This window comes from Pseudoalteromonas lipolytica, assembly GCF_003515105.1.
Classification (GTDB): domain Bacteria; phylum Pseudomonadota; class Gammaproteobacteria; order Enterobacterales; family Alteromonadaceae; genus Pseudoalteromonas; species Pseudoalteromonas lipolytica.
In genome coordinates, this window is record NZ_CP032090.1 from 3,034,629 (window position 1) to 3,077,500 (window position 42,872).

Below are 42,872 nucleotides of genomic sequence, written 5' to 3' on the forward strand. Positions count from 1 at the left end.
AATACACGGTTAGCATCGTAAGTACCCGCTTTTTTGAATACTTCAGCAACGATTGGCACAGTGCCATTTACTGGGTTAGTGATGATACCTACTAACGCTTTAGGGCAGTTTTTAACGATGCCTTCAGCTAATGTTTTGATGATACCTGCGTTTACGTTGAAAAGGTCCGCACGGTCCATGCCCGGCTTACGTGGCATACCCGCTGGAATAAGAACGATATCACAACCTACTAATGCAGCGTCCAAGCTGTCTGCACCAAAGCCTTCAACTTTAACGTCAGTTGGGATGTGAGAAAGATCAACCGCTACACCAGGAACAACAGGGGCAACATCGTATAACGATAATTCAGAACCTGCAGGTAAACTTGTTTTTAATAATAAAGACAATGCTTGGCCGATACCGCCAGCTGCGCCTAAAACAGCAACTTTCATTGGAATTCTCCGTAATTTGAGGTAGGAAATATTTGTGGCCCTAAAGATAATGAAATTAGCGACTAAAAACAAATTTATCCTGCTTATTTCGCGTATAATTTCGACCATAGTTGTAAACTTAGCTGTAACGTGACGGTATTTGGACGACAAATGCAAACAAATACTGCATAACTATGCAGAATTGTGTAGAATTACTTCATATTTGATGAATAAAAGAAACGACAACATGCAACCACAAGACAAACAAGAAGCACTGATCAAAGCGTTTAAATCGTTATTAAAAGAAGAAAACTTTGGCTCACAAGGTGAGATTGTCGAAGCATTAAAAGACCAAGGCTTTGATAATATTAGCCAAAGTAAAGTCTCACGCATGTTGAGTAAATTTGGCGCTGTACGCACACGCAATGCAAAACAAGAAATGGTGTATTGTTTACCTGCCGAAATGGGTGTGCCAACCGCAAAGAGCCCTCTTCGTCAGCTTGTTATCGACATCATGCACAACGAAATGATGATTATTATTCGTACCAGCCCAGGGGCTGCACAGCTGATTGCCCGATTACTTGATTCATTAGGTAAGGCAGACGGTGTACTGGGTACAATTGCAGGCGACGACACTATTTTTATCGCCCCTGCAAAAATTTCTGAAATCGATGTCACGCTAGACCGCGTTAGAACATTATTCGATACAGTTTAACGTTAAAGCTGCTTCAAAAAGTTTACTGACGGGGCGAAAAATGCAGACCCCATGTCGGCTTGTGTAAAATCGAGCCAATGGTCATAACATTCGCCCTGCCCTAATCGGCTTTTGAGTACCTGTTCAAACGCATCACCTTGCGCTGCACACGACACCATTAAAATGCCCTGTTTATGAACGTCACCAAACGGCATGCTTTGATTGAGTATGAGAGGCTGACCCTTTTCATCTTTTAATTCACTTCGTACTGCATGACTCGTTTCAACAGCTGGCATTATTAACGTGTTATCAAGACGTGTACGCCCCATGATTTGCTCTTGCTCAGATAACGACAAATGTTGCCACACGCTTAGGTCATGCACAAAACGCTGCACATGAATATAACTTCCCTGATCTTCAAAATGACCCGGCTTATCAATCAGTGCGGTGCTTCGCTTTTGTCGCCCATGCGGAGTGTCTCCCGCATAAATAAAACCATTAAAATCGCGGCCATCTAAAAAGCGAAAGTTACGAACTTGTTCCACCAGCTCAACATCAGGTGTAAATAATTTAATGATTTGTAGAGCAAAAAGGTGATTTACATCTTCACGATCAGAGCGAATTTGCACAAACAAATCGAATGGCTGCGCACTCATGACGTGCTCACTGTGCGTCACATTTGGAAAGCTTTGTAATTGGCTTGGAATAAACTCTGGCAGTATATGCGGCCAGTACTGCGCACCAAGCGCAACCACACATGACAACATGGCTTCAGAGAATTGGTCTGCAAACTCGTCTTGAATGACGCTTACGCGTTTAAGTTTTTTGCGTAATGACTCATCGTGACCATCATAAACATTAAAAAACAGGTGCAAACCGTGTAAGTTTGCTTCAGCACAAATCCCAGATTGCGCTTGCGCCATAATGAATCCTTAGCTACTCGTTATCAAACATACAGACAAGGAATTCAGGATTATAACGTTCTGTTTAATCTTCGAAAAAATTGACCGTATGTGGCATTATTTTTATTTTTACTGGTTGCTCGACCGCTAGTACACGATCATTTTCGGCAGCAACTTCTAGCTCCTGCCCAGCAATACGTACCTTATACACATAACGCGTACCGATAAAACGTCTGTTTAGTATGGCTTGACTACTTACATCGCCGTGCTCTGCCTCACATAACTTAATATGATGAGGTCGTACATACACCACACCGTGTTGACCTTGATGCTTGCTTTCGGTTAGCGAATGTATGACACCATACGTCGTTTCATATTCAGTTGGCGTTAAGACTTTTGCCGTTAAGTATATGCCCGTACCAAGAAACTCTGCAACCTCCTTTGAGTTAGGTTGGCTAAATAACTGCTCAGGAGTGCCTTGTTGCGCTATTTTTCCACCGTGCATCACCGCAAGCGTATCAGCAAAGGCAAACGCTTCTTCTTTTGAGTGCGTCACAAAAACAGCGGAAACTTGTTGGTCTTTTATAATCCGACGAATATCAGCAATTAGTTCAAAACGCACTTGGGTATCAATGTTCGAAAATGGCTCATCAAGTAGTAATAAACTGGGTTTATATGCCAAAGCTCTCGCTATTGCGACACGTTGTTGCTGCCCACCGGAGAGTTGATGTGGGTATCGTTTTGCACAGCCATCTAGTTTAACCAACCTGAGCATTTCACTCACGCGCTCACGTTTTTGTGCTTTACTCATATTGCTCAAACCAAAGGCAATGTTATCGCTTACTGTTAGATGCGGAAACAAAGCGTAATCTTGAAACATCATGCCGATATTTCGTTTTTCTGGCGCAATAAAGTGATGATTGTCATTGACCACTTGTGAGTCGATACTCATGTATCCTTGCGATGGCTGTAAAATACCTGCAATTGCTTTTAACGTGGTGGTTTTACCACACCCACTGGCGCCTAATAAACAGACTATTTCGTCTTGCTTCACATTTAGAGTAAGCTCACTCAATACCTTAGTGCCATTATATTGGTAGGCTAAGTCTTTAATTATCAAATGACTCATGAGTGATTGTGCTCCATCGAACGATTAACGAAATACAAAGGAATTAGTCCTACTAAAACAATAAACAAGGCCGAAATAGACGCTAACTCTAATTGTTCATCACTGACATACTGAAAAACATGCGTGGCCAAAGTTTCAAAGTTAAATGGACGCAAGAGCAATGCGGCGGGTAGCTCTTTCATACATTCAATAAATACTAATAATCCTGCGGTTAATATACCGCGTTTTAGCAAGGGTAAATGAACTTTATACAGGGTTGTAAAAGGCCCTTTGCCCATTGATTGACTCGCCATATCGAGTGAGGGGCTGATACGTAAGAAACTACTTTCAAGCGCCCCATGCGCAATTGCATAGAAACGCACTATATAAGCAAAAACCATCGCAAATAGAGTACCACTTAATACTAGGCCTAACGAAAAACCGTGCGGCTCTAACCATGCATTCAGTAAGTCATCAAGCTGCGTTAAAGGCAGTAAAACGGCGATAGCAAGCACCGTGCCTGGTAGTGCGTACCCTGTACTCGCTAGACGTCCAGGAATAAGGGGGTAACGGTCTTTACTTATGCGTTGATAAAACAGCACACATAAGCTCAGTATAATAGTCGCCAGACTCACGACGACAGCAACCTTGAGGCTTTGCCATGCATAATTAAAAAATGCACCATTCCACGCATCTTCCGCATACACAATAGCGTACTTCACAAGCACTGCCACGGGTAATAAAAACGCCAGCACCAAAGTAAGGCTACAGGCTATTGTTGCCCCCCAGGCTGCGCTGCCTTTTAAGCTGTATAACGTCGCACTATTAACACTTGATTGGCGCTCATACACGGCTTGGTTTCTTCGGCTGTAGCGCTCAAGCATCAGGGTTAAGAATAAAATGAGCAGCATAATACCAGAAATTTTTGCAGCCGCAGTGAGAGAGTAATACCCCAACCAGGTATCGTAAACGGCGGTCGTCAATGTACTCACAGCAAAATAGTTCACTGTTGCAAAGTCAGCCATCGCCTCCATGCTAATTAAGGTAATACCCGCCACAATAGCGCCGCGGCCAAGTGGCAAGCTTACTCGTAAGAAGCTTTGCAAAGGGGACAGCCCCATTAACTGGCTGGCTTGCACAAGTTTAAATGATTGCTCTCTCAGTGCTGTTTTGAAAATTAAATACAAGTAAGGATACAACACAAGGGCAATCATCACTATTGCTCCTGTTAAGGTACGAATATCGAAAAACCAATAGTCATCAGGCGATTGCCAACCAAACCAATCACGTAGCGCAATTTGTACGGGACCTGCATAATCGAGTAAGTCCGTGTAAACATAAGCAATCAAGTAGGTCGGCATGGCAAGTGGCAGCATGAGCGCCCACTCAAATTGCTTTCGCCCCGGAAACTCACAATACGCAGTCAACCACGCTAATGGCAGCGCGATGAGGCAACTTAAAAGCCCGACTCCAGCAATCAAGAATAGAGTATTGCGGGTGTAATCCCACAACACAGTATCAAACAAGTGCTGAAACACATCAGAGCCTCCTTGCAGAGACTCCACTAATAAAAAGCCAAGAGGTGTTACAAGCAATAACCCGATAAACCAAGCTATTAACTGCCAGCGAGACAACGAAAACTTCACATGCATACGAGGCTGTTATTCCTTCATTAATAACAGGGCGATATAAAACAAAAGCTGTTTAAGCAATGCCGCTTAAACAGCTTTTTCAAATTTTTAAGCTGGAATAACGCTTTGTGCGTTATAAATCAAACTTCACTTCATCAATTAGCTTAAGTGCCACAGGGCGATATTTGCTAATTTCATCAAGCGACAAAGTATCTTCTTTAAATTTGCCCCATGATGCCACCATATCAGATAAAGCAACCCCTTGTTTTACTGGGTACTCCATATTGACTGAGGCATACATATTTTGCGCTTTATTGTCGGTCATATACTCAATCAGTTTCAAGGCATTTTCAGGGTTTTTGGCATATTTCGTCATCACCACCCCCGATACATTAATATGTGAGCCTCGGTTTGTTTGATTAGGGAAGTTAATATGCACCGCTTCAGCCCATGACTTTTGCTGCTCATCCTGCAACATTTTACCAAAGTAATAACTATTACCTAAGGCAATATCACACAGCCCTTCTTTTACCGCTTTAACTTGTGCACGGTCGTTGCCTTGTGGTTTACGAGCTAAATTTGATTTTACGCCTTCAAGCCATTCTTTTGTTTTTACTTCACCGTGATGCGCCACCATAGACGCTACTAGGCCTAAGTTATAAGGGTGCTTACCAGGGCGCGTACATAATTTACCTTTGTATTTTGGATCGGCTAAGTCTTCATAACTCAGTGTGGGTAACGCGCCAACTCGCTCTTTTGCTGAGTAGACATTGCGCACTCGTTTAGTAAGTGCAATCCACTGCCCTTGTTCATCACGAAAAGTACTGGGGACATTTGCATTAACAATATCACTGTTAATTGATTGCGTTAAACCAAGCTCTTCTAACTGTACAAGCGCACTAAAATTTGACGTCAAAACGAGATCAGCCTTGCTATGCTTACCTTCGCGCTTTACGCGTTCAATCAGGCCCTTTTTAGCAAAAACAACATTGGTTTTTATGCCCGTTTGCTGAGTGAAATCATCTAAAATTGGTTGAATTAAAAAAGGTTGTCGGAATGAATATATATTAACGACATCCGCTGAAAGTGCAGGTGTGCTTAGTAAAGCCGTGAATAAGACTAACGCTGTTTTTTTCATTATTTAACACCTAAATAAAAACAATTCTCAAAATATTTTACCTACACTTAAGGCAAAGTGCACCTGTTAATAGTCATAAAACAATCATGTTAGCTGCCATTTAGGAAGTTACTTGTGAGAGATATCTTACCTACATGGCAGCTATTGAGTAAAAGCAGACAGCAAAAACCACATAAAAACCCATAACAAACTGAAAATAAACAATTTAATTAAAATGACAATAAAATGACCGCTATTTTAAGCACGATTTTGACCTACTCGCGCTTGGCAATTTCTCTATAATTAACTTATCAGCTAAGCATGAAGCTTTATGAGTAGATGGATAGGGAAGCATTACTCATATCAAACCTCGGATAAGGTTCATTAGGATAGTAAGGATATTAGGACAGGCTCAGGAAGAGTAACGCAAGGGAATGACAGCTTATGGACAGCATCAGGATGATGTGAAATGGAATAACAACAGGGTGTTGTTATACAGGAGTTCAAAAAGTGGAATAAAGGACAGGTCGTAAGGACAACGCAAGGGAATTGCTAATAAAGGGATAGCATCACGATGATGCGTAATGGAAAGGTAAAGTATTTACCAGCACGGATGTAAAGGAATGGACAGGATATAGACCCGGAGAGTCTTTATTACACAGAACAACTAAGTACAGTGTAATGGCATGGATTTGCAAAGTTTATGGAGTTGATTAGATTCAATTGCAGGATGCAGAAAATTAAGAAGATTCCGCAAGCGCGACTAGAGATAGTTCGCGCTTTTCTTTTGCATACTACCTACCCGCAATAATACTCAATCATTTTGAAGGATTAAAAGCTGACGTAAACAACGTTAAAAGTTTCTCATTTAATAAAACCTAATCACAAAACTGATACCTTGTTACCAACGCGCTTTATTACCTCTGACTTTTATTGCCTCAAAATAGAGCGCTCAATAAATCAAATTGATACAAGAATTACTCTGGGCGACCTTTGTTTCTTTTACCAAGCAAATAGGCATCTCTAAAGTTAATAAAGTGCTCTTCTAGCCTGCTGGTTGCTTCTTCTTCACCGGCAAGTGCCAAAACCATAATAGCGACTTCAGCCGTTCCTAGCTGGTGTTCATGGGGAGCGACACGTAAACGATAATCAGACAACTTTTCAGGCGTGATAGACAGCACGGGTAAGTGATCTAAGTAGGGACTTTTACGGATCATCTTTTTAGCTTCACGCCAAGTGCCATCTAAAAAGATAAAAAGCGGACGCTTGCCTTGTTCAGGTATCACCTCGGTAATCACACGGTTTTCGTCCTCAACATCACTGGCAGGAAAAATAACCATCGGCTGATACTGAGGATCGGCCAATAAACTTAGAAGCGCGGCATCAGGGTTTGTTCGATCCCATTTAAATGCGTGGTTATCGGGAATAATTTCGGCAATTAAGCGCCCTGTATTAGAGGGTTTAAAACTCTCGTTATGATACATCAATAGGCATACAGCGGCTTCACATTCAGCCTGTTGAACACCTTCACAAATGCAGTAGTGTTCTGCTAATAAGCACCGTTCGCAGCGTGTGAGTTTTGCTCCTCGGGCTTTAAATTCTCGGCGAGATTCGCCCAATTGTTTAGCACGAAGTACCAAGACGGAGTTATTTGAGATAGTAGCCACTGTGTTTACCAGAAAATTGAACGGCGCCTATTGTAGCTAAAAATAGCAGGAATAGAAATCAATGCGAGTGGTTAGTGGTTAGTGGTTAGTGGTTAGAAAAAAATAACCCCACATTTTTTATGTGTGTAATCTACCTTCTACTTTATCGGGGTCAGATCAAACTTCTAACTTCTAATCTCTAACTTCTAATCTCTAACTTCTAATCTCTAACTTCTAATCTCTAACTTCTAATCTCTAACTTCTAATTTCTAACCTCTAAATTCTAATTCCTAATACTTAATCCCTATAAATAACAAAAAACCCAGCCGGAGCTGGGTTTTTAAAACGATTAGTCAAAAGAACTTACTTCTTTTTAACTGCTTTTTTGTTTGGAAGGTCAGTAATTGAACCTTCGAAGATTTCAGCAGCTAGACCGATTGATTCGTTTAGCGTTGGGTGAGCGTGAATAGTTAACGCAAGGTCTTCACCGTCTGCGCCCATTTCAACTGCTAAGCCGATTTCGCCTAGCATCTCACCAGCATTGATACCCACCATTGCACCACCGATAACACGACCAGAGTCTTTATCGAAGATAAGCTTAGTTTGACCTTCAGTACGTGCTGAAGCGATTGCACGACCAGACGCAGCCCATGGGAATACAGCTGTTTCGATGCTTAAACCTTGCTCTTTCGCTTCTTTTTCAGTTACACCAACCCATGCAATTTCTGGATCTGTGTAAGCGATTGAAGGGATACACTTAGGATCGAAGTAGTGCTTCTGACCAGAGATAACTTCTGCCGCAACGTGTGCTTCATGAACCGCTTTGTGCGCAAGCATTGGTTGACCAACGATATCACCGATAGCGAAGATGTGATCAACGTTTGTTTTAAGTTGCTTATCAACATTAATGAAGCCACGCTCATCAACGTTAACGCCCGCTTTATCTGCATCAAGTAGTTTACCGTTTGGAGTACGGCCAACAGCAACAAGTACTTTGTCGTAACGTACAGGCTCAGCAGGTGCGTTTTTACCTTCAAATGTTACATATAAACCGTCGTCTTTTGCTTCAACGCCAGTTACTTTAGTAGATAGCATTACGTTAAACTTGTTCTTAACGTATTTTTGGTAAATCTTGATAACGTCTTTATCTGCAGCGGGTACTAATTGATCAGCAAACTCAACAACGTCGATTTCAGAACCCAGTGCACGGTACACCGTACCCATTTCAAGACCGATGATACCACCACCTAGTACAAGTAGTTTCTCAGGAACGTCTTTAAGCTCAAGCGCACCAGTCGAATCAATTACACGGTCATCTTCAGGGATGAAAGGTAGATTTACTGGTTGTGAACCTGCAGCAATAATAGCATTGTCGAATGTGATTGTTGTAGTACCTTCTTCACCTTCAACAGCCAGGGTGTTGCTACCAGTGAATTTACCGTAACCATAAACCACTTTCACTTTACGCATTTTAGCCATGCCGTCTAGGCCGCCAGTTAACTGACCGATTACAGACTCTTTCCAATCACGGATTTTGTCTAGGTCAATTTCAGGCTTACCAAAAGTAACGCCGTGAGATGACATTTCTGCTGCGTCATCAATCACTTTAGCTACGTGTAAAAGTGCTTTTGAAGGAATACAACCCACGTTTAGACATACACCGCCTAATGTGTTGCGAGACTCTACCAATGTGACTTCTAAGCCCAAGTCAGCAGCACGGAAAGCTGCAGAATAACCACCAGGACCACCGCCTAGTACAACAACTTGAGTTTTTAATTCGTTGCTCATGCTATTACCTTAAATGTTTGAACGGGAACACTGCCCCTAAGTTAAACTGCCATGTTTCTGCAAGGCAGAAAGTGAGAGCAGATATCTATACAAAGATTGTTCTATGGCAAAGATTGTATCATTGCCAATGGTAAAAATCCCAGCAAAAAACACCTTGCTGGGATTTGATTCTTATAAATTATGACGCGATTACATCACCAATTGGCGAATATCGCTCATATAGCTTGCTAGCGTCACAGTAAAGCGTGCTGCTAGTGCACCGTCAATAACCCTATGGTCGTATGACATTGATAATGGAACCATTAACTTAGGTTCAAACTCTTTGCCATTCCATTTAGGTTTCATCTCCGATTTAGAGACACCTAAAATAGCCACTTCTGGTGCATTTACGATAGGCGTGAATGCGGTACCACCGATACCACCAAGGCTTGAAATTGTAAAACAACCACCTTGCATGTCAGATGACGTTAGTTTGCCATCACGCGCCTTAGCCGACACGTCCATTAGCTCGCGAGAAAGCTCAATGATGCCTTTCTTATCAACATCTTTGAATACTGGCACAACCAAACCATTAGGTGTATCGACTGCAACACCAATGTTGATGTATTTCTTCAAGATTAAACTTTCACCGTCTTCAGACAACGAAGAGTTAAATGTCGGGAACTCAGCCAGAGCTTTCGCTGCTGCTTTCATGACAAACACAAGTGGCGTGATTTTAACACCCAGCTTTTTCTTCTCAGCCAGTGCATTTTGCTCTTTGCGGAATGCTTCAAGACTGGTGATATCAGCTTCATCAAACTGTGTAACGTGTGGGATTTGCACCCAGTTACGGTGTAAGTTAGCACCTGACAGTTTTTGAATACGTGATAATTTCTTCTCTTCAATCTCACCAAACTTGCTAAAGTCAACTTTTGGCCATGGAATAAGACCCAGCTCACCACCGCCTGTATTGCCTTTGCCTGCATTACCTGATTCAACTTGCTTCACAAGTTCTTTAACGTAGTTTTGCACGTCTTCTTTAACAACACGGTTTTTACGACCCGTGCCTTTAACGTTTGCTAAGTTAATACCAAACTCACGCGCTAAACGACGAACAACTGGCGATGCATGTGCATACGCGTTGTTATCGGCAAACTCTTCTTTGCTAGCTTGTGCTGAAGCAGGCTTAGCCGCAGGGGCTGCCTCTGCTTTTGCTGCTGGCGCAGGTGCTGACTCTGTTTTCGCTTTAGGCGCTGACGCTTTAGCACTGCCCGCAACTTCAAATACAAAGATAAGAGAACCTGTTGAAACTTTATCGCCTGCAGCAACTTTGATTTCTTTAACCGTACCAGCAAAAGGTGCTGGTACTTCCATTGAAGCCTTATCACCTTCAACGTTTAAGATTGATTGATCTTCTGACACGCTATCGCCAACAGCAACCATGACTTCGGTTACTTCAACTTCATCACCACCGATATCAGGCACGTTAACTTCTTTTGTGCTTGATGCAGTGTCAGCGGGCGCTTCGTCAGCAGGTGCAGACTCTGCTGTCGGAGCGTCAGAATCACTAGATGCTGTTTCGAAAACAAAGATTAAAGAGCCTGTTTTAACTTTATCGCCTGTCGCGATTTTGATCTCTTTAACGGTACCCGCAAATGGTGCTGGTACTTCCATTGACGCTTTGTCACCTTCAACGCTTAATAAAGATTGCTCTTCTTCAACCGTATCACCAACAGCAACCATGATGTCAGTCACTTCAACTTCGTCGTCACCGATATCTGGTACCGTTACGTCTTGCGTCGCTGAACCTGAAGATTGCTTAGCAGGCTCTGGCTTTGATTCTTCTTTTAGTTCAGAAGATGCAGAAGCTTGCTCTTCACCTTCGAAGATCATAATAAGTGAACCCGTCGTAACAGTGTCACCTTCGGCTACTTTAATTTCTTTAACCGTTCCTGCTTGTGCAGCAGGAACTTCCATTGATGCTTTATCGCCTTCAACCGTTAATAACGACTGATCAACCTCAACCTTATCACCAACGCTAACAAGGATTTCGGTTACTTCAACGTCATCGCCACCGATATCTGGTACTTTAATTTCAATACTCATTGGAACCTCTTATGCGTATAGCGGGTTAACTTTGTTAGTGTCGATGTCGAACTTCTTGATTGCTTCTGCAACCACAGACTTCTCAACTTCACCACGTTTAGCAAGTTCAGATAATGTTGCAACAACAACATAACCTGCATTAACTTCAAAGTGACGACGTAAATTTTCACGGCTATCAGAACGACCGAAACCGTCTGTACCAAGTACTTTGTAGTTACTGCTTGGTACAAATGAACGAACTTGCTCTGCGTAGTTCTTCATGTAATCCGTTGCGGCAACTGTTACAGCGTCTGACAATGCTTCAGTGATGTAAGCAGTCTTTTGCTCTGCATCTGGGTTAAGCATATTGAAACGCTCAACATCTTGACCATCACGTGTTAATTCATTGAATGAAGTTACTGAGAATACATCTGAACCAATACCGTACTCTTCACTTAAGATTTGGGCAGCTTTACGTACTTCAATCATGATAGTACCCGAGCTTAGCAACTGTACTTTCGCTTTATCACCAGCCACGGTTTCAAGCTTATAGATACCTTTACGAATACCTTCTTCAGCGCCTTCTGGCATTGCTGGTTGATGGTAGTTTTCGTTCATCAGTGTTAGGTAATAGAACACGTTCTCTTGATCTTCACCGTACATACGACGAATACCGTCTTGCATAATAACTGCAACTTCGTAAGCGTAAGTTGGGTCATAAGAAATACAGTTAGGCACTGTGTTAGCAAGAATATGGCTGTGACCATCTTCGTGCTGCAGGCCTTCACCATTTAACGTTGTACGACCTGCAGTGGCACCTAATAAGAAACCACGTGCTTGTTGGTCACCCGCCATCCATGCCATATCACCAACACGTTGGAAACCAAACATAGAATAGTAGATATAGAATGGGATCATAGGTAAATCGTTGGTGCTGTATGATGTTGCAGCAGCAACCCATGACGACATTGCACCTAACTCATTGATACCTTCTTGTAATACTTGACCTGATGTAGCTTCTTTGTAGTAAGAAACGATGTCACGGTCTTGAGGCGTATAATTTTGGCCATGTGGGTTATAAATACCGATTTGACGGAATAAACCTTCCATACCAAATGTACGTGCTTCGTCAGCAATGATAGGCACAATATTTTTGCCAATACCTTTGTCTTTAAGCAACACATTAAGTGCACGAACAAAGCCCATTGTTGTAGAAATGTCGCGCTTTTGCTCTTCAAGTAATGGTTTAAATGCCTCTACTTCTGGTAAGACTAACTTTTCAGAGAATTTAGCAATACGCTTCGGTGTGTAACCTTGAAGTGCTTCACGGCGAGCGTGTAAGTATTTGTACTCTTCTGAGCCTTCTTCAAGTGTTAAGTATGGAAGATCAGCTAATTGATCATCTGACACAAGATCTTGTAAACCAAGACGCGAACGTAAGTGTGCTACGTGTGTCATGTCCATTTTCTTAACTTGGTGTGCGATGTTTTTACCTTCAGCCGCTTCACCCATGCCGTAACCTTTAACCGTTTTCGCTAGGATAACAGTTGGACGGTCTTTCGTTTCTTCCGCTTTTTTGAATGCTGCGTAAAGCTTTGATGGCTCATGACCACCACGCTTAAGTGCGAAGATTTCTTCGTCTGTCATATCAGCAACAAGTGCTGCTGTTTCTGGATAACGACCAAAGAAGTGCTCACGCACGTAGGCACCGTCTTTTGCTTTATATGTTTGGTAGTCACCGTCAATAGTTTCGTTCATTAACTGTAGTAACTTACCGGTTGTATCTTTAGCAAGTAAGATATCCCAACCGCTGCCCCATACAACTTTAATCACGTTCCAGCCTGCACCTTTAAATAGGCCTTCAAGCTCTTGAATGATTTTACCATTACCCATTACTGGGCCATCTAAACGCTGTAAGTTACAGTTGATTAGGTAACATAGGTTATCTAATTTTTCACGTGCAGCGAATGAGATTGCACCACGTGATTCTGGCTCATCCATCTCACCATCGCCTAAGAAAGCATATACGCGTTGGTTTTTAGTGTCTTTTAAGCCGCGACCATCTAAGTACTTTAAGAAACGCGCTTGGTAAATTGAAGCAATTGGACCCAGACCCATCGATACCGTAGGGAACTGCCAGAATTCAGGCATTAATTTCGGGTGTGGGTACGAAGGAAGACCTTTACCATCAACTTCTTGACGGAAGTTATCAAGCTGCTCAGCTGTTAAACGACCCTCAACGAATGCACGCGCATAGATACCTGGAGAAATATGACCTTGATAATAAACTAAGTCACCGCCGTCTACATCGTTTGGCGCTTTAAAGAAGTGATTAAAACAGACTTCATAAAAAGCCGCTGAAGACTGGTAAGACGCCATATGGCCGCCTAAGTCGAGATCTTTTTTCGACGCGCGTAATACGATCATAATCGCATTCCAACGAATGATTGAACGAATACGACGCTCAACATTCACATCCCCTGGGTAGGCTGGTTCTTGATCTACTGGAATGGTATTAACGTAGTTAGTAGTTGTGCCAGTAGGCATATCAACACCGTCTAAACGGGCTTGCTCTAACACTTGCTCAAGTAAGAATTGAGCACGTTCTACACCTTCTTCACGCACAACAGACTCAAGGGCTTGTAACCACTCTTGTGTTTCTAGCGCGTCTACGTCAATTTTATTGACTTCAGACATATGGAGGTTTCCTTATGTTTAAAATACTAATTATTTTAATAAATCTTAAATTAAGTAGTTAACTAAACTTAGCTAATCACTTGCTTAATGTTGTTTGGTGCGTCTTAAACTACGTTCAATCCGCGAATGCTCTTTGCCAGCCTCAAGTAAGGCTTCTTCGATAAAGGCCAAGTGAGCATTACTAGCAAGGCGTGCTTGCTCTGGGTTTCCTTCAATAACCGCATCCATTAACAGTCGTCTATGCTCTGCGAGCTGCTGGCTGATTTGCGGCTTTTTTAACAGTACAGTTAAATTTTGTAATACATTTTGCTCAAGCAATGCTTGCATACCACGCACTAAGTGCAGCAACACGACATTATGAGACGCTTCAGCTACGCTGAAATGAAATGCATTAATTGCTTTTGCTTTTTGCACAATGTCATCATTTACAAGCGCAATATTGTCAAAGCTTTGTTTTACTTTTTTAAAATCATTCGTCGTACCACGCATTGCAGCATAATAAGCTGCGATTCCCTCAAGAGCATGACGAAATTCAAGTAAATCAAATTGTGATTCAGGATGTTTACTTATCAAATCAAAGAGTGGATCAGTAAGCCCCTCTTCAAGCTGATTTTTTACAAACGTGCCACCCCCTTGACGACGCGTGACTAAGCCTTTAGCTTCCAGCTTTTGAATAGCCTCTCGAAGTGATGGACGCGATACTTCAAACTGTTTCGCTAACTCACGTTCAGGAGGTAATTTTTCGCCTGGCGCTAACGACCCCTCAAGAATCATATTCTCAAGTTGTTGTAAAATTACATCAGATAATTTTGCTGCTTTTATCTTTAAAGACATTTATCAACGTCCGCGTTGTTTCGGCCAAGCCCGCTAAACACAGGGTTTTTAGCCATAAGACTCAACCAAAAGGTAAATTGGTCATACCAAATTTGTAGCATACGTTATCAAAAACCGGTATTTCTGTCAATTTCACTGCGCTCAGCGCCAACTGACACGGTACTCCATTTTGCATAAAGATTAAACAGTATGGAAGAAAGTCGCTATTTCGGAAGAAGAAAACAATAAAAAATAAATGGTCAGACCAGATTAACAAGCACGCTCTGAGAAGTCAGCTATTCGATGTTAGCTGATTTGAGTGGCTTTGTAGAAAGGCAAAGTAGGAAGCATTACAGTGCTGAAAAATCAAAACTCAAACGACGTACATTAACAGAATGATTCATGACTGAAATCATTCCTACAAGCTTTACTCTTGCAGCTCGCTGACTTTAAAAGCCGTTCCCGGCTAAAGCCAGCCCTTGCAACTTGCTAACTTTACTACGCCAACCCACCAAATAGAGTGAGTGCGGCAATAATGACTAAAAAGAACAACACATTACGTTTTACGAGTTTCATCATACAGGTTGCCTCATAAGTGCAACCAACATACTGCTGCTCAATTTGCTCTGCTGCCAAAGCTGTTTGAGTAACCACTTTGCGATTGCTTACTGAAAAGTCCAACACGTATTTCAACCAGCAACTGGTTCCTTTATTAAAGTTGCCAATAACAAGGTAACCAAAACTTGCAATGCGCGCAGGTAACCAATCTAACCAAAATAATAAGGTATGAATTAGTTTAAAGCGTTTTGCATACACCATATTATGGTTTTCTCTTACCTTGTCAGCGTAAGTACGCACTAAGCTATAGAGTATTGCGCCCGGTACACCCAATATCACAAACCAAAAAATAACAGCACAATAAAAGCGGAAATTAAGCCACGCGAGTGTTTGCCCGAATGTTTCCCCTTGGGGCTCAGCTTCTGTTTTCTTTTGGCCCATTTGTAATGCAAATAATGTCGCAGCTTCTTGATCGTTTCGCGTTAGGGCATTGAGATAAGACTTATACAGTGCTCGTTGCTTAGCACAGCCAAAACACGTTAATAACACCACGGTGTTAACCGCTAATTGCCATACTATAAAATCTGATAACTTATAAACTAAGGCAATAGCAATCACTGGTAACATTAACCAGATAAGAAAACCAACGGGCGAATTAAATAAGCCTTTATCTGATAAGTGTTTTTTAGAGTGCTTTAGGTAGTGATCGGCATAAAAACCAATTTGCCAGTAATCAGCCCGCGCCCCAAGACGCTCAATGACTAGCGCAACTATAATTGAAATCAAGATCATGCTTGTTACCTATATCCTTTAAATTAAAACACTAAATCAAAAAAGTATGGCCAATCAAAACTCTCGCCCGGATCCGTTTTTCTACCGGGTGCAATATCGCAGTGGCCGACAATACGAGAGCGGGTTATTTTTGGGTATTTATCTATAAGTGCCTTTGTCACTAAGTGTAATGCATTATATTGTGCTTGGGTATACGGCTCAGTATCAGTACCTTCAAGCTCAATACCTACACTAAAGTCATTACATTGCTGACGGCCATTAAACTCAGACACACCTGCATGCCAAGCACGCTTTTCAAATGGCACATATTGAATCACTTCACCCGTACGACGAATAAAACAATGCGCAGATACTCTAAGCCCCTTTAAGTCTACAAAACTATCGTGTGCCTCACAGTCTATGCAACCCATGAATAAATCATCCACATATCGCGTGCCAAACTGCCCTGCGGGTAGCGAAATATTGTGAATCACAAGTAATGACACTTCATTATCAGGACGCGCATCATAATGCCTGCATGGCCGCTGTAACACACTGTTTAACTGGCCTAATTCGTTTATATGCATATTAAAAACTAACAATGACAATAAAGTTAAACAGTGTAAATGGTTCGCTACTCAGGGTCTAGCCGCATTCATTTGTGAAGCCACCCACAAGGACTTTTAATCCACGTTAGCGATAAATCTTTAACTTCTAATACAAGGTCAAACATAGTAAAATTTAGCCAATTTATTAATAAACAATGAGCTTTCGACATGTCAGTCCCTCACTCTTTAATTAGCCAACTGGTTAAACTCGCCCTTGATGAAGATTTGGATTACCAAAATGCAAACGACGGTGATATCACGGCTCAACTCATCCCTGAAAACGAGCAAGCGAATGCCAAAGTAATTACTCGTGAAGACTGTGTATTTTGTGGCAAAGACATTATTTTAGAAGTGTTCAAGCAAGTAGATGCAACGGTAAAAGTTGATGTATTAGTAAACGATGGTGATAAAGTCGCTGCAAATGCCACCTTATTTACAGCGTCTGGTTCTGCACGTGCCATTTTAACCGCAGAGCGTACAGCGCTTAATTTTGTGCAAACGCTTTCGGGTACAGCAACAACCACAGCCCACTACGTTAAAGAACTTGCAGGAACAACCACGCAGTTACTTGATACTCGTAAAACGATTCCGGGCTTACGTGCGTTGCAGAAGTACGCAGTCAAATGCGGCGGCGGCGCGAATCATCGTATTGGTTTATTCGATGCATTCTTAATTAAAGAAAACCACATTGCAGCATGTGGTGGCATTGATAAAGCCGTGGCACAAGCAAAAGTTAATCATCCATCAAAACCTGTAGAAGTCGAAGTTGAATCTTTAAATGAGCTTGAGCAAGCCATTCATGCGGGTGCTGATATCATCATGCTTGATAACTTTACTGTGGAACAAATACAGCAAGCCGTCATCCTTACTGATAAGCGAGCAAAATTAGAAGTGTCTGGCAATATGACCCTTGAAACACTAAAAGCTTATTCGCAAGCAGGTGTTGATTTTATCTCAAGCGGCGCACTTACAAAAAATTTACAATCAATCGACCTATCGATGCGCTTTAACGCGTAACCCCACCCCATTTTTGCGTATTTAATGTTTACCTAATTCGTTGACAACGAAATAAAAAAAGCATTAAATACGTAAAAAGCCTGAATCGGTAACAAAAAATCAATAACTTTTCAGTTCTTTTAGTTCTTTAGTATCATTGTGTCCTAATGACTTACGTAAGTTTACAATTAATTCAATAAGTTCCAGCAAGGATGCATGTGTATAAATAGTTCAATTATGGATTTTTAAGCTTGATCTGTCTCAAACTAAAGTAGGAAACTTCTGAAAAACCAGTTATCTAGCCGGAAAATTGCTTTCAAATACATTAATTGATGCTAAAGTAAATTAACAAACACTTAATGAACAAAAGTTTAAAATCAACTTGTTAACAATCACGATTTTTAACAGAGGTTTTAAGTAAAACTGTAAGAATAGTCCTGTATGTTTAGCATCGATTTTACAATGCTGATCTAACAGCTAAACTTACAAAACATCATATCCTTTAGGAGAGGAACAAAATGACACAACAAAAGCAACAGGGTTTCACCCTAATTGAATTAATGATTGTTATCGCAATCATCGGTATTCTTGCAGCAATCGCTCTACCGCAGTATCAGACTTACACCAAAAAAGCACGCTTTTCTGAAGTTGTTTTAGCAGCATCTTCGGCGAAAGGCTTAGTAGATGTATGTTTTCAAACACGTGGGGCTGGTACTTTAACTAACTGTGATGAAGCTTCAGAGATTGGTCTAAATGCAGCTGGTGCAGCCGCAGGTGAGCACGTTGCTAGCGTAGCAATCGCACCCACAACTGCAGCTATTACCGCTACAGGAGCTGCAACAGTAGATAGTGTAGATTATGTTCTGACACCAACTCCAGCAACTGATGCTGGTGGTAACTCTTTAGGTACACTAACTTGGGCACAAACTGGCTCATGTATTGCAGCTGGTATCTGTTAATAATTTAAGCCAAGTTTTGTGATTAGACATAACGGCTTTACGCTAATTGAGCTAATGATAACAATTGCCATAATTGGTCTATTATTATCATTAGCCCTTCCTGCATATAATAATCAATTTAAACGCTCTAAGTTTACTGAAGTTGTACTAGCTACCAATGCGGTTCAAAGAGCCATTGAACTTTGCTACCATAGAAATTCTGATCTTTCTAAATGTGATAGTTTCACAAAGCTGGGCAGAAAAAAATCTGATTTTACAGCACCAAAATACATTTCAAATATAGTGATAACTAACGCCGCCGGTTTAATCATTACATCAACAGCAACAGATGCCGCATCTCTATCTTACGCGGACACATATATCATGGAAGGCAGTTTAAATAACGGCCAACTTATATGGCATCGTTCTTCAAGCAGCACCTGTATTAGCAATGGTACTTGTTAGAAAAAAACTAATCCTTCATCTGTACTTTTTAGCTTAACTAATCCCGATTTAGTAATTACCTTGCATGGTGAGAAACTGCATTCACTCGATACCGGAACACTCAAAAAATATTCATACATTTCTATTGGTGGTATAGCATTTTTTATCATCATTTCATAAAAAGCCCTCCCATTGCTTTGAATTGTTGGCTCATTAAAGTGATACATAGCTTCTTCATGAACAGGACGTCTATCTTCACCTTTTAAGACAGTGAAGTAAGAGCCTTCCCACTTAACTATATAGGCTAATCGTTGCCCATCTATCTGTGTAATACCATATACTAAGGATATGACTTGTAAAATAACTATAAAACTAAAGTTAATAGCATTCTCGAGCTTAGTTTTGAATGGTGATAATAACCAAAAGTTAAATAATGGGCCTATGATGAGGTCTATAGAAAAGATAATTACTGCTAGTCCAACCAAATCTGTTAGCATATATCTTCCATTATCAAACCAGCTAAAGAAAAGCCAAGTAGCAACTAGAAATAAGAGCAGCCCACCCACTAGAAAATGAATAAAACTCCAAACAAACTTTGTTTTATAAACCGTTAACGTATTTTGCACAATTGAGACCCGAATCCTCTGAATCTTCGTATTTAAGCAAGATAACATCACCTTATCAATTGTTTCAGCCTCAAAAGGCCGCTACTATTAAGTAAGATATTAAACATCAATCAGTAACATATGGATTTACAATGAGTAAAGTTCAAGAAAAGCAATCTTTAGATACTTTTGAATGGGTTGGTGTAAGTGCTCGAGGCAAGAAATTAGAAGGAGAGCTTTCAGGGCAAAGCATTGCCTTAGTCAAAGCTCAATTGCGTAAGCAAGGCATCACCCCTTCAAAAGTAAAACGTAAGGCAAAACCTTTATTTGGAACTCGGGTTCAAAAAATTACCCCTAAAGACATTGCTTTAATTACACGCCAAATAGCGACCATGCTAATGGCAGGTGTACCGCTTATTCAATCTATTGAAATGATAGGTTCAGGTGCTAAGAATAAAAGTGTTGCTAGGCTGATGGAAGAAATTGGTGACGAAGTGAAAGCGGGTGTGCCACTCTCGCAAGCTTTACGCAAACACCCCCGCTATTTTGATGATTTATATTGCGACCTTGTTGCGTCTGGTGAGCAATCGGGTGCCCTTGATAAAATTTTCGACCGTGTCGCACTTTATAAAGAAAAAGCCGAAGCATTAAAGTCTAAAATCAAAAAAGCAATGTTCTACCCGATTGCGGTATTAGTTGTGGCCTTAATCGTTACCTCAATCTTACTTATTTTTGTGGTGCCTCAATTCCAAGATATTTTTAACGGCTTTGGTGCTGAACTTCCTGCCTTTACTTTAATGGTGATAGGTATATCTGAATTTATGCAAGAGTATTGGTGGATAATGCTGATTGCTGTTATTGCTTTTGGCTATGCCTATAAAGAAGCCCTGCTTAAAAGCAAAAAACTCAGAGATGCCAACGACAGAGCTATATTAAAGTTACCTGTTATTGGCATGATTTTAAATAAAGCAGCAGTAGCTCGCTATGCACGCACTCTTTCAACAACCTTTGCTGCGGGTGTACCCTTGGTTGATGCGCTCGATTCAGCCGCGGGAGCCTCAGGTAATGCGGTGTACCGTTACGCTATTTTAGAAATTAAAGCAGAAGTTAGCTCAGGTAATTTGATGAACTGGGCGATGCGGAACTCTAAAATATTTCCTGATATGGTGATCCAAATGGTTGCAATTGGTGAAGAGTCAGGCTCTTTAGATGGCATGCTTGCCAAAGTAGCCACTATTTATGAGCAAGAGGTTGATGACGCAGTCGATGGCCTTTCAAGCTTATTAGAGCCGCTGATCATGGCTGTACTTGGTGTGCTGGTCGGTGGTTTAATTATTGCCATGTATTTACCTATTTTCCAGTTAGGTTCCGTCATTTAATCGATAAATAAAAATTGAGTTGATATATTGATGCTGTCTAGGCTTTCACTAATCACAGCTTAGGTAGTCGATTACAATTTTGAATGGCTGTTGATTAAAATAATAAAAAAGACATTAAGTAATTCGTTCAGGCTCGCAAACCTAAACTTGTTTCTCAAAGCCAAAAATTAGGTAGTTTAATGCAAAATTTTTTCCTTGATATAGCCACCGTGATGCAATCTCAACAGTGGTTTTATTTGTTAACTGTAGGACTTGTAAGTCTGTGTATTGGTAGCTTTTTAAATGTCGTTATTTACAGGCTACCACTGATGATGAAACAAGAATGGCAATCAGAGTGCCGTCTGTTATTGGCCGATGAGCTAACAATTAACCATACTGAAGAGCCTACTCCCTTTAATTTAGTCACACCCAATTCAACCTGCCCACAATGTAAGGCACCGATTAAGATTTGGCAGAACATTCCTGTTATCAGCTGGTTAATACTCAAAGGCCGCTGTGCAAGTTGTAAGGCACCAATTTCTGTTCGCTACCCCATTGTTGAAATGCTAACAGCCAGCTTAAGTCTCGCGGTTGCAGTTGTATTTGGCGCATCTGAACTTGCCTTACTTTATATTGTAATCACATGGGTGCTCATTGCGCTTACGTTCATTGATATTGATCATATGCTGCTGCCTGACCAACTTACCTTACCGCTTGTTTGGCTTGCATTGATTGCAGCCGTGATGAACATCACAATCGCCCCTTCTGATGCGATTATTGGCGCTGCAATTGGCTATTTAAGTTTATGGAGTGTGTATTGGCTCTTTAAACTTGCTACTGGAAAAGAAGGCATGGGGTATGGCGATTTTAAATTACTCGCGGTATTTGGATCGTTACTTGGTTGGCAGGCTATTTTAACTATCGTGCTGCTTTCGAGTGTCGTTGGCGCTCTTATTGGTATGCTGCAAATTATTATTCAAGGCAAAGATAAAACCACGCCTATTCCCTTTGGCCCCTACCTTGCGATAGCCGGTTGGGTAACCTTATTGTGGGGTGAGCAAATTCAAACAACCTATTTTAGCTATTTAGGTCATTAAATATGGCAAACTGGATTTTAGGCTTAACGGGTGGTATTGGCTCTGGCAAAAGTGCTGTGAGTGCGATGTTTGAACAGTTAGGGACCACGGTTGTTGATGCCGACATCGTCGCAAGAGAAGTCGTCGAGCCAGGCAGTGTAGGTCTTAAAAAAATTGTTGAGCATTTTGGCAAAACTATTCTCACCAGCGAGGGAGTGCTTGACCGCGCGAAGCTTAGAGACATTATTTTTGATAATGAAACAGAAAAAGCATGGCTCAATGCTTTACTACACCCGTTAATAAGGGAATCCATGCTTAAGCAACTGCAACAAGCCACCAGCGACTATGTAATTTTAGTTGCGCCCTTATTATTTGAAAACGGTTTAGAAAAATTGTGCAACCATACGTTGCTCATCGATGTCCCCGTCACAACTCAAATTACTAGAACCAGCGCACGCGACAATGTCTCTGAGGCTCAAGCGAAAAAAATTATTGCATCACAAATGTCTCGTGCCGATAAACAGCTAAAAGCCGATGATATTTTAGACAATGATCGCGCTCTATCTGAAGTTGCGATTGATGTGAAAAAGCTGCATCAAAAATATTTAACTCATGCTTAAACTATATGCTAAAAAACACATATCCATCTAATACAAAAACATTAATACAGATTATAAATACCTGAGTTAAAGGGTGAATTTATTTTGCAATTTTGCCTAAATCGACAAGACTGATGTTATACCCTGCTTTTTTCTGATAGATTTGGCATAGAAAGGATCAAATTAAGGTGCGCAATGAATATTAACTCACCGTTACTGAGAAAATTTATCACATTAGGTCGCATTGATGCAGAGACCGTCAAATTAAAGCAACGAGAATATAACTCCACAGCTGAGCTCATTTCTAAGAGCTGCGGTATAGACGCGCATGAATTAGCAGAGCAATGCACTGACTTGTTCCGTGTTCCCTATTTTGATATCAAAGACTTCGATGTATCACTTATTTCTGATGAGTTAGTAAAAGAAAAGCTCATTCGCGAGCATCATATCCTCCCGCTGATAAAGAAAGGCCGTAAGCTCTATATAGCGGCATCGGACCCTACTGATTACGGTGCGTTTGAAAACTTTGAATTTAGTACAGGTCTGTCTTGTGAAGTTGTAGTGGTTGATTACAACCAGCTAGAAAATAAAATAGAGCAGCTGCTCGATGCGGCCGGTAGCTTACATTTAACGGATGACGAATTTAAAGAGCTTGGCGATCTCGACACCGATAAACCACGCGATATGCCAAGTAATGATGAAGACAAAGACGATGCGCCTATTATTGTCTACATCAATAAGATTTTGATGGATGCAATAAAAAAAGGGGCATCAGATTTACACTTCGAGCCATACGAGCATCGTTATCGAGTGCGCTTTCGGATTGATGGCATTTTACACGAAATGGCAAGCCCACCGAATAGCCTAGCAAGTCGATTATCTGCGCGCATAAAAGTTATGTCACGCTTAGATATCGCCGAAAAACGTAAACCACAAGATGGTCGCATTAAATTAAAAATTACTGAACGTAAAAGTATCGACTTTCGTGTCAGTACCCTGCCAACGCTGTGGGGCGAAAAAATTGTAATGCGTATTCTTGATTCATCAAGTGCTATGCTCGGCATCGATGTATTGGGTTATGAGCCTGAACAGAAAAAGCTCTACATGGATGCGCTCGAACAGCCGCAAGGGATGATACTAGTGACAGGCCCTACAGGCTCTGGTAAAACAGTATCTCTTTACACCGGCTTGAATATTTTGAACCAACCTGAGCGCAATATTAGTACTGCGGAAGATCCGGTTGAGATCAACCTTGAAGGCATTAACCAAGTACAAATTAACACAAAAGCAGATATGACGTTCGCCAACGCGTTAAAAGCGTTTTTGCGTCAAGATCCCGATGTCGTCATGGTCGGTGAGATACGAGATCTAGAAACAGCTGAAATTTCCATTAAAGCAGCGCAAACAGGCCACCTAGTCTTATCGACACTGCACACAAATTCAGCGCCAGAAACACTGACTCGATTGTTAAACATGGGCGTTCCGGCATACAACGTTGCAAGTTCAATTAGTCTTATCATTGCACAGCGACTGGCCAGACGTTTATGTCCGAAATGTAAAACCCCAGAAAAACTGCCCGATGAAGAACTTATTCGCCAAGGCTTTGACCCCGCAACATTGAGTAAACTCACGCTGTTTTCTCCAAAAGGCTGTGATAGCTGTACCGATGGCTATAAGGGACGAGTAGGTATTTACGAAGTCATGCAAATTACCCCTGAAATTGCGCAAATTATTATGCGTGGGGGTAATTCACTCGAAATTGCTGAGGTTTCTTTAAAATCAGGTTTTAATAACTTACGTCTATCGGGATTAAAAAAAGCGGCGGATGGTGTCACCTCGCTAGCTGAAATAAATCGGGTCACGAGTTTTTAACTCGCGACTCGATTCTTAGGCTGAGCTTTAGTAAGATCAGCTAAAATTGCTTAATAGAGATCACACCATGCCAACCGTTGTAAACTGCCCGACCTGCAAAGAAAAAGTAGAATGGTCAGAACAAAGCCCGTATCGCCCTTTTTGTTCAAAACGCTGTCAGCTGATCGATCTAGGTGAGTGGTCATTTGAAAATAACAAGATTTCTTCACCCATCACCAGTGCAAACGAACTTAACCAAGATATGATTGAAGATATCGAGGCTATGCTCGCTAAGAATGATGATTCATTTTTCAAAGAATAAGTATTAAGAAACGCGGCTTCATTAGCCGCGTTTTCTAGTTTAACGAATGCGCCGGAACATATTAGCTATGTGTTCTTTCAGCCTTATTACGCTCACCATCAACTCTGTGTAGCCCCTTTTTGTGACCTTTTTTACGCAGCTGTTTTTTAATTTCTTGATAGCTTTCACGCTGTTCTGCGTTAAGAACTTGCCAGATTGCATGCTCTGATTTCATTTTAATTAACGCAAATTGCTCACCTTTTTCTTGGCGGGCTTTAATTAGTTCGCGTGCTGCATTTTCATCAAATGCGTGGGTCGCTAATAGTGCATCCATTTTCTCTTTGTAGGCTATTCTATTGTCTTTCATGCTGGCTTTATCACCACGAAGAGCCTTCATTTGTGTTGTTTGCTCAGCAAAAATCGCTTTAAGTTGGGCTTGCTGTGCTTCTGTTAGTTGTAATTTATTAATTCCACGCTCAGACAATAAAAAACCGGCTTGCGGATTCATGCCTCGGTGCATATCCCCTTTTGCCATTACTGATGTTGCGCCAACACTTGCTGCAGCTAAACCACAAACAAGTACGAATTTAGAAAGCTTATTTGAAATAGTCATAGTCATTACCTTTTGTTGGGTTGGGTTCTATCGTTATTTTTAACTGATGGATTCACTATACTCACTTCAATGCAAAGGAACGCAAACCAGTGTAAAGGTTGTGTAAAGATTCACTTTTACACAATTTACTGAGTAGAATAGCCTTAAAGAAACAGTGCAATAGGTGCCACAATGAAATTACTTATGATCGACGATGATACAGGGCTGTGCGAGCTGTTAAGCGAGTATTTAACAGCACAAGGCTTTACAGTTGATTGTTATCATGATGGCGCACAAGGCCTAAATCAGGCCTTAAAATACAACTACGAATTAATTTTGCTTGATGTCATGCTACCGTCGATAGATGGCTTTGAAGTACTCAAGCAGCTTCGACAACATAAACTCACGCCTGTCATTATGCTCACAGCCAAAGGGGAAGACTTTGACCGTATTTTTGGTTTAGAGCTTGGTGCAGATGACTACATACCAAAGCCATTTAATCACAGAGAACTGCTAGCGCGAGTTAAAGCAATAACCCGTCGTATCGAACATATTAATAGTCTATCGAGCCAGCAAACAAGTTCACTCAGTGTCAATAGTATTCACATTAACTTTGCGACTCGTGAAGCGTCTGTCAGTGGCAATATATTAAGTTTAACGGGAACTGAGTATGAAATACTGGCCATGCTAGTCCGCCATGCCGGTGAAGTGATCAGTAAAGAGCAAATTAGTGAGCAAGTTCTTGGCAGACGACTAGCCCCTTTCGACCGCTCCATTGACATGCATGTGAGTAATATTCGAAAGAAAATTGCTGAGTTTATAAATAGCGAGCGTATCAAAACCATGCGTGGTAGCGGTTACGTACTAATTCAAGGTGAATAATATGACCTTTCCGAGTTGGATAAAAAAGCCACATCATTATTTGTTCTTAAAAATCTTTGCATGGTTTTGGGTTACAGTCATAGCAACCATTACTCTGCTAGTCTTTTTAAGCCAATTAACCAGCAATGTAGGGAATGATGAGTTACGCGGCCCCATGCTTAAAAACCTAGAATACACCGCGAAAAGTATAGAACGTATTGTGGCAAAGCATGGTAAACCGACTCAAGAAATTGTATCGCACCCTCGCTTATCTAAACATAAGTTACTGTATTTAAATGGCGAAGTTCATGGTGTCGAAATGCTCAGTGAACCCGTCTCGAAAGAGATTGATTTGAGCTTGTTAAATTTTACAAAGCATATGCGCCCACAAGTTATTTTTACTGATGAATACCAAGCGTATGGTCCTGTAGAAATTAACGTACCCGAAGGTAAGTTTTACTTATATGAAATTGACGAAAAACGTAAAAAGCCTTTTTTTGTCGGGTTGTGGTTAATGCCTACTTGGCTCAAGTTATTGATTGCCGTAATAGCCTCGCTTATGCTGAGCTTTTTCTTTAGCCGAAACTTAATTGCCCCTATCAATAGCTTAAAAGAAACTGCAAAAAAACTTTCCCACGGTGACTTAACCGCACGAGCAGTTTTCTCAACGGCTCGCGAAGATGAACTGGGGGTGTTAGGACGTGACTTTAATACAATGGCGAGCCAGCTTGAGCAGCTTATAACAGCACAAAAACGCTTACTTGCAGATATTTCCCATGAACTACGCTCACCACTTACACGCTTAAAAATGGCAACAGGCCTGGCACAAATGCAAGCTGATGATAGTCAGCAGACATACCTCGAACGAATAGAAAAAGAAGCAAACCAGCTTGATAAAATGATTGCCGATGTATTGCAACTATCAAGGCTTGAAGCCCGAAGCCAAGCTTTATCCTTAAGCAAGCAATCGGTTCAAGTTATTGTTGATCATGTATTAAATGATGCTCACTTTGAGGCCAAACAATGTCACAAAGAGCTGACGATTAATGGCCAATTACACACAGATATACCATGCGACGAGAGTTTAATCGCCAGTGCACTCGAAAATGTACTACGCAACGCGATTAAATATGCACACCATCATATCTCTTTGAGCTTAGCTGAGTCTGATGCTCTCTATATCACCATTTGTGATGATGGAAATGGGGTTAAAGAAGCCTACTTAGCTAGACTGTGTGAGCCATTTTTCCGTCAAGAGCATGCTCGTGATAGAAACTCGGGTGGCACAGGCTTAGGACTGGCTATTGCAAAGAATGCGATCTCAGCACATGATGGTACACTAACACTCGAAAACCAAGAACATGGCGGACTCTGCGTTAAAATCCGCTTACCAATAAAGAGTGAGTAAATGTTTTACAGCGATGAAGCACACCTTACTATAAATGCTAAACAGATAAATGCATTTTTTAATGAGCAATTAAAACAAGATTTCTTAAGCACTGAACATGGTACCTTGTATTATGGCTTTGCCATTCCAGAGCAAGCTAAAAAAGCCATTGTTATTAGTAGTGGCAGAATTGAGTCGTTATTCAAATACAAAGAGTTACTGTGGGAGTTTTACCAAAATGGTTATGCCGTTTTTATTGTTGATCACCAAGGTCAAGGCCGTTCATATCGCCATTTAAAAAACGCTCATAAAGGCCATGTCACACGTTTCACTGATTATGCAGATGACTTTGCCGTTTTTAACGAGCAGGTAGTCAATGCTCATTGGCAGGGCCAACGAGTATTACTCGGACACTCAATGGGCAGTGCAATTGCCTATGATTACTTGTCTCGCTACACACATTCTTTTTCGGGCGCGTTTTTATCTGCCCCCATGTTTGATATTTATACCAAAGGCACACCAAAACCAATTGCAAAACTAGCCGCGAAAATAGCCTCACAATTAGGCTTAAGTCATCGTTATGCATTTGGTCAAACAGACTACTTGCCCGTTGATTTTTCGGTTAATGAATTAACCAGCAGTGAGATAAGGTACCAGCAATTTAGAGCGCTTTATCTTGCAGAGCCCGACTTACAACTTGGTGGTGTGACGTATGGCTGGCTCAATGCATCGTTTGAATTTATCGCCTCATTGGTCGATAGAAAAGTAGATATTCCACTTTTTATCGCCAGTGCCGGGCGCGATACCGTTGTCGATAATGCGGCGCAACATGCACTTGCGCATAAACAAACACAGGCAAAATTAAAAAGTTACCCTGATGCTCGCCACGAATTATTTTTCGAGCGAGATGAAATCAGGCAGGCAGTATTGAGTGACTTATATCAGTTTTTTGAGGCACTCTGACGAGACTTTTTAACCACCGAAAGTGGATCTAAGTGCACCAGTATATCCAGTTCACAGGCAAAGTGAGTTTGTATCATTGTTTCAACTTCATCGGCCACCTGATGGGCACGAATTAACGAGAGACTGTCTTCAAGTTCCAAGTGCATTTGAATAAACTTAATTTTACCACCTTGTCGCGTGCGGATATCGTGGGCCCCAAAGACATCTTGGTGACTGTTAACGATGGTTAAAATTTCTGTTTTTTCATCCTCTGGCAGCTCTTTGTCCATCAGATGGTCGGCACTATCACGGGCAATATCCCAACTGTTATATAGTAAGTAAACAGCCACCCCAATAGCAAAAATAGGATCCGCATACGTCATGCCGTACTTTGCCAATAGGATGGCAAGCAAAACAGCTAAATTTAAAATAAGGTCGCCTTTGTAGTGAACTGAATCCGCTTTTATTGCAATTGATTCGGTATGATTAATAACCTTGGTTTGCACAAACACCACCACCAAAGTACAAACAATAGCAAATAAACTCACCCAAATACCTAAGTCGGAATGCTTAAGTATCACAGGGTTAAAAAGACGTTCAACACCATGAAACGCTAAAAAACAGCCAGAACCAGCGATAAAAGCAGCTTGAGCAAGCCCAGCAAGAGCTTCCGCTTTGCCATGACCAAACCGGTGGTCATCATCAGCAGGGCGTAGCGCATAACCTAACACTAAAAAGCTCATTAAAGATGCGGTAATATCCATTAAAGAATCGGTGAGCGATCCCAACATCGATGCAGAGCCTGAAGCAAGCCATGCCCAACTTTTTGCTGCAATCATTAAACTCACCATAGCAATGGTGACTATGCTGGCGGTTTTTACCCAAAACTCATAACTGCGATGTTGCACAACATTTTACCTTCAGACATTACAAGGTTTTAGTATATCATCATATTAGAGGGTTTTACCCCATGTTACATAGCGCTATTTAGAATAAATAAAGCACAGCTATCGGCGGTAAACAAACTTAAATCCTGCAAGATCCTCACGCTGCAGTTGTGTATAATCTGCCGCAGATCATAATGCTAACAATGAGACAAACATGCTTGATATCGTTTTATACCAACCAGAGATTCCGCCCAATACAGGTAATATCATTCGCTTATGTGCCAATACAGGCTATGCCTTACACCTAATTGAACCATTAGGATTTGAGTGGGATGATAAACGCGTAAAGCGTGCAGGGCTTGATTATCATGAATTTAGCCACGTACAACGTCATGCATCATTCGAAGATTACCTTGCTAAGTGTAAGCCCAAAAAAGTCTATGCCTGTACGACCAAAGGCAGCCAGTTTCATCATCAAGCACAATATCAACCTGGCGATTGTTTAGTATTTGGCCCTGAAACACGCGGCCTACCCGATGAGCTTATTCAGTCATTACCGAAAGAGCAGCGTGTGCGTATTCCGATGCAAAAAGACAGCAGAAGCATGAATTTATCAAATTCTGTCGCCGTTTTTGTCTATGAATCATGGCGTCAGCTTGGTTTTGTAAACGGTCAATAACTCATTGAAAATGCGCATTAAATAAATAACTTGTAATTATTTAGCACGACCTTTTTTTATGAACTAATCTAAATAGATGGCTTTTTGTTCTAAATGATGATTATTAATGCGCTTTTTAACTCTGGTATACAGTCTCATTTTACTGTTGCAGCATTCTGTGGGCGCTGCAACAACAGCTGACCTTAATTTAGCGCAACCACACAACCCAACCCCGCTGTTCTTTCTCATTTTACTTGTCATTATTGCACTGTTCATTGCGGTTATTTATTACCAGAAGAATCAAAAAATGATGTTAATTGATGCTCTTTTATCACAATCGAAAGATGCGATATGGGTTTGCGATGAACAATTTAGAATACTAGACATCAACAATGCCTTCAGCGAAATAACAGGCTACAAAAGAGGGGATGTTATAGGGAAAAAATTTAAAGCACTCACACAAGATGGCCGCGATCGACAACTCGAAACATTGATCCAACAAGAGCTCGCACAAGACGGATATTGGTCTGGTGAAATCTGGAACTTGCGCAAGGATGGTCAGCCTTATGCACTTGATTTATCAATCACAAAAGTCTCAACACCGCGATTTACTAAACGAGCTGTTAACTATGTAGGGCTTTTTAGTGATGTCACCGCTCGTAAGAATAACGAACGCACCATGCTCACGCTAACAACTCGCGACTCTGTAACTGGGCTCTCAAATAGAGCCATTTTTATTGAATCGCTCGAAAAAGCGATTAAAGCCTGTAATGACGAATACCCTAGCCTGCTTATTATGTTTATCGACATCGACAATTTTAAGAAGATAAATGATTCCCTCGGCCATACTTTAGGCGATGTATTATTAAAAGAAGTGGCATGTCGTTTAACTTCATCACTTAATTCTGGCTTTACTATTGCGCGGCTTGGAGCTGATGAATTTGCTATTTTAGTGCCGCCTTATCTCTATGCTGGCAAAACCATTTTCTTTGCTAAAAAGACTGCAGATACAGTGCTACAACAATTTAAGACTCCATTCATGCTCGATGGTATTGAAACCTCACTGTCAGCGTGTTGCGGGATTGCCATCTATCCAGACAATGCTTACAACGGTGAAAACTTAATGCGCAGCGCTAACAGCGCACTTAATCACGCCAAAAAAATGGGCCGAAACACCTATCAATTTTTTGATAAAGAACGCCACACGTTAGACCCCACCGAACTAACAAAAGAAAGCGCCCTCTTTAAAGCAATCACCAACAATGAATTTGTACTGTATTTTCAACCAAAATACGATGTACAACACAATCGCTTACATGGCTTTGAAGCACTCGTTCGCTGGCCACAAGATGATGGCAGTCTAATTTACCCAGATGAATTTATTCCGCTTGCAGAGCAGAATGGTGCAATCATCCCCCTTACCCAATTATTAATGAAGCAATTACTTCAACAACTTGCAAGCTGGCAAAAACAAGATGTGCCTTTTGGCAATGTTGCCATTAATATCTCTGCGTTGCATTTTCAGCAAAATAGCTTAATCGAAATGCTCGTTGATTATTTAACAAAGTATAATGTACCTGCTCGTTGTTTAGAGTTAGAAATCACAGAAAGTGCAATGATGAATAACCCCGAATTTGCAGAGCAGCAAATGAAACGCATAAAAGCCTTAGGAGTCAATATTACACTGGATGACTTTGGTACGGGGCACTCTTCGCTGAGCTACCTTAAGCGTTTTCCTATCGACACATTAAAAATAGACAAATCGTTTGTAAAAGATATTGATAAAAATGAGCAAGATAGAAATATCACCGCCACCATTGTCCGGTTGGCTAAATACCTAGACATTAATGTTGTTGCAGAAGGCGTTGAAACCGAAGAGCAAGCGTATATGCTCCATATTATGGGGTGTCATTATCAACAAGGTTATTATTACTGTAAGCCACTTAAAGCAGAGCAAGTAGCCAATTTTATTAATAAAAATGAAGTAGATAAACAATCTGTAAAATAAAAAGCCTTGTTTCAAACAAGGCTTTCAAAATAGTTACTCAGCAAGCAGTGGCTATTCAGATTTTTGCTCACGACCTAGTAAAGCCATCGCCGCTTCTTTTACATCTTTATTTTCATAAAGTACTTTGTAAATTTGCTCAGTGATGGGCATTTCAATACCGGTTCGTTGTGCCAGTAAATACACTTCTTTGGTATTTCGATAACCTTCAACAACCTGACCAATAGAGTCAATTGCAGCTTCGACTCCTTCACCTTTACCTAATGCTAAACCAAATCGACGGTTACGTGATTGGTTATCTGTACAGGTTAAGATCAAATCACCTAATCCTGCCATTCCCATAAAGGTGTCAGAACGCGCTCCAAGTGCACAACCTAAACGGCAAAGCTCAGCTAAGCCTCGGGTAATAAGCGCTGTACGAGCATTCGCACCAAAACCAAAGCCATCCGACATCCCCGCGCCGATAGCAATGACATTTTTTACGGCTCCACCCAGTTGTATACCAATAAAATCATTATTGTTATACACCCTAAATGAGCGTCCGCAATGCAATAACTCAGCAAGTTGTTTGGCAAACTCTGTCGATGTGGCAGAGACCGAAATAGCGGTTGGTAAGCCCATCGCCATTTCTTTCGCAAACGTCGGACCAGACAACACAGCAAGAGGAATATCATCCCCAAGCTCTTGCACCGCCACTTCTTGTAATAAACGCCCTGTATTAGGTTCTAAACCTTTCGTTGCCCACGCCACTTCTGCATCATCATTCAGCCAAGGCTTAATTTGTTGAAGCGTTGCCCCAAAAGCATGGCTAGGCACGACAACCAGCACTATTTGGCTTGCTTTTACAGCGGTTTCTAAATCGGCTTCTAATTGAAGCGTTTCAGGAAAACTGACATCGGGAAGATAACGTTGGTTCTTTCGCTCAGCTGCAAGCGTGGCAACGTCATCGCTATTTCGCCCCCACAAAGTAACGGGGTGACCATTTCTGGCGAAACAAATAGCAAGGGCGGTGCCATAAGACCCCGCCCCTAAAACTGTAACAGCTGACTGTGCTGTAGTCATAACTTATGCGTCTGCAGTAACCTGTTGATCTTGCGCTGCACGCTGTTGCATGTATTGAGCAAACAGTGCATCAAAATTCACAGGTGCTAAATTTAACTGTGGGAAAGTACCACGGTTAACAAGGTTAGACACCGCTTCACGCGCATATGGGAAAAGTACATTCGGGCAGAAAGCACCTAGCATATGAGCTAATTGAATTTCTTCTACTTCCGCAATCGTGAAAATACCAGCTTGCTGAATTTCACAAAGGAATGCCGTTTCTTCACCAATTGTTGCTGTCACTGTCAGCGCAAGAATAACTTCAAAAACACCTTCTTCTAACTTGTTAGAACGTGTGTCTAAATCAAGTTTAACTTCTGGAGTCCACTCTTTTTGAAAGATAGCTGGTGAGTTTGGCGTTTCAAATGAAACATCTTTCGTGTAGATGCGTTGAATAGTGAATTGAGCGCCTGCTTGTTGTTCTGCTGCTGCGTTTTGGTTTTCTTCGTTCATTGTAATTCCTAACTTGTATTCGTTTTTATAATTAAATTTATTAAGCGTTAAGCTTTGCGTCTAAAAGGCCTTGCGCTTCAATTGCCATCATGTCGTCACAACCGCCGATATGCTCATCATTAATAAAGATTTGTGGCACGGTATATCCACCGTTAGCTTTATCGATCATTTCTTCACGACGCTCAGGCTGCACACCAATATCAATGTTTGTGTAACTTACACCTTTACTATCTAATAACGCCATAGCGCGTTGACAATATGGACAGTATGCTTTTGTGTAAAGAACAACATTCGTCATAATAATTCCTCTATCGGGCTGTTACGTGTTGTTAGCGGCCAGTCGTTGTTGGCAAACTTGCAGATTGCCAAGCTCCCATACCACCAGATAATACATAAACACGTTCAAAACCTGCTTTATGCATAGCCGTTGCGATACCTGAGGCGGTCATGCCCGTGGTACATACTAGTATAATGGGTTTACTCTTAAACTTTTCAAGGCTTGAGAAATCAGATTGTTTGGCTTTTTCTGGATTTAAGTGCGTTGCACCTGCAATACGACCTGAGTTGAATTCTTTTTGCGCTCGAATATCAACAACCTGACCATCTTCGCGGTTAATTAACAACGTAACTTGCTGCGGGTTAATTTGGCGAATCGCTGAAAATTTACTTTTAAACCAACTGCTGATCAGCATCGCTACCAATGCCAGCCAGATGATACTTAAAACCGGATGATTTGAGATAAATTCAATATATTGATCCATGCGTTTTCCACTAAGAAATTGGGTACCACAGCGCATAGCCATGGGATTATTAAAATATGCCACGCAAGTATACGTGCTTGAACCGAAAATGCTAGGGCGTGAAATATTTTAATATGACATATTGATAGCTGATCAAAACCTTAAAACACGGTATGCTAGTGATATATAAGTGCCAATCTTCAGGAGCTATAATGACAGAGCATAAAAAACCATTGGTATTAATGATCTTAGACGGTTGGGGATACCGTGAAGACACAGAAAGTAACGCAATACTCGCTGCTAATACACCCGTACTCGATAACCTGTGGGCAACACGTCCGCATACCTTAATTTCAGGTTCGGGACTTGATGTAGGTCTACCTGCAGGACAAATGGGTAACTCTGAAGTAGGTCACGTAAACTTAGGCGCAGGTCGCATTGTTTATCAAGATTTCACTCGCATCACGAAAGCAATCGAAGATGGAGAGTTCGCGAGTAACCCTGCATTAGTTGATAACATAGACAAAGCCGTTAAGGCAGAAAAAGCAGTGCATATTATGGGTTTATTAAGCCCAGGTGGTGTACACAGTCACGAAGACCACATTGTAGCGACCATTGAATTAGCTGCAGAGCGTGGCGCAAAAAACGTCTACTTTCATGGTTTCTTAGACGGTCGTGACACCCCACCTCGCAGCGCTAAAGCGTCTATTGAGCGCATCGAAGCTTTATTTGAAAAACTAGGTTGTGGCCGCTTAGCCAGCCTTGTTGGCCGTTACTATGCAATGGACCGCGATAATCGCTGGAACCGTGTTGAGCTTGCCTACGATGTAATGGTAAGTGGTATCGCGCAGCACACCTACACAGACGGCGTAACCGCACTTGAAGCAGCGTACGAACGTGATGAAAATGATGAATTTGTAGCGGCAACAACCCTCGTACCTGAGGGACAAACGGCGGCTGAAATTAATGATGGCGATACCGTTATTTTCGCCAACTTCAGGGCCGATAGAGCACGCGAAATGACGCGCGCATTTGTTGATGCTGATTTTAGTGGTTTTGAGAAAAAGAAATCTCCAGCACTGAGCGGCTTTGTAATGATGACGGAATACGCCGCAGATATTAAAGCCCCTGTCGCCTTTGCACCAGAGCCACTAACCAATGTGTTTGGGGAATGGTTAGAAAAGCAAGGCAAAACACAACTACGTATTTCTGAAACAGAAAAATATGCACATGTCACATTCTTCTTCAGTGGTGGTAGAGAAGACGAATTTGTGGGTGAAACACGCGAGTTAATTCCTTCTCCGCAAGTGGCCACTTATGATTTACAACCTGAGATGAACTCTGAAATGCTGACAGATAAGCTCGTTGAAGCTATTGCCAGCGGCAAGTACGACGCAATCATTTGTAACTACCCTAATGGTGATATGGTAGGTCACTCAGGTGTGTTTGAAGCCGCTGTAAAAGCGTGTGAAGCAGTCGACCACTGTATTGGCCGTGTTATAAACGCACTTGAAGAGCACGGTGGCGAAGCACTCATCACTGCGGATCATGGTAATGCTGAGCAAATGGCTAACCCAGCAACAGGCCAAGCACACACCGCACATACCAGCGAGCCAGTGCCATTCATTTATGTAGGCCGTGACGCAACCCCACAAGATGGAAAAACACTCAGTGACGTAGCACCAACCATGCTGCACTTAATGGGTTTAGAACAGCCAAGCGAAATGACTGGCACTCCAATTATGACACTGAAATAAACGATGAGCAGACGTATTAACCACTTACTCAAAACTGGTTTAATACTGACTTCATTAGTAGCAACTTCGGTTGTTGCTAATGAAGCTCAAACCAAAAAAGACTTATCTGATATTCAATCGGCCCTACAAAAAACCAAGGCCGAGCTTGAAGGTCAACGCAAGTCGATAGCCGATATGCGCAAAGATCTTCGTGCTCACGAACTCGATATTGCTAAAAATGCTAAGGCATTAAACCTAGCAGCACAATCGGTCAAAGAAAACGAACAACAACAGCGCGAACAACAGGCCAAAGCTCAGCAACTTCAAGCAGAGCAAATAAAACGTCAAACCCTCCTCGCAGCACAATTAAAAAGTGCGTATATGGCAGGTAGCCATGATTACTCAAAAATGCTGCTGAACCAACAAGACACGGCCAAAATTGAACGTACGCTCAGTTACTATAACTATTTAAACAAAGCACGCATTGAGCAACTCGAAGAGCTGAAAGCGTTGCAAATAAAAATTGCTGAAAATCAGGCGGAACTAGAACAAACAAAACTTCGTTTAGTTGAATTACACAACGAGCAGAAAAAACGCCAGCAAGCTTTAATTGCCGCTCAAGAACAACGAAAACGCAATCTCAACAAATTACAATCAGCGCTTAAAGAAACAAAAAGTTCGATTGATTATTTAAAAGAGAACGAGAAAACCCTCGTTACCGCCATCGAAGAGTTAGAAAAAGAACGAAGCGAAAAAGTTGAACTTCTCGGACTACAAAGCAGTAAAGGAAAACTCAACTGGCCGACCAAAGGAAAACTCCGTCACAGTTTTGGCCAACGCAAACATGGAAATATCGATTGGAAAGGCGTGTTAATTGGCGCGAAGGAAGGGAGTAACGTCAAAAGCGTACAAAATGGTCAGGTCGTTTATGCTGACTGGCTCAATGGCTTTGGTTGGGTTATTGCTATTGACCACGGCGATGGGTTTATGAGCTTATATGGGCATGCACAAACCCTACTTCGTGATGTTGGCGACCTTGTCAGAGAAGGTGAAGTCATTGCATTAGTAGGCCAAAGCGGCGGACAAACAGATCCTGGTCTATACTTTGAAATACGCCACAAAGGACGCGCAGTAAATCCTGTAAAATGGTGCAGACGTATTTAATTGATTAAATCAGCTGCGCCCTATGAGGAGCAGCTGATGCTAAATATCAATCACATAGACAAAATCCATTTCATCCCATCTAAGCGTTTCTTTGGGCTACATCTTATTTTACTCTTAGCCTTACTATGCTTATTAATGCAATCATTTAATGGGGTTGCTAAACCATCTTTAAAGTCACTACATCACCAGCAACTCAATGAAATTTTGTTTAATATAAATACTTACTATGTTGACGATCTTCAACTTCATAATAGCTTTGAATCTCAGCCAACGAATCAACAAGTAGAAGCATTATTTGAGCGTTTAGACCCCTATTCTAAATATTTAGACGAAACTGAGCTCGATGCCATATTTAGTAGTACCAATGGGCGTTACACTGGGCTTGGCATCGAGGTTAAAGTTACCGATGGTCGCGTATATATTGTTAATACGATTAAAAACTCCCCTGCTGAGCAAGCTGGTCTGCAAGTAAATGATGAGCTAACCGCTATAAATCAACAACCGATTGTCAATAAAAGCATAGAAGAAGTTGCAAGGCTTATTCGTGAAAGTGGCCAAGCTGCCGTTGATGTTTCCGTAAAACGAGAGCAAGTAACCGAACTCAACTTTTCAATAAAGCGACAACAAATAAACCTAGAAAGCGTGCAAAGCTACCTTGCTGATACAGGCGTTGCGCTATTGAGTATTAATGCTTTCAATAACCATACATTGCATGATGTCGCACGAACCGTGGCTAAAATGCAAATTAATAATGGTTTTCCGTTATCAGGGTTAATTATTGATTTACGAGATAATCCTGGAGGAACGCTACAAGGTGCAATTGAAGTTGCAGATCTGTTTTTAGATAGTGGTACGATTGTTTCTACAAAAGGACGCTTCAATGAGGCAAATCAATACTATAAAGCACATAGCGGTGATATTCTTTCTGGCGCGCCAATCGCCGTATTAATTAATGAAAACTCAGCATCTGCAGCAGAAATATTAGCCGCAGCGCTGAGGGATAACCAAAGAGCGACCTTGGTTGGAGAGACCTCATTTGGTAAAGGCTCAGTACAATCTTTGATTCCACTAGGAAATGGAAATACAGCTCTCAAACTTACCACAGCACGTTATTATACACCTGCTGGGCAATCTATTGATGGTAAAGGGATCGCACCCGATGTGAGTATAAATCAAACAATGCTTTCAGAAATTGACCAAGACGTTATAATAAAAAATATACAAGGGTTGTCGCTTTTTAGCTCACTCCTTGATAAACAAGATAAAAAGCAACTTACTGCAAAGCAGTTAATTATTATGCAGTAAGTAAGCACACACAATGGATATAATAATTACAAAAAGTGAATTTACGCAAAGGCTTACTACTGACGCTGTGTTGCTTCCCACTATTTTGCCAAGCAAAGCAAATAGCCATCGTTATAGATGACATAGGCAACCACCAACGCGATCTTGATATCTTGAATTTACCAGGGCAAGTGACCTTTTCAATCTTGCCCCATACACCTTACTCACAAATTTTTGCCGAGAGAGCGAGCAAAACCAACAAAGAACTTCTCTTGCATATCCCCATGCAGGCGCTAGACAAAACAAAAGCTTTAGGTCCTGGTGCTTTAACAGACTCAATGAGCAAAACACAGCTGCAAACCACACTGGGGCACGCACTCGCATCATTGCCACAAGTCAAAGGCGTAAACAATCATATGGGCTCTGAGTTAACGCAATTAACAGAGCCTATGAAGTGGACGATGGAGCTCCTCAAAAAACGAGGTTTATACTTTTTAGATAGCCGAACAACAAGCCAAAGTGAAGCACAAAATGTCGCTAATCTTTATGGTGTTGCCAATGTTTCTCGACATGTATTCCTAGACAATATCGTGACTGAAAGCCAGCTTAAGCACCAACTAGAAGAACTTAAACTAAAAGCGACGCATTTTAATTATGCCATCGCTATTGCACATCCCTACCCAGAAACAGTCGCGTTTTTGCATCACGCCCTGCCAGAACTTCAACAGCAAGGTTTTGAGCTTGTGCCTCTTTCACAATTGGTAGAAAACAAATACATCCAATTAGCTAAAGCAGAGCAAAAGCAAGCTGAGCATCGTACAAATGATGAATGAAAGAGCGACATACTCAAATAGGATGTAAATATGCCGAAGTTTCCTTCATTAATGATAGACGCAGAGGTCGCACAACATCACCTTTGATCGATACATCGTGTATCATAAAAGTAGTAAAGGCTTTAACCGTGAACGCCAGCGGTTATGTGTGAAGGGCATAATGAGATACTTCGGCACTAAAGTGCCTCCTACTACGCCTAGTTATTTGAGCCAGAAGCGAAGTGAGCAATTTAAGGGAATCTTTCATTCTTGTCGTCATGATTAAACAACATGGGAATCATGATTAAACAACGTTAGAACCGTGATTATAGAGCGTAGGAACGGCTTTAGCCGTGAATGTCAGCGGTTATGTATGAAGGGCATATCAGACACTTTCGGCACTAAAGTGCCTCCTACGTCTCTTCACCTTGCGCTTATGCGTCTTTTATCTCTGTATGCAATCTCAGTATGGTACTGGACGATTTAGCCCTGAACGCAAAAAACCCGCTGCATTGCTGCAACGGGTTTCTCTAATTAGGAGCCATGGTGCGCTACGCAGTAGGATGTCCTACTTTCACATGGTCAATGCCACACGATGCTTACAAAGATATAGGTCGTAGGGGGTCTTGGTTGGGTATTTTATTTTTCTACAGGCAACAAAAAACCCGCTGCATTGCTGCAACGGGTTTCTCTAATTAGGAGCCTGGCGATGTCCTACTTTCACATGGCAAATGCCACACTATCATCGGCGCTGTTTCGTTTCACTACTGAGTTCGGCATGGAATCAGGTGGGTCCAAAACGCTATTGTCACCAAGCAAAATGCGTGGAAAGGATTCTCGACAAAGCGCATCGCGCTTACGAGTCCTTTGCGCAAGGTGAACTGATTTCGCATTAAGCGCTGCGGTTCACCCTACTAAAATCTGGAATTCTGATAATCGTAAATCTACTTTAGTATACTAACTTCTGTCTGTTACGCTGTCATAAAACGCGTTTGGCGTTGTATGGTTAAGCCTCACGGGTAATTAGTACAGGTTAGCTTAATGGCTCACACCACTTCCACATCCTGCCTATCAACGTTGTAGTCTTCAACGGCCCTTCAGAGACTTTAAAAGTCTAGTGAGAACTCATCTCGAGGCCTGCTTCGCGCTTAGATGCTTTCAGCGCTTATCAGTTCCGAACGTAGCTACCGGGCAATGCCATTGGCATGACAACCCGAACACCAGCGGTTCGTTCACTCCGGTCCTCTCGTACTAGGAGCAACCCCTCTCAATTCTCAAACGCCCACGGCAGATAGGGACCGAACTGTCTCACGACGTTCTAAACCCAGCTCGCGTACCACTTTAAATGGCGAACAGCCATACCCTTGGGACCGACTTCAGCCCCAGGATGTGATGAGCCGACATCGAGGTGCCAAACACCGCCGTCGATATGAACTCTTGGGCGGTATCAGCCTGTTATCCCCGGAGTACCTTTTATCCGTTGAGCGATGGCCCTTCCATTCAGAACCACCGGATCACTATGACCTACTTTCGTACCTGCTCGACGTGTCTGTCTCGCAGTTAAGCTGGCTTCTACCATTACACTAACCGTACGATGTCCGACCGTACTTAGCCAACCTTCGTGCTCCTCCGTTACTCTTTGGGAGGAGACCGCCCCAGTCAAACTACCCACCAGGCACTGTCCGTAACCCCGATTAGGGGCCAACGTTAGAACATCAAAACTACAAGGGTGGTATTTCAAGGACGGCTCCACAAAGACTAGCGTCTCTGCTTCAAAGCCTCCCACCTATCCTACACATGTAGGTTCAATGTTCAGTGCCAAGCTGTAGTAAAGGTTCACGGGGTCTTTCCGTCTAGCCGCGGGTACACAGCATCTTCACTGCGATTTCAATTTCACTGAGTCTCGGGTGGAGACAGCGTGGCCATGGTTACACCATTCGTGCAGGTCGGAACTTACCCGACAAGGAATTTCGCTACCTTAGGACCGTTATAGTTACGGCCGCCGTTTACCGGGGCTTCGATCAAGAGCTTCGTCCGAAAACTAACCCCATCAATTAACCTTCCGGCACCGGGCAGGTGTCACACCGTATACGTCATCTTGCGATTTTGCACAGTGCTGTGTTTTTAATAAACAGTCCCAGCCACCTGGTCACTGCGGCTCCAATCAGCTTAAAGAGCAAGTCTCATCACCAATCGGAGCGTACCTTCTCCCGAAGTTACGGTACGATTTTGCCTAGTTCCTTCACCCGAGTTCTCTCAAGCGCCTTAGTATTCTCTACCTGACCACCTGTGTCGGTTTGGGGTACGATTCGGTATAATCTGAAGCTTAGAGGCTTTTCCTGGAAGTATGGCATCAACAACTTCACACCCTTAGGTGCTCGTCTCGTGTCTCAGTCTTAAGAGTCCGGATTTTCCTAAACTCTCAACCTACTCACTTTCACATGGACAACCAACGCCATGCTTGCTTAGCCTGCTCCGTCCCCCCATCGCAATTATACCAAGTACGGGAATATTAACCCGTTTCCCATCGACTACGCCTTTCGGCCTCGCCTTAGGGGTCGACTTACCCTACCCTGATTAACATGGGATAGGAACCCTTGGTCTTCCGGCGTGCGGGTTTTTCACCCGCATTATCGTTACTCATGTCAGCATTCGCACTTCTGATACCTCCAGCATACCTCCCGGTACACCTTCAACGGCTTACAGAACGCTCCCCTACCACTCAAAATAAATTTTGAATCCGCAGCTTCGGTGCATAGTTTAGCCCCGTTACATCTTCCGCGCAGACCGACTCGACCAGTGAGCTATTACGCTTTCTTTAAAGGGTGGCTGCTTCTAAGCCAACCTCCTGGCTGTCTGGGCCTTTCCACATCGTTTCCCACTTAACTATGACTTTGGGACCTTAGCTGGCGGTCTGGGTTGTTTCCCTCTTCACGACGGACGTTAGCACCCGCCGTGTGTCTCCCGGATAGTACTTTACGGTATTCGGAGTTTGCAAAGGGTTGGTAAGTCGGGATGACCCCCTAGCCTTAACAGTGCTCTACCCCCGTAAGTATTCGTCCGAGGCTCTACCTAAATAGATTTCGGGGAGAACCAGCTATCTCCCGGTTTGATTAGCCTTTCACTCCTAGCCACAGGTCATCCCCTAACTTTTCAACGTTAGTGGGTTCGGTCCTCCAGTTGATGTTACTCAACCTTCAACCTGCCCATGGCTAGATCACCGGGTTTCGGGTCTATACCTTGCAACTCAACGCCCAGTTAAGACTCGGTTTCCC

The 42,872-nt window shown here is 42.0% G+C and carries 37 protein-coding genes and 2 rRNA genes (2 of these 39 cut by a window edge); 18 read left to right on the forward strand and 21 right to left on the reverse strand.

Annotation, left to right across the window (positions count from 1 at the left end):
- A protein-coding gene (gene mdh / locus D0907_RS13655; RefSeq protein WP_036965950.1) for a malate dehydrogenase crosses the window boundary here: on the reverse strand, positions 1-431 show its start. It extends 505 nt beyond the left edge of the window; only the first 431 of its 936 coding nucleotides appear in the window; the start codon lies at positions 429-431; the stop codon falls past the left edge of the window.
- Positions 432-657: 226 nt separating this feature from the next.
- Between mdh and argR the strand changes: the two genes are divergently transcribed.
- On the forward strand, positions 658-1,125 hold the full coding sequence (gene argR / locus D0907_RS13660) for a transcriptional regulator ArgR (RefSeq protein ID WP_036965948.1): 468 nt from the start codon (positions 658-660) through the stop codon (positions 1,123-1,125).
- A 2-nt stretch (positions 1,126-1,127) separates the two neighbouring features.
- Here argR and D0907_RS13665 read toward each other — a convergent pair whose 3' ends face one another.
- The 11 genes from D0907_RS13665 to ampD form a co-directional block, all read right to left on the reverse strand.
- Complete coding sequence (locus tag D0907_RS13665) at positions 1,128-2,027, reverse strand: Dyp-type peroxidase (RefSeq protein ID WP_118844615.1); 900 nt, start codon at positions 2,025-2,027, stop codon at positions 1,128-1,130.
- Positions 2,028-2,091: 64 nt separating this feature from the next.
- Entirely contained in the window at positions 2,092-3,135 is a 1,044-nt protein-coding gene (locus D0907_RS13670; protein ID WP_065979650.1) for an ABC transporter ATP-binding protein, read from the reverse strand.
- Entirely contained in the window at positions 3,132-4,766 is a 1,635-nt protein-coding gene (locus D0907_RS13675; protein ID WP_074988946.1) for an ABC transporter permease, read from the reverse strand. Before D0907_RS13675 ends, D0907_RS13670 begins: the two co-directional genes overlap by 4 nt.
- A 112-nt stretch (positions 4,767-4,878) precedes the next feature.
- Positions 4,879-5,883, reverse strand: a complete 1,005-nt coding sequence (locus tag D0907_RS13680; RefSeq protein ID WP_036965938.1) for a Fe(3+) ABC transporter substrate-binding protein — start codon at positions 5,881-5,883, stop codon at positions 4,879-4,881.
- 956 nt (positions 5,884-6,839) lie between these two features.
- A complete protein-coding gene (locus D0907_RS13685; RefSeq protein ID WP_118844616.1) occupies positions 6,840-7,529 on the reverse strand; it encodes a tRNA-uridine aminocarboxypropyltransferase in 690 nt (229 codons plus the stop codon).
- A gap of 342 nt (positions 7,530-7,871) precedes the next feature.
- A complete protein-coding gene (gene lpdA / locus D0907_RS13690) occupies positions 7,872-9,296 on the reverse strand; it encodes a dihydrolipoyl dehydrogenase (RefSeq protein ID WP_036965933.1) in 1,425 nt (474 codons plus the stop codon).
- A gap of 189 nt (positions 9,297-9,485) precedes the next feature.
- On the reverse strand, positions 9,486-11,381 hold the full coding sequence (gene aceF / locus D0907_RS13695; RefSeq protein ID WP_118844617.1) for a pyruvate dehydrogenase complex dihydrolipoyllysine-residue acetyltransferase: 1,896 nt from the start codon (positions 11,379-11,381) through the stop codon (positions 9,486-9,488).
- Between the two features lie 9 nt (positions 11,382-11,390).
- The gene (gene aceE / locus D0907_RS13700; protein ID WP_074988948.1) at positions 11,391-14,057 is read right to left on the reverse strand and encodes a pyruvate dehydrogenase (acetyl-transferring), homodimeric type; all 2,667 of its coding nucleotides are present in this window, start codon (positions 14,055-14,057) and stop codon (positions 11,391-11,393) included.
- 84 nt (positions 14,058-14,141) lie between these two features.
- The gene (pdhR, locus tag D0907_RS13705) at positions 14,142-14,891 is read right to left on the reverse strand and encodes a pyruvate dehydrogenase complex transcriptional repressor PdhR (protein WP_036965924.1); all 750 of its coding nucleotides are present in this window, start codon (positions 14,889-14,891) and stop codon (positions 14,142-14,144) included.
- Positions 14,892-15,368: 477 nt separating this feature from the next.
- Positions 15,369-16,220, reverse strand: a complete 852-nt coding sequence (gene ampE, locus D0907_RS13710) for a beta-lactamase regulator AmpE (protein ID WP_118844618.1) — start codon at positions 16,218-16,220, stop codon at positions 15,369-15,371.
- A 23-nt stretch (positions 16,221-16,243) separates the two neighbouring features.
- Positions 16,244-16,786, reverse strand: a complete 543-nt coding sequence (ampD, locus tag D0907_RS13715; RefSeq protein WP_118844619.1) for a 1,6-anhydro-N-acetylmuramyl-L-alanine amidase AmpD — start codon at positions 16,784-16,786, stop codon at positions 16,244-16,246.
- Between the two features lie 189 nt (positions 16,787-16,975).
- Here ampD and nadC point away from each other — a divergent pair, with 189 nt between their 5' ends.
- The 3 genes from nadC to D0907_RS21220 all read left to right on the forward strand — a co-directional run bounded on the left by nadC (position 16,976) and on the right by D0907_RS21220 (position 19,206).
- The gene (nadC, locus tag D0907_RS13720; RefSeq protein ID WP_074988951.1) at positions 16,976-17,824 is read left to right on the forward strand and encodes a carboxylating nicotinate-nucleotide diphosphorylase; all 849 of its coding nucleotides are present in this window, start codon (positions 16,976-16,978) and stop codon (positions 17,822-17,824) included.
- A 497-nt stretch (positions 17,825-18,321) separates the two neighbouring features.
- Complete coding sequence (locus D0907_RS13725; RefSeq protein WP_118844620.1) at positions 18,322-18,762, forward strand: pilin; 441 nt, start codon at positions 18,322-18,324, stop codon at positions 18,760-18,762.
- Between the two features lie 54 nt (positions 18,763-18,816).
- Entirely contained in the window at positions 18,817-19,206 is a 390-nt protein-coding gene (locus tag D0907_RS21220; RefSeq protein WP_279636386.1) for a pilin, read from the forward strand.
- Here D0907_RS21220 and D0907_RS13735 read toward each other — a convergent pair.
- Complete coding sequence (locus tag D0907_RS13735) at positions 19,203-19,811, reverse strand: fimbrial assembly protein (RefSeq protein WP_118844822.1); 609 nt, start codon at positions 19,809-19,811, stop codon at positions 19,203-19,205. The two genes, D0907_RS21220 and D0907_RS13735, sit on opposite strands and share 4 nt — an antisense overlap.
- A gap of 131 nt (positions 19,812-19,942) precedes the next feature.
- Between D0907_RS13735 and D0907_RS13740 the strand changes: the two genes are divergently transcribed.
- The 5 genes from D0907_RS13740 (at position 19,943) to yacG (ending at position 24,996) form a co-directional block, all read left to right on the forward strand.
- Positions 19,943-21,169, forward strand: coding sequence for a type II secretion system F family protein (locus D0907_RS13740; protein WP_118844622.1), 1,227 nt, complete (start codon positions 19,943-19,945; stop codon positions 21,167-21,169).
- A gap of 179 nt (positions 21,170-21,348) precedes the next feature.
- On the forward strand, positions 21,349-22,245 hold the full coding sequence (locus D0907_RS13745; protein ID WP_118844623.1) for a prepilin peptidase: 897 nt from the start codon (positions 21,349-21,351) through the stop codon (positions 22,243-22,245).
- 2 nt (positions 22,246-22,247) lie between these two features.
- Positions 22,248-22,844 (forward strand): dephospho-CoA kinase, encoded by a 597-nt coding sequence (coaE, locus tag D0907_RS13750; protein ID WP_118844624.1) that lies wholly within the window; start codon positions 22,248-22,250, stop codon positions 22,842-22,844.
- 174 nt (positions 22,845-23,018) lie between these two features.
- Entirely contained in the window at positions 23,019-24,695 is a 1,677-nt protein-coding gene (pilB, locus tag D0907_RS13755) for a type IV-A pilus assembly ATPase PilB (RefSeq protein ID WP_118844625.1), read from the forward strand.
- Between the two features lie 67 nt (positions 24,696-24,762).
- Complete coding sequence (yacG, locus tag D0907_RS13760) at positions 24,763-24,996, forward strand: DNA gyrase inhibitor YacG (RefSeq protein ID WP_036965896.1); 234 nt, start codon at positions 24,763-24,765, stop codon at positions 24,994-24,996.
- Between the two features lie 61 nt (positions 24,997-25,057).
- Here yacG and D0907_RS13765 read toward each other — a convergent pair whose 3' ends face one another.
- Positions 25,058-25,588 (reverse strand): Spy/CpxP family protein refolding chaperone, encoded by a 531-nt coding sequence (locus D0907_RS13765; protein WP_118844626.1) that lies wholly within the window; start codon positions 25,586-25,588, stop codon positions 25,058-25,060.
- A gap of 171 nt (positions 25,589-25,759) precedes the next feature.
- On the opposite strand from D0907_RS13765, the gene D0907_RS13770 reads away from it, so the two are divergent.
- From D0907_RS13770 to D0907_RS13780, 3 genes are read left to right on the forward strand one after another with little or no spacing between them, the layout of a single operon-like run.
- Positions 25,760-26,449 (forward strand): response regulator, encoded by a 690-nt coding sequence (locus tag D0907_RS13770; protein WP_118844627.1) that lies wholly within the window; start codon positions 25,760-25,762, stop codon positions 26,447-26,449.
- Position 26,450: 1 nt separating this feature from the next.
- Positions 26,451-27,836 (forward strand): ATP-binding protein, encoded by a 1,386-nt coding sequence (locus D0907_RS13775; RefSeq protein ID WP_118844628.1) that lies wholly within the window; start codon positions 26,451-26,453, stop codon positions 27,834-27,836.
- Complete coding sequence (locus D0907_RS13780; RefSeq protein ID WP_036965889.1) at positions 27,837-28,778, forward strand: alpha/beta fold hydrolase; 942 nt, start codon at positions 27,837-27,839, stop codon at positions 28,776-28,778.
- On the opposite strand, the gene D0907_RS13785 is transcribed toward D0907_RS13780, so the two are convergent.
- On the reverse strand, positions 28,757-29,665 hold the full coding sequence (locus D0907_RS13785) for a cation diffusion facilitator family transporter (RefSeq protein WP_074988960.1): 909 nt from the start codon (positions 29,663-29,665) through the stop codon (positions 28,757-28,759). The two genes, D0907_RS13780 and D0907_RS13785, sit on opposite strands and share 22 nt — an antisense overlap.
- 193 nt (positions 29,666-29,858) lie before the next feature.
- On the opposite strand from D0907_RS13785, the gene trmL reads away from it, so the two are divergent.
- Positions 29,859-30,323, forward strand: coding sequence for a tRNA (uridine(34)/cytosine(34)/5-carboxymethylaminomethyluridine(34)-2'-O)-methyltransferase TrmL (gene trmL, locus D0907_RS13790; RefSeq protein WP_036965886.1), 465 nt, complete (start codon positions 29,859-29,861; stop codon positions 30,321-30,323).
- 106 nt (positions 30,324-30,429) lie between these two features.
- Positions 30,430-32,310, forward strand: a complete 1,881-nt coding sequence (locus D0907_RS13795; protein ID WP_118844629.1) for a putative bifunctional diguanylate cyclase/phosphodiesterase — start codon at positions 30,430-30,432, stop codon at positions 32,308-32,310.
- A gap of 51 nt (positions 32,311-32,361) precedes the next feature.
- Here the strand turns inward: D0907_RS13795 and gpsA are convergent, their stop codons facing one another.
- The 4 genes from gpsA to D0907_RS13815 are packed head-to-tail and all read right to left on the reverse strand — an operon-like array spanning position 32,362 to position 34,622.
- Positions 32,362-33,369 carry an NAD(P)H-dependent glycerol-3-phosphate dehydrogenase gene (gene gpsA / locus D0907_RS13800; protein WP_036965884.1) on the reverse strand — a complete coding sequence of 336 codons (1,008 nt, stop codon included), beginning with the start codon at positions 33,367-33,369 and terminating at the stop codon, positions 32,362-32,364.
- Between the two features lie 3 nt (positions 33,370-33,372).
- Entirely contained in the window at positions 33,373-33,861 is a 489-nt protein-coding gene (secB, locus tag D0907_RS13805; RefSeq protein ID WP_036965880.1) for a protein-export chaperone SecB, read from the reverse strand.
- Positions 33,862-33,901: 40 nt separating this feature from the next.
- On the reverse strand, positions 33,902-34,159 hold the full coding sequence (gene grxC, locus D0907_RS13810; protein WP_036965877.1) for a glutaredoxin 3: 258 nt from the start codon (positions 34,157-34,159) through the stop codon (positions 33,902-33,904).
- 31 nt (positions 34,160-34,190) lie between these two features.
- The gene (locus D0907_RS13815; RefSeq protein WP_036965874.1) at positions 34,191-34,622 is read right to left on the reverse strand and encodes a rhodanese-like domain-containing protein; all 432 of its coding nucleotides are present in this window, start codon (positions 34,620-34,622) and stop codon (positions 34,191-34,193) included.
- Positions 34,623-34,813: 191 nt separating this feature from the next.
- On the opposite strand from D0907_RS13815, the gene gpmM reads away from it, so the two are divergent.
- The 4 genes from gpmM to D0907_RS13835 are packed head-to-tail and all read left to right on the forward strand — an operon-like array spanning position 34,814 to position 39,618.
- A complete protein-coding gene (gene gpmM / locus D0907_RS13820; protein ID WP_036965871.1) occupies positions 34,814-36,358 on the forward strand; it encodes a 2,3-bisphosphoglycerate-independent phosphoglycerate mutase in 1,545 nt (514 codons plus the stop codon).
- 3 nt (positions 36,359-36,361) lie between these two features.
- Positions 36,362-37,501, forward strand: coding sequence for a murein hydrolase activator EnvC family protein (locus D0907_RS13825; RefSeq protein ID WP_118844630.1), 1,140 nt, complete (start codon positions 36,362-36,364; stop codon positions 37,499-37,501).
- Positions 37,502-37,537: 36 nt separating this feature from the next.
- Positions 37,538-38,806 (forward strand): S41 family peptidase, encoded by a 1,269-nt coding sequence (locus D0907_RS13830; protein WP_118844631.1) that lies wholly within the window; start codon positions 37,538-37,540, stop codon positions 38,804-38,806.
- Between the two features lie 35 nt (positions 38,807-38,841).
- Positions 38,842-39,618: a divergent polysaccharide deacetylase family protein gene (locus D0907_RS13835; protein WP_244223131.1), complete on the forward strand. Its 777-nt coding sequence runs from the start codon at positions 38,842-38,844 to the stop codon at positions 39,616-39,618.
- Between the two features lie 680 nt (positions 39,619-40,298).
- Here the strand turns inward: D0907_RS13835 and rrf are convergent.
- Positions 40,299-40,413: ribosomal RNA gene (gene rrf, locus D0907_RS13840) — 5S ribosomal RNA — on the reverse strand.
- Between the two features lie 186 nt (positions 40,414-40,599).
- Positions 40,600-42,872, reverse strand: a 23S ribosomal RNA gene (locus D0907_RS13845) (it continues 613 nt past the right edge of the window).

Excerpts from the sequence above, each read along its gene's own strand:
- trmL (WP_036965886.1), top strand. The coding sequence starts at position 29,859 with ATGCTTGATATCGTTTTATACCAACCAGAGATTCCGCCCAATACAGGT.
- D0907_RS13795 (WP_118844629.1), top strand. The coding sequence starts at position 30,430 with ATGCGCTTTTTAACTCTGGTATACAGTCTCATTTTACTGTTGCAGCAT.
- ampE (WP_118844618.1), bottom strand. The coding sequence starts at position 16,220 with ATGATCTTGATTTCAATTATAGTTGCGCTAGTCATTGAGCGTCTTGGG.
- coaE (WP_118844624.1), top strand. The coding sequence starts at position 22,248 with ATGGCAAACTGGATTTTAGGCTTAACGGGTGGTATTGGCTCTGGCAAA.
- pdhR (WP_036965924.1), bottom strand. The coding sequence starts at position 14,891 with ATGTCTTTAAAGATAAAAGCAGCAAAATTATCTGATGTAATTTTACAA.
- D0907_RS13725 (WP_118844620.1), top strand. The coding sequence starts at position 18,322 with ATGACACAACAAAAGCAACAGGGTTTCACCCTAATTGAATTAATGATT.
- D0907_RS13675 (WP_074988946.1), bottom strand. The coding sequence starts at position 4,766 with ATGCATGTGAAGTTTTCGTTGTCTCGCTGGCAGTTAATAGCTTGGTTT.
- lpdA (WP_036965933.1), bottom strand. The coding sequence starts at position 9,296 with ATGAGCAACGAATTAAAAACTCAAGTTGTTGTACTAGGCGGTGGTCCT.
- D0907_RS13775 (WP_118844628.1), top strand. The coding sequence starts at position 26,451 with ATGACCTTTCCGAGTTGGATAAAAAAGCCACATCATTATTTGTTCTTA.
- pilB (WP_118844625.1), top strand. The coding sequence starts at position 23,019 with ATGAATATTAACTCACCGTTACTGAGAAAATTTATCACATTAGGTCGC.
- D0907_RS13770 (WP_118844627.1), top strand. The coding sequence starts at position 25,760 with ATGAAATTACTTATGATCGACGATGATACAGGGCTGTGCGAGCTGTTA.
- D0907_RS13780 (WP_036965889.1), top strand. The coding sequence starts at position 27,837 with ATGTTTTACAGCGATGAAGCACACCTTACTATAAATGCTAAACAGATA.
- gpmM (WP_036965871.1), top strand. The coding sequence starts at position 34,814 with ATGACAGAGCATAAAAAACCATTGGTATTAATGATCTTAGACGGTTGG.
- D0907_RS13765 (WP_118844626.1), bottom strand. The coding sequence starts at position 25,588 with ATGACTATTTCAAATAAGCTTTCTAAATTCGTACTTGTTTGTGGTTTA.
- yacG (WP_036965896.1), top strand. The coding sequence starts at position 24,763 with ATGCCAACCGTTGTAAACTGCCCGACCTGCAAAGAAAAAGTAGAATGG.
- aceE (WP_074988948.1), bottom strand. The coding sequence starts at position 14,057 with ATGTCTGAAGTCAATAAAATTGACGTAGACGCGCTAGAAACACAAGAG.
- aceF (WP_118844617.1), bottom strand. The coding sequence starts at position 11,381 with ATGAGTATTGAAATTAAAGTACCAGATATCGGTGGCGATGACGTTGAA.
- D0907_RS13825 (WP_118844630.1), top strand. The coding sequence starts at position 36,362 with ATGAGCAGACGTATTAACCACTTACTCAAAACTGGTTTAATACTGACT.
- argR (WP_036965948.1), top strand. The coding sequence starts at position 658 with ATGCAACCACAAGACAAACAAGAAGCACTGATCAAAGCGTTTAAATCG.
- gpsA (WP_036965884.1), bottom strand. The coding sequence starts at position 33,369 with ATGACTACAGCACAGTCAGCTGTTACAGTTTTAGGGGCGGGGTCTTAT.
- secB (WP_036965880.1), bottom strand. The coding sequence starts at position 33,861 with ATGAACGAAGAAAACCAAAACGCAGCAGCAGAACAACAAGCAGGCGCT.
- grxC (WP_036965877.1), bottom strand. The coding sequence starts at position 34,159 with ATGACGAATGTTGTTCTTTACACAAAAGCATACTGTCCATATTGTCAA.
- D0907_RS13680 (WP_036965938.1), bottom strand. The coding sequence starts at position 5,883 with ATGAAAAAAACAGCGTTAGTCTTATTCACGGCTTTACTAAGCACACCT.
- nadC (WP_074988951.1), top strand. The coding sequence starts at position 16,976 with ATGTCAGTCCCTCACTCTTTAATTAGCCAACTGGTTAAACTCGCCCTT.
- ampD (WP_118844619.1), bottom strand. The coding sequence starts at position 16,786 with ATGCATATAAACGAATTAGGCCAGTTAAACAGTGTGTTACAGCGGCCA.
- D0907_RS13830 (WP_118844631.1), top strand. The coding sequence starts at position 37,538 with ATGCTAAATATCAATCACATAGACAAAATCCATTTCATCCCATCTAAG.
- D0907_RS21220 (WP_279636386.1), top strand. The coding sequence starts at position 18,817 with ATGATAACAATTGCCATAATTGGTCTATTATTATCATTAGCCCTTCCT.
- D0907_RS13670 (WP_065979650.1), bottom strand. The coding sequence starts at position 3,135 with ATGAGTCATTTGATAATTAAAGACTTAGCCTACCAATATAATGGCACT.
- D0907_RS13745 (WP_118844623.1), top strand. The coding sequence starts at position 21,349 with ATGCAAAATTTTTTCCTTGATATAGCCACCGTGATGCAATCTCAACAG.
- D0907_RS13665 (WP_118844615.1), bottom strand. The coding sequence starts at position 2,027 with ATGGCGCAAGCGCAATCTGGGATTTGTGCTGAAGCAAACTTACACGGT.
- D0907_RS13815 (WP_036965874.1), bottom strand. The coding sequence starts at position 34,622 with ATGGATCAATATATTGAATTTATCTCAAATCATCCGGTTTTAAGTATC.
- D0907_RS13740 (WP_118844622.1), top strand. The coding sequence starts at position 19,943 with ATGAGTAAAGTTCAAGAAAAGCAATCTTTAGATACTTTTGAATGGGTT.